At 35.9% G+C, this 47,727-nt stretch carries 53 protein-coding genes and 2 pseudogenes (1 of these 55 cut by a window edge); 12 read left to right on the top strand and 43 right to left on the bottom strand.

Going from position 1 to position 47,727, the window contains the following annotated elements:
* From ACXY7N_RS24390 to ACXY7N_RS24410, 5 genes are all read right to left on the bottom strand, one after another.
* A protein-coding gene (locus ACXY7N_RS24390) for an XTP/dITP diphosphatase (RefSeq protein WP_000815943.1) crosses the window boundary here: on the bottom strand, positions 1-257 show its start. It extends 352 nt beyond the left edge of the window; 257 of the gene's 609 nt are visible here — the first part of the coding sequence; it begins with the start codon at positions 255-257; its stop codon lies off the left edge, out of view.
* 11 nt (positions 258-268) lie between these two features.
* A complete protein-coding gene (rph, locus tag ACXY7N_RS24395; protein ID WP_001261765.1) occupies positions 269-1,006 on the bottom strand; it encodes a ribonuclease PH in 738 nt (245 codons plus the stop codon).
* Between the two features lie 128 nt (positions 1,007-1,134).
* Positions 1,135-2,184: a spore germination protein GerM gene (gene gerM / locus ACXY7N_RS24400; protein ID WP_016086082.1), complete on the bottom strand. Its 1,050-nt coding sequence runs from the start codon at positions 2,182-2,184 to the stop codon at positions 1,135-1,137.
* 128 nt (positions 2,185-2,312) lie between these two features.
* The gene (gene racE / locus ACXY7N_RS24405) at positions 2,313-3,122 is read right to left on the bottom strand and encodes a glutamate racemase (RefSeq protein ID WP_016135401.1); all 810 of its coding nucleotides are present in this window, start codon (positions 3,120-3,122) and stop codon (positions 2,313-2,315) included.
* Positions 3,123-3,340: 218 nt separating this feature from the next.
* Positions 3,341-4,663: an MFS transporter gene (locus ACXY7N_RS24410; protein WP_098486269.1), complete on the bottom strand. Its 1,323-nt coding sequence runs from the start codon at positions 4,661-4,663 to the stop codon at positions 3,341-3,343.
* A 370-nt stretch (positions 4,664-5,033) separates the two neighbouring features.
* Between ACXY7N_RS24410 and ACXY7N_RS24415 the strand changes: the two genes are divergently transcribed.
* Positions 5,034-5,717, top strand: a complete 684-nt coding sequence (locus tag ACXY7N_RS24415) for a type 1 glutamine amidotransferase domain-containing protein (protein WP_488592651.1) — start codon at positions 5,034-5,036, stop codon at positions 5,715-5,717.
* A gap of 47 nt (positions 5,718-5,764) precedes the next feature.
* Here ACXY7N_RS24415 and ACXY7N_RS24420 read toward each other — a convergent pair whose 3' ends face one another.
* From ACXY7N_RS24420 to ACXY7N_RS24445, 6 genes are all read right to left on the bottom strand, one after another.
* Positions 5,765-6,403, bottom strand: a complete 639-nt coding sequence (locus tag ACXY7N_RS24420) for a TetR/AcrR family transcriptional regulator (RefSeq protein WP_016135403.1) — start codon at positions 6,401-6,403, stop codon at positions 5,765-5,767.
* Between the two features lie 161 nt (positions 6,404-6,564).
* Entirely contained in the window at positions 6,565-7,227 is a 663-nt protein-coding gene (locus ACXY7N_RS24425) for a type 1 glutamine amidotransferase domain-containing protein (protein WP_088084385.1), read from the bottom strand.
* A 163-nt stretch (positions 7,228-7,390) separates the two neighbouring features.
* Positions 7,391-7,678 carry a hypothetical protein gene (locus ACXY7N_RS24430; RefSeq protein WP_088084386.1) on the bottom strand — a complete coding sequence of 96 codons (288 nt, stop codon included), beginning with the start codon at positions 7,676-7,678 and terminating at the stop codon, positions 7,391-7,393.
* Between the two features lie 291 nt (positions 7,679-7,969).
* A complete protein-coding gene (gerE, locus tag ACXY7N_RS24435; protein WP_000659484.1) occupies positions 7,970-8,194 on the bottom strand; it encodes a spore germination transcription factor GerE in 225 nt (74 codons plus the stop codon).
* Between the two features lie 165 nt (positions 8,195-8,359).
* Complete coding sequence (locus ACXY7N_RS24440; RefSeq protein ID WP_088084388.1) at positions 8,360-9,655, bottom strand: purine/pyrimidine permease; 1,296 nt, start codon at positions 9,653-9,655, stop codon at positions 8,360-8,362.
* A gap of 98 nt (positions 9,656-9,753) precedes the next feature.
* Positions 9,754-10,995, bottom strand: coding sequence for an amidohydrolase family protein (locus ACXY7N_RS24445; protein ID WP_088084389.1), 1,242 nt, complete (start codon positions 10,993-10,995; stop codon positions 9,754-9,756).
* Positions 10,996-11,330: 335 nt separating this feature from the next.
* On the opposite strand from ACXY7N_RS24445, the gene ACXY7N_RS24450 reads away from it, so the two are divergent.
* Positions 11,331-11,516 (top strand): PspC domain-containing protein, encoded by a 186-nt coding sequence (locus ACXY7N_RS24450; protein WP_000044337.1) that lies wholly within the window; start codon positions 11,331-11,333, stop codon positions 11,514-11,516.
* Positions 11,517-11,587: 71 nt separating this feature from the next.
* Here the strand turns inward: ACXY7N_RS24450 and ACXY7N_RS24455 are convergent, their stop codons facing one another.
* Complete coding sequence (locus ACXY7N_RS24455; protein WP_016086073.1) at positions 11,588-12,160, bottom strand: helix-turn-helix domain-containing protein; 573 nt, start codon at positions 12,158-12,160, stop codon at positions 11,588-11,590.
* A 100-nt stretch (positions 12,161-12,260) separates the two neighbouring features.
* On the opposite strand from ACXY7N_RS24455, the gene ACXY7N_RS24460 reads away from it, so the two are divergent.
* Both ACXY7N_RS24460 and ACXY7N_RS24465 read left to right on the top strand, forming a co-directional pair.
* On the top strand, positions 12,261-13,226 hold the full coding sequence (locus tag ACXY7N_RS24460; RefSeq protein WP_016086072.1) for a DMT family transporter: 966 nt from the start codon (positions 12,261-12,263) through the stop codon (positions 13,224-13,226).
* Positions 13,227-13,369: 143 nt separating this feature from the next.
* A complete protein-coding gene (locus tag ACXY7N_RS24465; protein ID WP_000913207.1) occupies positions 13,370-14,035 on the top strand; it encodes an aquaporin in 666 nt (221 codons plus the stop codon).
* Positions 14,036-14,093: 58 nt separating this feature from the next.
* On the opposite strand, the gene ACXY7N_RS24470 is transcribed toward ACXY7N_RS24465, so the two are convergent.
* From ACXY7N_RS24470 to ACXY7N_RS24480, 3 genes are all read right to left on the bottom strand, one after another.
* A complete protein-coding gene (locus ACXY7N_RS24470; RefSeq protein ID WP_000512998.1) occupies positions 14,094-14,525 on the bottom strand; it encodes an Rrf2 family transcriptional regulator in 432 nt (143 codons plus the stop codon).
* Between the two features lie 118 nt (positions 14,526-14,643).
* Positions 14,644-15,864: an ABC transporter permease gene (locus ACXY7N_RS24475; protein ID WP_016086071.1), complete on the bottom strand. Its 1,221-nt coding sequence runs from the start codon at positions 15,862-15,864 to the stop codon at positions 14,644-14,646.
* Between the two features lie 2 nt (positions 15,865-15,866).
* On the bottom strand, positions 15,867-16,751 hold the full coding sequence (locus ACXY7N_RS24480; RefSeq protein WP_116349182.1) for an ABC transporter ATP-binding protein: 885 nt from the start codon (positions 16,749-16,751) through the stop codon (positions 15,867-15,869).
* A gap of 342 nt (positions 16,752-17,093) precedes the next feature.
* On the opposite strand from ACXY7N_RS24480, the gene ACXY7N_RS24485 reads away from it, so the two are divergent.
* Positions 17,094-17,921: a 5'-nucleotidase, lipoprotein e(P4) family gene (locus ACXY7N_RS24485; protein WP_016135407.1), complete on the top strand. Its 828-nt coding sequence runs from the start codon at positions 17,094-17,096 to the stop codon at positions 17,919-17,921.
* Positions 17,922-17,945: 24 nt separating this feature from the next.
* On the opposite strand, the gene motB is transcribed toward ACXY7N_RS24485, so the two are convergent.
* Positions 17,946-18,734, bottom strand: coding sequence for a flagellar motor protein MotB (gene motB / locus ACXY7N_RS24490; protein WP_001256734.1), 789 nt, complete (start codon positions 18,732-18,734; stop codon positions 17,946-17,948).
* Entirely contained in the window at positions 18,724-19,518 is a 795-nt protein-coding gene (motA, locus tag ACXY7N_RS24495; protein WP_000344857.1) for a flagellar motor stator protein MotA, read from the bottom strand. Before motA ends, motB begins: the two co-directional genes overlap by 11 nt.
* 264 nt (positions 19,519-19,782) lie before the next feature.
* Here motA and ACXY7N_RS24500 point away from each other — a divergent pair, with 264 nt between their 5' ends.
* Positions 19,783-20,562, top strand: coding sequence for a M15 family metallopeptidase (locus tag ACXY7N_RS24500; RefSeq protein WP_488592653.1), 780 nt, complete (start codon positions 19,783-19,785; stop codon positions 20,560-20,562).
* Between the two features lie 36 nt (positions 20,563-20,598).
* Here the strand turns inward: ACXY7N_RS24500 and ACXY7N_RS24505 are convergent, their stop codons facing one another.
* The 4 genes from ACXY7N_RS24505 to sdhC all read right to left on the bottom strand — a co-directional run bounded on the left by ACXY7N_RS24505 (position 20,599) and on the right by sdhC (position 24,325).
* Positions 20,599-21,045, bottom strand: a complete 447-nt coding sequence (locus ACXY7N_RS24505) for an acyl-CoA thioesterase (protein WP_016086067.1) — start codon at positions 21,043-21,045, stop codon at positions 20,599-20,601.
* 92 nt (positions 21,046-21,137) lie between these two features.
* Complete coding sequence (gene sdhB, locus ACXY7N_RS24510; protein ID WP_016086066.1) at positions 21,138-21,899, bottom strand: succinate dehydrogenase iron-sulfur subunit; 762 nt, start codon at positions 21,897-21,899, stop codon at positions 21,138-21,140.
* Entirely contained in the window at positions 21,892-23,685 is a 1,794-nt protein-coding gene (sdhA, locus tag ACXY7N_RS24515; RefSeq protein ID WP_016086065.1) for a succinate dehydrogenase flavoprotein subunit, read from the bottom strand. The genes sdhB and sdhA overlap by 8 nt, the downstream gene beginning before the upstream one ends.
* 13 nt (positions 23,686-23,698) lie before the next feature.
* A complete protein-coding gene (gene sdhC / locus ACXY7N_RS24520; RefSeq protein ID WP_000678354.1) occupies positions 23,699-24,325 on the bottom strand; it encodes a succinate dehydrogenase cytochrome B558 in 627 nt (208 codons plus the stop codon).
* Between the two features lie 299 nt (positions 24,326-24,624).
* Here sdhC and ACXY7N_RS24525 point away from each other — a divergent pair, with 299 nt between their 5' ends.
* A complete protein-coding gene (locus ACXY7N_RS24525) occupies positions 24,625-25,074 on the top strand; it encodes a YslB family protein (RefSeq protein ID WP_000042214.1) in 450 nt (149 codons plus the stop codon).
* A gap of 116 nt (positions 25,075-25,190) precedes the next feature.
* Here ACXY7N_RS24525 and uvrC read toward each other — a convergent pair whose 3' ends face one another.
* The 9 genes and pseudogenes from uvrC to ACXY7N_RS24570 form a co-directional block, all read right to left on the bottom strand.
* Entirely contained in the window at positions 25,191-26,975 is a 1,785-nt protein-coding gene (uvrC, locus tag ACXY7N_RS24530) for an excinuclease ABC subunit C (RefSeq protein WP_016135409.1), read from the bottom strand.
* Positions 26,976-27,123: 148 nt separating this feature from the next.
* Positions 27,124-27,438: a thioredoxin gene (trxA, locus tag ACXY7N_RS24535; RefSeq protein ID WP_001018943.1), complete on the bottom strand. Its 315-nt coding sequence runs from the start codon at positions 27,436-27,438 to the stop codon at positions 27,124-27,126.
* 211 nt (positions 27,439-27,649) lie between these two features.
* Positions 27,650-28,627 (bottom strand): electron transfer flavoprotein subunit alpha, encoded by a 978-nt coding sequence (gene etfA / locus ACXY7N_RS24540; protein ID WP_016086063.1) that lies wholly within the window; start codon positions 28,625-28,627, stop codon positions 27,650-27,652.
* A 36-nt stretch (positions 28,628-28,663) separates the two neighbouring features.
* Positions 28,664-29,437: an electron transfer flavoprotein subunit beta gene (gene etfB / locus ACXY7N_RS24545; protein WP_488592654.1), complete on the bottom strand. Its 774-nt coding sequence runs from the start codon at positions 29,435-29,437 to the stop codon at positions 28,664-28,666.
* A gap of 78 nt (positions 29,438-29,515) precedes the next feature.
* Positions 29,516-30,292, bottom strand: a complete 777-nt coding sequence (locus ACXY7N_RS24550) for an enoyl-CoA hydratase (protein ID WP_000911291.1) — start codon at positions 30,290-30,292, stop codon at positions 29,516-29,518.
* 11 nt (positions 30,293-30,303) lie between these two features.
* Positions 30,304-30,891 carry a fatty acid metabolism transcriptional regulator FadR gene (gene fadR, locus ACXY7N_RS24555; RefSeq protein WP_080117847.1) on the bottom strand — a complete coding sequence of 196 codons (588 nt, stop codon included), beginning with the start codon at positions 30,889-30,891 and terminating at the stop codon, positions 30,304-30,306.
* Between the two features lie 106 nt (positions 30,892-30,997).
* The gene (locus ACXY7N_RS24560; RefSeq protein ID WP_142292021.1) at positions 30,998-32,683 is read right to left on the bottom strand and encodes a long-chain-fatty-acid--CoA ligase; all 1,686 of its coding nucleotides are present in this window, start codon (positions 32,681-32,683) and stop codon (positions 30,998-31,000) included.
* Between the two features lie 338 nt (positions 32,684-33,021).
* Positions 33,022-33,948 carry a BclA C-terminal domain-containing protein gene (locus ACXY7N_RS24565; protein ID WP_488592656.1) on the bottom strand — a complete coding sequence of 309 codons (927 nt, stop codon included), beginning with the start codon at positions 33,946-33,948 and terminating at the stop codon, positions 33,022-33,024.
* Positions 33,949-34,229: 281 nt separating this feature from the next.
* A pseudogene (locus tag ACXY7N_RS24570) lies at positions 34,230-34,364 on the bottom strand (sigma factor); the annotation flags it as partial.
* A gap of 120 nt (positions 34,365-34,484) precedes the next feature.
* Between ACXY7N_RS24570 and ACXY7N_RS24575 the strand changes: the two are divergent.
* Positions 34,485-34,988, top strand: a complete 504-nt coding sequence (locus ACXY7N_RS24575; RefSeq protein WP_098985957.1) for a DinB family protein — start codon at positions 34,485-34,487, stop codon at positions 34,986-34,988.
* A gap of 130 nt (positions 34,989-35,118) precedes the next feature.
* A pseudogene (locus ACXY7N_RS24580) lies at positions 35,119-35,290 on the top strand (YfjL-like protein); the annotation flags it as partial.
* Positions 35,291-35,359: 69 nt separating this feature from the next.
* On the opposite strand, the gene ACXY7N_RS24585 reads toward ACXY7N_RS24580, so the two are convergent.
* The 7 genes from ACXY7N_RS24585 to ACXY7N_RS24615 form a co-directional block, all read right to left on the bottom strand.
* Positions 35,360-36,055: an ABC transporter permease gene (locus tag ACXY7N_RS24585; protein ID WP_098985958.1), complete on the bottom strand. Its 696-nt coding sequence runs from the start codon at positions 36,053-36,055 to the stop codon at positions 35,360-35,362.
* Between the two features lie 24 nt (positions 36,056-36,079).
* A complete protein-coding gene (locus tag ACXY7N_RS24590) occupies positions 36,080-36,949 on the bottom strand; it encodes a DUF4097 family beta strand repeat-containing protein (protein WP_116349185.1) in 870 nt (289 codons plus the stop codon).
* 34 nt (positions 36,950-36,983) lie between these two features.
* Positions 36,984-37,688, bottom strand: a complete 705-nt coding sequence (locus tag ACXY7N_RS24595) for an ABC transporter permease (protein WP_016135417.1) — start codon at positions 37,686-37,688, stop codon at positions 36,984-36,986.
* Positions 37,689-37,722: 34 nt separating this feature from the next.
* Positions 37,723-37,884: a hypothetical protein gene (locus ACXY7N_RS24600; protein ID WP_016135418.1), complete on the bottom strand. Its 162-nt coding sequence runs from the start codon at positions 37,882-37,884 to the stop codon at positions 37,723-37,725.
* On the bottom strand, positions 37,877-38,800 hold the full coding sequence (locus tag ACXY7N_RS24605) for an ABC transporter ATP-binding protein (protein WP_488592657.1): 924 nt from the start codon (positions 38,798-38,800) through the stop codon (positions 37,877-37,879). The genes ACXY7N_RS24600 and ACXY7N_RS24605 overlap by 8 nt, the downstream gene beginning before the upstream one ends.
* 125 nt (positions 38,801-38,925) lie before the next feature.
* Positions 38,926-39,861, bottom strand: coding sequence for a HAMP domain-containing histidine kinase (locus tag ACXY7N_RS24610; protein ID WP_016086046.1), 936 nt, complete (start codon positions 39,859-39,861; stop codon positions 38,926-38,928).
* A 1-nt stretch (position 39,862) separates the two neighbouring features.
* Entirely contained in the window at positions 39,863-40,555 is a 693-nt protein-coding gene (locus ACXY7N_RS24615; protein ID WP_488592658.1) for a response regulator transcription factor, read from the bottom strand.
* A 169-nt stretch (positions 40,556-40,724) separates the two neighbouring features.
* Between ACXY7N_RS24615 and ACXY7N_RS24620 the strand changes: the two genes are divergently transcribed.
* Positions 40,725-40,898 carry a hypothetical protein gene (locus ACXY7N_RS24620; protein WP_016086044.1) on the top strand — a complete coding sequence of 58 codons (174 nt, stop codon included), beginning with the start codon at positions 40,725-40,727 and terminating at the stop codon, positions 40,896-40,898.
* Positions 40,899-41,093: a YwbE family protein gene (locus ACXY7N_RS24625; RefSeq protein WP_001014310.1), complete on the top strand. Its 195-nt coding sequence runs from the start codon at positions 40,899-40,901 to the stop codon at positions 41,091-41,093.
* Between the two features lie 38 nt (positions 41,094-41,131).
* On the opposite strand, the gene ACXY7N_RS24630 is transcribed toward ACXY7N_RS24625, so the two are convergent.
* Complete coding sequence (locus tag ACXY7N_RS24630; protein ID WP_016086043.1) at positions 41,132-42,331, bottom strand: class I SAM-dependent rRNA methyltransferase; 1,200 nt, start codon at positions 42,329-42,331, stop codon at positions 41,132-41,134.
* 291 nt (positions 42,332-42,622) lie between these two features.
* On the opposite strand from ACXY7N_RS24630, the gene isdG reads away from it, so the two are divergent.
* Positions 42,623-42,946, top strand: coding sequence for a heme oxygenase (gene isdG, locus ACXY7N_RS24635; RefSeq protein WP_016086042.1), 324 nt, complete (start codon positions 42,623-42,625; stop codon positions 42,944-42,946).
* Between the two features lie 68 nt (positions 42,947-43,014).
* On the opposite strand, the gene srtB is transcribed toward isdG, so the two are convergent.
* The 5 genes from srtB to ACXY7N_RS24660 form a co-directional block, all read right to left on the bottom strand.
* Positions 43,015-43,779, bottom strand: coding sequence for a class B sortase (gene srtB, locus ACXY7N_RS24640; RefSeq protein ID WP_016086041.1), 765 nt, complete (start codon positions 43,777-43,779; stop codon positions 43,015-43,017).
* Positions 43,780-43,810: 31 nt separating this feature from the next.
* Positions 43,811-44,581 carry an ABC transporter ATP-binding protein gene (locus tag ACXY7N_RS24645; RefSeq protein ID WP_016086040.1) on the bottom strand — a complete coding sequence of 257 codons (771 nt, stop codon included), beginning with the start codon at positions 44,579-44,581 and terminating at the stop codon, positions 43,811-43,813.
* A complete protein-coding gene (locus ACXY7N_RS24650; RefSeq protein WP_016086039.1) occupies positions 44,571-45,554 on the bottom strand; it encodes a FecCD family ABC transporter permease in 984 nt (327 codons plus the stop codon). The genes ACXY7N_RS24645 and ACXY7N_RS24650 overlap by 11 nt, the downstream gene beginning before the upstream one ends.
* A gap of 27 nt (positions 45,555-45,581) precedes the next feature.
* Positions 45,582-46,463 carry a heme ABC transporter substrate-binding protein IsdE gene (gene isdE, locus ACXY7N_RS24655; RefSeq protein WP_016135421.1) on the bottom strand — a complete coding sequence of 294 codons (882 nt, stop codon included), beginning with the start codon at positions 46,461-46,463 and terminating at the stop codon, positions 45,582-45,584.
* A 69-nt stretch (positions 46,464-46,532) separates the two neighbouring features.
* On the bottom strand, positions 46,533-47,727 hold a 1,195-nt coding region (locus ACXY7N_RS24660; RefSeq protein WP_488592659.1), incomplete at its 5' end, for an NEAT domain-containing protein.

Raw genomic sequence — 47,727 nt, forward strand, 5'->3', positions numbered from 1 at the left:
GAATACACGCCTGGTTTTCCGTTTAAAGCATCTACAATAAGGCCTGAATCATCCGCAATTACGATCGCATTCAGCTGTCTACTCAAACTGTCCGCTTTTAAGATCGCATTTTCTTCAAATGTTTCACCAGTTTCTTCGACTTCTTCAATATGAGGAAAATCGTGTAATGATTTCACTTCTAAATCAAATCGCTCAAATAACTCAGCAAATTCACGCACTTTCCCCATATTTTTTGTCGCTACAACAACTTGTTTCATATTTTCCACCTCTACTCTATATGAGATACGATGTCACCTAAAGCTTCTTTTTGCATGTCAATTAGTTGGAAAATGCCTTGTTCCGCAGCATCAAGCAATTCATTTAACTGTGCTCTGCTAAACGTCGCTTCTTCTCCAGTTCCTTGTACTTCAACAAACTGTCCTTTTCCAGTCATAATTACGTTCATATCAACGTCTGCTTTAGAATCTTCTGCGTAGTTTAAATCTAAAACAACACCTTGTTCTTCAACAATCCCTACTGACGTTGCTGCTAAATAATCTTTCACTGGAATTTTAGATACTTTTTCTGCTTGTAATAACTTTTCGAAAGCTAATACCATTGCTACATATGCCCCTGTAATAGAAGCAGTTCTCGTTCCACCGTCCGCTTGAATAACATCGCAATCGATCCAAACCGTTCTCTCACCAAGTGCTTCTAAGTCAACTACCGCACGTAATGCTCTTCCAATTAAACGCTGGATTTCCATTGTACGTCCTGTTACTTTCCCTTTACTTGATTCCCTTATTGTACGTTGCTCTGTTGCACGTGGAATCATTGCATATTCAGCCGTTACCCAGCCCTTTCCTTCTCCACGCATAAACGGTGGGACACGCTCTTCAATTGTCGCTGAGCAAATCACCTTTGTATCTCCAACTTCAATTAACACTGATCCCTCTGGATGTTTTAAATAATTCGTATGAATATGTATATGGCGTAATTCTGTTTTCTCTCTACCATCTACTCGCATAAAAATAACCTCCTCATAACTATTTGTTAGTATAGCCAAATTTAAATGTATGATATGTATACAATAAAAGAAGAGGAACCCAAAAAGCAATTCCCCTTTCTTACTTAAGTATATCAAATTATTGACGATTAAAAACTACCTGTATTTACGTTTTCTGGACGATCTACAGGTTTTATTAACTTTCCGCCCTTTTCATCTATAAGATTTGCTTTACCATTCACTTCAATAGAAACACTTTTCACGCCTTTCTTTTCTGTTAAAGATAAAACTAACGACTTCAATACGTAATTTGAAACCATATTTTTATCTGGGTTTATAAATATATTTTCATTAAAGTTTAATGTAAGATTTCCGTCTTGTAATTTCGGATTCGTAATAAGCTTAACTCCTGGATTAAAATCATTCAGAAGCGACTGATGAATCGGTCCTTTTACAAGTTCATCTATAATTGCTGCATAATCATTTTCTTTTCCTTCTACAACGCGGCGTGTTACGGGTACGTAGTATTGCTGTTTATTATTATTTTGTGCCATAAAATAAAGTGTAACTGGTTTTGTATTTGTTACATCAGCTACTTGTTCATCATCGAAGTTGATACCATTAGCACGGCTCACCCCTTCACCAAGCGGTGTACCACCAACAGGCATCTTCGCCAATTTCTCACCATTTATTTGGAACTGCACTTGTTTTATTTCTTTAAATTGCGTCAACGTCCACGCTATTGACTCAACAATTTGACGCTCTTCTTCTTTTGCATAGTTTTTCATTTCTTTTGAGAAATCAATGACTGCCGTCCCATCTTTTTTCAAATTTAAAGTCATCGATGTATTTGCTGGAATGACTGCACGGAACCCATTCGGTAATAAATTCGTTACTGGCCCATCTTTCACAAGGTACTCTAACGTTTGCTGAATGACCTCATTTGCTTTCGGAGTAGGTATAGCTAACGTTTGCGGTACAACATAACCGTTTTTATCAACAAGGTATAATTCTCTATTCACCGTTTGTCCTTGCTTATCTTTCTTAGCTACTTCTTTCTTTCCACCCTCTGTGTACGTAACTTGTTTTGGTGGATCAATTTGTTCCGTTGCTTTCTCCTGATTTATAAAGCCACACCCTGTTAGTAAAACAGCGCTCACAGTAGCACCAACAACCCATTTAAAAGTGGATTTAGGCATGCCATTCCCCCCTAAAATCTAAGTTTGTACTATTATGTATACGAGCTGTTTTACGTTTTAGAACATACCTTGCTTCTTATAAACAAAAACTCCTGATTTCTCAGGAGTTCACTTCTATAAGTCTACTATTATTTTGTTTCTAAATTGATATGCTTCACATTTTCAATCGGTTGACCGAACCATTTCGATGCAATTTCTTTAAATAGACCTATTTTTCCAGTTGTTAAGAAGAGATGATCACTTTGTTCTTCTCCCTCATTTAACATTTTACTGTGATATAAAATCGTACTTACTTCTCGCGCTGTTTCATCACCCGAACTAATTAATTGCACTTTATCTCCCATTACCTTTTTAATAACTGGGCCTAAAATCGGATAATGTGTACAACCTAAAATAAGCGTATCAATATCAGTTCTTTTCAGCGGTTGCAACGTTTCCCTCACAACTTCATACGCCATTTCACTTTCGAAATTCCCACTCTCTACAAGTTCAACGAAAGGCGGACACGCTAAACTTTCTACCATAACACGGTTATTAATAGACTTTAACGCCTCTTCATACGCACCGCTTTTCACCGTTCCAATCGTTCCAATAATCCCAACATGGTACGTATTTGTCACTTTTAAAGCTGTACGTGACCCTGGGTGGATAACTCCTACGACTGGGATCGGTAATTGTTTCTGCATTTCTTCTAATACAACCGCAGTTGCTGTATTACACGCAATAACTAACATTTTGATATTTAAATCTAGTAAATGCTCCGTCATTTCCCACGTGAATTGACGCACTTCTTCTCGAGAACGTGGACCATACGGACAACGTGCTGTATCTCCTAAATATATAATACGTTCTTTCGGCAACTGACGAATTAATTCCTTCGCTACTGTTAAACCGCCAACTCCTGAATCGATAACACCGATTGCTCTATTCAACTTCATCACCCGTTTTCTCATTCATCATCTTATTTTATGTTTATCAGTATATTGTACGCACTTTAAATCCGCTCACTTAAAATGCTCCTGTATGATTTTTTTATTTGTACCTGTATAGACTAGGACCTTATTTATTTTGCTCCTTTTTTTCGTAATTTGCAAGACAGAAAAATAACCGACCCTCTATTTGAAAGTCGGTTTCTTCTATATAAAATACGTATTCATTACACCACTTTTCTCTGAATAGAAGACATTCCTATTAATAAGAAGAAATGAGCAAAAATTAAAACGACGATTAAAATAAAATTCAAACGATAACTATTTGTAGACTCCATAATTTTGCTTGCTACAGCTGGTCCGAATGCCATACCGAAAAAGTTAATTAAATTATACAATCCAAGGCCAACTCCAACTTTAGAAGGATTCAATGTTTTCGGTATAAATGTATTTAATGAAACTTGAATTGCTGAATAACTTATAAACGTAAAAACAACCGCTAATACAATATAAAGTAAACTTCCGCTTGGAATAAGTCCTAAAATTAAAAAGCCCACTATCATAACAACAGACGCTACATAAATCATATTCACATTCCCAAATGAAGGGACAATTTTCCCTGTAATAAAACTTGACGCAATACCAAAGAGAGAGGCAATAAATAGCGTAATTCCAATAACAAATGGAGATAATCCATACTCTCTTCCTAACAACAGCGGTAATAGTAACAAACTAGCACATAACGCCACATTAATGATGAAACCGACTGTTATTAAGCGCAGAAATGGTTTGTTCGTAAACAACTCGATATCAATAAATGGATGCTCTGCGTTCTTCATACGAACCGTGAATAAAAATAAGAAAACAACAGATAACACAAATAGCCAACTATTAATATTTACACCTAATAAAACTGTCGTAATGAATACAAATAACAACACCGCTCCAATGTAATCAAAATGAAACGCTTCTTCCGTATACTGCGCTTCTTCCGGCATAAATTTGATAAGCAAGAAAATCCCAACCACTGAAATAACCATAAATAAAAATAAATACGGCCACCCTAACGTATTTGTAATTGCACCACCAACTAAAGGGCCGATACCAACCGCTAATGCAATAGAAGAACTAATCATCGCTAACGCACCTGGTTTTTCAGCAGGAGCAACTAATTTTGCAACTGCAATCATACTAAGCGCAATAAATGCAGCTCCACCACTCGCTTGCACTAATCTTGCAAAAATGACAATCCCATAAGATTGATTTACAAACCCAATAATAGAACCAACTACAAATATGATAATGGAAATAATTAATAATTTTTTTACACTGTAACGATCCGCCAGTTTCCCATATATCATCGAACCAATACCGACAACTAAGGAATAACCTACTACAACCCAACTTACTTTCGATTGACTAATGGATAAATCATGAGCAATATCCTCTAACGCTACATTAAATAACACCGCATTCATCGGTCCTAATAAAACGATAAAACATAATGTGAAAACAAACCATTTTGAATGATTACTTATATCTTTCCCCATGTGTAACACCTCTCCTGATTGTAGTAATTGTAAATGAAAAATAAATTTGTTTAGCTCCTCTATCACCACTAAACAACTTCATCAAATGTATAAATTTATCGCGCGACAAACTGAATTCGAAACGTAACATGTATGTTGTTCGACATTCATGGAACTATCATAGTTTCAGCATTACAATTTGTCAACGAAAAATATACAAAGTAAACTAATTTAGCTTTTTTAGTTTACTTTGTATAGAAATTGTTATACACTAATTTCGAATCCGCTATAAGGAGGACTGACATGGTTATTCAAATTTGCAATTTCTAACTTAATAAAATTAAGCAAATAAAGAACTTTTATATAGAAGAAACATTACAGGAGGATTATGATGAAGAAGAAAATGTTAGTTGTATTAACAAGCGTAGAAAAATATCCAAATTTAAATCGAGCTACTGGGCTTTGGATTGGTGAAGCTGTCCATTTCTTTAAAAAAGTTGAAGAAGCTGGTTACGAAGTAGATTATGTCAGCCCACAAGGTGGTTATACACCGATTGATCCGCATAGTTTAGCAATGGCGGAGAGCATCGATTGGGAATGGTATCAAAAGAAAGAATTTATGAATCGTCTCGGTTCTACAATGAAACCGAGTGAAGTGAATCCAGAAGACTACGCTGTTATTTATTACGCAGGCGGTCACGGTGTAATTTGGGACTTCCCAGAAAATAAAGAACTTCAAATGATTAGCCGCAACATTTATGAAAATGGAGGAATTGTTTCTTCTGTTTGTCACGGAGCTGCTGGTTTATTTCACATCACATTAAGTAACGGAGAACGTTTAATTAGCGGTAAAAAAGTAACAGGATTCTCAAATGAAGAAGAAATACTAGCTGAATTGGATCAATTTGTTCCATTTTTAACAGAAGATGAACTCATTAAAAATGGAGGACTTTACCAAAAAGCTGCACAGCCTTGGGAAGCTTATGCTGTAGAAGATAATCGTGTTATCACTGGTCAAAACCCAGCTTCAGGTGGTCCAGTAGCTGAATTAGTATTACAGCACGTGAAAAAATAACATATAAAAAAAGCAGGTTTCCATTAGTATAGGAAAACCTGCTTTTTTTACGAAATCATTTGCAAAATAGCAATAACTTCTTTTTCAATTTCAGAATCATCAATTGCTTCTATATACTCTGGTTTAAAAAGTTGATACTTCTTTAATTGATAAAAATCCAGTATCGCTTTCTTTAACGTAATATCGTACTGAATACAAAAAGAATGTTCTATAATACGTCTTAACATCACATCATCTTGTACCATAAATAATTGTGCGTTCATTTTATTAAAGTAGCCCTGTTCCATACCCGCTTCAAAAAACATTTGTAAATTCTGATTACGATTTTGTTGTGCAGCGACTAGCTGATCAGATAAGTGCGGATATGCCTCTTTCAAATCTTGTAAAAAAACATCAGAAATATATGTCACACATTTTAAAGAGTGGATAAACGTCTTTTGGAAACGTTCTGCAAAAGACATACTTTCATCTTGATTATCCGCATCACCTTCAAGAAGGTAGTTCATAAAATCTTCTACCACCGCTTCAATAATCTCATCTTTCGAAGAAAAACGTTTATATAAAGTGGCCTTACTAATATCCATATATTTCGCAATTTCATCTATTTTCAATTGGCTAAAACTCGTTTTTCGAATAACGGGCTTTATTTTATTAATATAAGTGTTTGCACACGCAACTTTTCTCATTAAAAGAGCCTCCCCTTTTGTCCATACAAAATAGTATAGCAAATTCACGATTAATTATAAATGAAGTCATTATACTTAATATATCTTTTTAGTTTAAGAGGATTCTCCATTTACACTATAGAAAAAATGCCCGCTACCTGTATTAGTAGCGAGCATTTTTTCTATAATTTATTTACAGCTCTTCTTATAGCTTTCCCTATTTCCACACTAGACTGCGGATTTTGCCCTGTAATCAAACGCCCATCTACTACCACGTGTGGCGTAAAATTAGGAGCAACATAAAACAAAGCTCCTTCTTCTTTCAATTTACTTTCTAATAAAAAAGGAACTCGCTTTTCTAAATGTACAGCTTTTTCTTCAGCATTTGTATAACCTGTTATACGCTTACCCGCACTAAAAAACGAGCCATCCTTATTCTTCACACCGACTAAGGAGCTTACTCCGTGACAAACAGCCGCTACAATCCGGTTATTATTGTACATATTCTCAATCAAATTTGCTACATATGGATTACCCGGAAAATCTACAATCGCCCCGTGCCCACCACCAAATAAAACCGCATCATAATCCGAAAAATGAACAATTGAAATTGACTTCGTATTTTGCAATAAAGAAGCGACACGCTTAAATTCACGAGGTATACCATTCGGAATAGACACTCTATCAATAGGTACTCTACCGCCCTTTATCGACACAATATCAACATCAAAATTAGCTTTTTCAAATAAATTATAAGGAGCTGCGAGCTCTTCAAGCCACAAACCAGTCGGGTGTCCATTCATATCATGTGCACTTGTTGAAACTAACAATACCCTTTTCAACATATCCCCTCCTTACTACCTATTTATGTATGGAGTGTTCTTATCATTCTTATAGCACATGAAACGGACAGAAAAATAGCCAACTCCTTGTATAAAAGTTAGCTTTCTTCCTTATCACTTGAGCATACCAAGAAACTCAACCTACTACATACGCATGCTATAGTTCTTATCTCCAACGCCACGCAACCGTTGCTTCCTCCATATGAATAGCAGGTATATCAATCCCTAAATGCCGCCGATCATCCTCATCAAAAATAGACCAATTGTCTTCATCTAAAAATTCAGGGTCTATGCTTTCAAAATCAAATACACTATCTTCGTCTACCATTTCACGAAAATATTTTTGGAGCGGTTTACTATTCTCGTATAAACGAATTGTTCCATACATCCATGGCATATCTCCAAAAACATCTTTAATTTCACCTATCTCCATATCCTTAAAATACAATTTCATATTTGCACCTTCTTATTCACGAATGATAATGATATCTATCTTGAATACCTTATCACGTTATAAAACTGTTATTTTCAACGCTTTTTCAAACATTTTACCGAACTCATTATATGGTACCTGATTTTTTTCCAATTCTAAATATGTACTGCCAGATAAGTTTTCACAAAACCGCGTAATAAAGAATCCTTCCTTTATTAAACATCTCTTCTCTTCTAGAGTCTGAGATACCTTCTCCATTTCAAATGCAAACAGAAAAATAGCCGACTCCTCGTATAAAAGTCGGCTTTCTTTTTATAGTTCGAGCTCTCCCATGCGAAGAAGCTCAACAACTGCTTGTGAACGTCCTTTAACTCCTAGCTTTTGCATTGCGTTTGATATGTGATTGCGTACTGTTTTTTCACTGATAAAAAGTTCACCTGCAATTTCCTTCGTTGTTTTATCTTGAACCAGTAATTCAAATACTTCTCTTTCTCTCTTTGTGAGTAACGGTTTAGATTGATACGCTTTTTCCTTCAACTGGTATAACCCTCCTTGCTTAAGCCAGAGCCGTGTATGTGTAAGTTGGGTGTTTATTTAGTCAAGATATTGTATGAACGAAATGTGCAGGTGGTGAATGAAAATGGGCTTTATTTCACATGTTATTTTAGACTTTTATACAGTGCAGATACTCTTTGTATCCACTCACTTTTCAATACGCCACATTTGTTCTAGTAATATGCTAACAACTGTACCTACGAACAATCCATTTCCGAATATATATTGCATAACAGAAGGCAAAGATTGGAGTGCTCCAGACGGTAAAAACATAACACCGCTTCCAAATAATACAGCAACTCCTAAAATCGTTACATTCCTTTCGCTCATTGGCACTTGTTTTATATTATGAAATCCAATTCCAATTAGCTGTACGAACGAAGCCATTAAAACCGCAGAGGCGACCGCGGATGGTAAAGATGCTAAGTAACGAATAATACTCGGAAACAGCGACATTACGACTAGTAACATACATGCCAGTAAGAACGATCGTATATACTTTTGTTTCGTTAAACGTATAAATCCTGCCGTTGCTGGTAACGGCACGACACCTACAGTTGAAAATACAGAAGAAATGATATGCGAAACCCCACCAACCCAGGTACCATTCTTCAACTGCTTCTGTTCAATAGTCCCTTTTTGAATGGTAGCTTGATTAATCGCTATAATAGCTGCCACTGTATTTGAAACTAAAATACATACCATAACGAAACTTGATACAGCCATACCTGTATTCCATTTTGGAAGTCCCCAAGCAAATATATGTGGAAGTTGCACAAAATGATTTACTTGAGATGGAATCGTCACTTTTCCTGCAATGAGAAAAAGAATCCACCCGCTAATTAATCCTATTAAAACTGCGTAACTTTTGACAAAACCTTTTCCAAAATTAGATAGTATAATAACGAACAAAAATATACTAAACGCAATTAATGCTGTAAATCCATCAATTTGAGAAACAGTAGCAGTAATTCCTAGCATCCCTTTTAAAAATACACCGCTTAATTGTAAACATAATAAAAGTAAAAACGTCCCTGTCACAAGAGGCGTAAATAAAAATAAAATACGTCCGATAAAACCAGTGACTCCTAATCCTACTAAAACAACACCGGAAATTATCATGCCTAATTCTAAAATTTGCAACGTACTATGTAATTGATCTTGCCCGACAGTTGCATAAGCAAGCACGGTAAATACTCCAACCCAAGATCCAGCTGGTCCATCCGCAATTGGCAGTCTATGTCCAAGCCACCCTTGTAAAAAAGAAGATATACCAACTACAAAAAATGTACGCTGCATTAAATAAAATATTTCTTCCGTCGTAAGATGAAATAATCCGCCAACGACAATTGGTAGTGCGATTGAATTCGCTAATAAAAATATAAACCATTGCAAAGTTCCCATAATATGATTTTGGTTATGTTGATTGTCCAAATTCTTCATCCCTTCTAACTTCCTTATAAGAAATATATTGTAAGCATAAAAAAGAAGAGTTTTACACTCACAATTAGAACCCTCCTCAAAACATTCAAACGATTCTTTTACACAAGATTATTTAATTCCACCTCATTTAAACTTCCAACAACAATATTTCCTTTATGCACAACTAAACGCTTCTCTGTTTGACGCGCTACCGCTTCAGCAGTACATGTTGCATTCGTCAAAACAAAACTCGCTTCATCTCCTACATTCGGCCATGCTCGCTTCCCTTCATTGTTTAACGTTTCTTTTCCACCCGTAATAAAGCGAAGGGCTTTTCCTAAAGACCTTTCGTCACTCCATCCGAAACGCTCTGCTAATCGATTTGCCTTTTGCAGCATATCACCTGTCCCAAACGGTGACCAATGATCTGTAATACTATCATTTCCTAATGAAACTTTCACACCTTTTTTATCTAATAACGGAATCGGGATTACTTGTTTCCCAATTGGCACCGTTGAAGTAATATCAATGTTTAAAGCAGCTAGTCTTTCTGCCACTTCTTCAGCTTCTTTATCCACAACACCACCAAGTCCAAGCGCATGACTAATTGTGACGCGACCTTGCCATCCCGCTTCTTCTGTTAGACTTGCCAATCTCTTCATTGTAAACGTTCCAAGATTATTTGCATCGTGCAGATGAATATCAACATCCGCATTAAATTCTACTGCAATATCCATAATTGTATGTAATGATTTTTCAATATCATTATCCACTGTAGCTGGATCCACTCCGCCGACTAGATGCGCCCCCATACGCATCGCATCTTTCACAAGTTGTACAGAATTACTGCGCAATAATCCATGTTGCGGAAAAGCAACGATTCTACCAGAAACCTGATTTTTATATGTTTCCAACGCGGCTAACGTCGCCTCCAAATTACCAAGTCCAATAATCGGATCAACATTACAATGCGTTCTAATATTCGTTGCACCATTTCGAAGCAATAACGCTAGCATATTTTCCGCTCTATCTTGAGCAGTTGCTAATTGCTTCGGCAGAATTTTTTCTTCTTCATGAAAACGTGTAAAAATATTCTCTGCTGGCATACAAGCTTTCCAAGGGCCACTATAATACGTCTTATCAATATGAATATGCATCTCTTCGAAAGCGGGCAAAATCAATAAACGATTGGCATCAAGAATGAGTACCCCTTCCTCTTGAACAGCCCCTGCTATCATTCTTTTAATTCGTCCATCTTCAATGAGTAAACTACATAACTCTGTTTCTGTTTGGGAAATTCTCCCCTCTTCATATGTATATCCCGATTCAAGCATTACATTAGTTAACCAATATACTGTCATCTCTCTATTCCCCCACCCTTTATTAGAAATCACCTCATCACTATAAGTTTAATATCCACTGAAAATTAAGACAATTATTACGACTGTTCCCTAAAAAAAATGTAATACAACCACATAGCCTTCTCATAAATTTCCATATAGAATAGAAGTATATAGTTTGCTATAAAGTGAAACTTTGATCAGCGGGGGGGGTTCCTCCCCCCCGCTGATCATTAGTTAAACCAATCGGGCTTTTACGGGCAGTTAATCCCCACCTAACTTCTTTGCTTTCGCTGAATTTTTAGGTGGAGGTCTTACTGCCCGTTAAAGCGAGATAAAAAGGAGTGGATTAGAAGATGTCAAAAAGATTGTGTAAATCCGAAACTGATAAAATGCTATTCGGTATATGTGGTGGTTTAGGAGAATATTTTGATATTAGCTCTACACTCATTCGCATACTTTGGGTCATTGCTGTTTTATGTTTTGGGACGGGTTTTTTAGTTTATTTTATTTGTTTATTACTCATGCCACGCTCTTACTAATAACCTTCTTTCATATATTTGAGCATAGCATATGAAAAAATCCCCTATAGATTTTTCTATAGGGGATTTTTTCATGAAGAATATTTCATCGTTAAATGTAATACTGCTACTTCATCTTCTTCATTTCTATAACTATGTTTCTTGTTCGCTTCAAATTGAATAGAGTCAAACTCATTTAATTCGTATACATCATTCTCAACTTGAATAGATACTTTCCCTTTCATTACCGTTACAAGCTCAATAGCACCTTCATGATGAGCTTCTGGTTCATATATACTATTCGATCTTAAACAAGCACGGTGCATTTCCATCCCCGTTTCTTTCGTATAACGGAACATCGTTTCTAAATGCCATGTTTGTCCTACATCTACTGCAAATCCTTCTCCGCAGCGCGCAACAGCTACAGGTTCTCCAACAACCATCAATCTCGATAAAGGAATCGATAACCCTTTCGTTATTTTCCAAATGACAGCTAACGTTGGGTTCGTTTCGCCTCTTTCAATCTTTCCTAATGTTAATTTACTAACTCCTGTTTTTTGGGCTAATTCTTCTAAACTTAATTTTTGTTCATTTCGAATTTGTCTTAATAGCTGACCTACTTGCTGAATGACTTCTTTCGTTTGCATATCTTCATGTTCTTTCATCTATAAAACCACCTTAAAGTATAAAATAGTTTACTTTTATCATTTTTAAGTATATTATACTATACATAATCATCAAATTCCGAAAGGAGTGCTATACTTCATGCGCGCAATTTTATTAGGCCTTTTATCATCAGCCTTTTTTTCCGCAACCTTTATTATTAATCGAGCGATGAATGTATCTGGAACGAGCTGGGCTTGGACAGCTTCCTTCCGTTTTTTATTTGCTCTCCCTATTTTATTCCTTATCGTTTTATTTCGCAAAAACTTAAGGGGGTTATGGGAAGAATTAAAGAAACATCCATTGGCGTGGATCGGATGGGGTTCCGTTGCAGGTATTGGTTTCTATTCCTTATTAAGTTTTGCAGCTGTCTTTTCTCCAGCGTGGCTCGTTGCTGGAACTTGGCAAGTTACGATCTTAGCAGGTCTACTACTATCACCATTATTTTTCGTTAAAATAGAAACAAAATCAGGTACAAAACTTGTACGCGGGAAAATTCCACTTCGTAGTTTATATGTTGCATTATTTATTTTACTTGGTGTAATTTGTATGCAAGCGACTGCAGCAGGTCATATTACAATGACTCAGTTTATTTCAGGCTTTTTACCTGTCGTGTTAGCTGCTTTCTTATATCCATTCGGTAACCGAAAAATGATGGAACTTGTTGGCGGGCGTCTTGATACGTTCCAACGTGTATTAGGAATGGCAATCGGAAGTCTCCCTATTACTATTTTACTTGGCATATATGGATTTTCTACTACTGGAATTCCAACATCAAACCAAATGCTGCAAGGGTTTTTGTTAGCATTATGTTCCGGCGTGATTGCAACGATGACATTTTTCTTTGCTACTGACCTAGCAAAAGATAACCTCGCTCTACTTGGAGCTGTTGAAGCAACGCAAGCTGGAACGATGGTCTTTACCGTGCTTGGCGAAATTGTTTTCTTGAATGGTTCATTTCCTGGTGGGATTTCCCTACTTGGAATGATTATTATTATGTTGGGAATGGTTGCAAATAGCATTTTAAATCGATCTGTTCCAATCGTTAAACAGAAAAAAACAGCATAAAAAAAGAGTATGGTTCTTTGTTATAGAACCATACTCTTTTTTATTGTCCCCCTATTTCGCCTTATCAGAATAGTATTTCATTAGCTGATTATACTAAAACCTATGTTATAATACGTTTCATGCGCAATAATAGGAGGTAAATTATGTTAAAAAAAGCAATCGCTGAGTTTATTGGTACATTTGTACTTGTATTATTCGGAACTGGAGTAGCTGTCATTGGCGGCGGAATTGAAGGAATTGGAACATTAGGAATCGCTATGGCTTTCGGTCTATCTATTGTGGCTATGGCATATAGCATCGGAACAATTTCTGGATGTCACATTAACCCAGCGGTATCAGTAGCTATGTTCATCAACAAAAGAATGAACGCTATGGAACTTTGTTATTATGTATTAGCTCAAGTTTTAGGTGGTTTATTAGGAACTGCAACATTGGTGACAATTTTACAATCTGCTAAAACACCTTTAGATAATTTAGGACAAAATGGTTTTGGAACTCTTGGTTTATCTGGAGCATTTCTAGTTGAATTTATTTTAACTTTCGTATTCGTATTAGTTATCGTTGCTGTAACAGGTAAAAAAGGAAGCTCTTCTCTAGCGGGATTAGTAATTGGTTTCACATTAGTTTTAGTTCACTTATTAGGTATTCCGTTAACAGGAACTTCCGTTAACCCTGCTCGTAGTATCGCACCAGCTTTATTTGCTGGCGGAGAAGCACTTTCTCAACTATGGGTATTCATCGTTGCACCAATTCTTGGTGGTATCGTAGCAGCTATCGTAGGTAAATTTATTTTAAATACTGAAAAATAGAATCTTCAATATTTCTGAATAAAAAAAGGCGAGCCCTCATTATGAGGATGCTCGCTTTTTACTCTTTCATTTTAGACTTTAAGTTTGTAACTAATTGATCTACCGTTACATTTGCAAGTACGTTTTCCATCGCTTCTTGCGCTTGCATTAAAATAATTTCTAATACCGATTGAATATTAGCTCCTACTGGACATTCAATGTTGGGATTTTCATGGAAGGAAAATAGCTGTCCTTCTTCTACAACTTCCACTGCTTTATATACATCAAGTAATGTAATTTCTTCTAAATCACGAGCAAGTGTCGTACCACCTTTACCAGCTTGTACATCAACAAGTCCTGCTCTCTTCAACATTCCTGTAATGCGACGAATCACAACCGGATTTGTATTCACACTACCAGCAATCCATTCAGAGGTACAGCGAGAGTTTCGATCTATCGCAAGTAACGTTAACATATGCACACCTACTGTAAAACGACTACTAATTCCCATCTGCACACCCTCCTTTGCATTCATTCTATTAAAAGACGACTCTTATTATTATATACTATTTTTAATTTATACATAAAGAAAAAGCATGATTTCAATAGGAAATCATGCTTTTCTCTCATTATTGACGCTTTATGAATTTCGCTAAATCTTTAAATTTCACTTTGTCTGAGTAATTCATTACGCCGTTTACGTAAATACGGCTTGTAATCATATTAACAATAACGATAGTCACCAATAAAATTAATAACGTTACACATACCTCTACAACTCCCGCCTCACCAGCTACAAGTCTTGAAAAGGTAACCATAGGTGTAAAGAATGGAATATATGAACTAACTACAGCTAATGTACTATTTGGATCAAATAATGATTTAAGACTAATAAAAAATGCTGCCATACCTAGCATTGTAATTGGGAACGAAAGAGATTGCACATCCTCAATTTTTGATACAACAGCCCCAACCGCTGCATATAGCATCGCATATAGTAAGTAGCCCGTGACAAAATATACAAAGAACATACTAATCACTACAGCATCCAATTTAGAAAAGTCTAGTGTGAGCCCTATTAAAGATGCGTTATCTAAATCTACCCACCCTAATAAATACGGTACAATAAAACCGAAGGAAGCAGTAATAAGTAATAGTAAAGCACTAGAAACAATTGCTAAAATTTTAGCATGTAGCATTGTTAATGGTTTTACTTTCGGAAGCATTAACTCCATAACGCGAGATGATTTTTCAGATGCTACCGTAGTTCCAATTGCACCACCAAAGATAATAATAAACATATATAAAGCAAACGAGAAAACATAACCAATTCCAAAGGAAGAAGCATGATCTTTTACTGCCTCTTGCTTTAACGGGATTTCCATCTGTAACTGTTTTGCTACTTCGGCAGATACATTATTTTTTTCAATCATTACCGCTGTATACTGTTCTTTTAAATAACTTGCCATAAGTGTAGCCGTTGATTGGCTCGGAAAACCACTATACATATACGTCACTTCTGGAATACCATTCTTTTCTGTAATACGGAATAGACCGTCTAAATCCCCATCTTCCACTTGCTTACGTAACGCCTTAAATTTATCCTTATTTTCTACAGTTACTTTAGCAGACGGAAGTAACTTTGTTACATCACTTTCTTGCACTTTATAAGTATCACTTTCAGTTACTACAGCAATTTTATCTTTTCCTTTATCGTTATCAGCAGTGAAATGATTAAATGCAAAAAGCCCAAACACAACTAGAAATAAAATCGCACTCGTAATTAATGATTTTTTAGATAAAAACGCTTCCCTGAAATAAAATGAAAATACATGAGAAAATTTACGCATCTTTATTTCGCCCTCTCTACAAAGATTTCATTTAACGTCGGCTCTAACATTTTAAATTGTCGTAAGGTAACACCTTGTTCTTGCAATTGTTGTAAAATCTTTAGAGCTTCTGCATCATCTTGTACTTGCATATAAAGAAGGCCTTGTTGTTTTTCATACGATACATGTATAGCTTCTAATCCCCTCACATTCTCTTCTGTATCTTCAATCGTTAAATTACGGAAACCGTATTCTTTTTTAATATCACTTAACTGGCCTTTTACGACTGCTTCGCCTTTTTTCAAAATACATACATGTTGGCAAAAAGCCTCTACTTGTTCCATACGATGACTAGATAAAATAATTGTCTTTCCGCTCTGTACTTGTTCTTCAATAATGCTAGCTAACATCCCAGCATTAACTGGATCCAATCCACTGAATGGTTCATCTAAAATGAGAAGTTCAGGATTATGAAGAAGAGCAGCAATTAATTGAATTTTTTGCTGGTTCCCTTTCGAAAGCTCTCCTGCCGTTTTAAATTTATATTCCGGTATTGCTAATCGATCTAACCAGTGATCAATAGCAAGATCTACTTCTTTCTTCGTCATGCCTTCTAATCTACCAAAATATCGCAACTGGTCTATTACTCTACTTTTTGTATATAAACCTCTTTCTTCTGGTAAATATCCAATCGTTACCCCACTAGTCCCAAATGTTTTTCCATCCCATGTAATAGAGCCTTCATTAGGCGTTAATAATCCGAGAAGCATTTTGATTGTCGTTGTTTTCCCTGCACCATTTCGTCCAAGTAATCCTAGCACTTCACCTTTTGGTAACGAAATTTGCAAACCATTAACTGCCTTTGATTCCCCAAATAGTTTCGTTAAGTTTTGAATTTGTAAACTCAAAGTATAAAGCCTCCCCTTTAGTATCATTCATACTCTCTTTCAAAGACTATGTTTATTCAGGATAAAATATAGCACTACACTTCATCCTCTTATATGTAACACCACTCTCAATCCATCATTTGTTCTATTTAGTTAAAATTGTAAATAATAAAGTGCTTTTTGTCAATTATAATTGTCATTACGACAATAAAACTTGTCAAAATAACTGTTATTATTTTTCTCATCTTTCTAATATAGGACATACTACTATATATACAAAAGACAATATGCAAATGTTCATAAAAAAATTTTATATTTTAATATATAATATAAGATGATTTTCTAACATCAAGGAGGATACATATGAAGATGAAGAGGGGTATCACCACTTTATTATCTGTAGCGGTTCTATCTACATCACTTGTAGCATGTTCAGGAACACCAGAGAAAACAGTGGCAAAAGAAGAAAAAGTAAAATTAACAGAACAACAATTAATGGCTGATTTATGGTATCAAACAGCTGGTGAAACGAAAGCACTTTATTACCAAGGATACAACATTGGTCAATTGAAGCTTGATGCAGCTCTTGCAAAAGGGACAGAGAAAAAGCCTGCTATCGTACTTGATTTAGACGAAACTGTTTTAGACAACAGCCCTCATCAAGCAATGAGCGTAAAAACAGGCAAAGGCTATCCTTACAAATGGGATGATTGGATTAATAAGGCTGAAGCTGAAGCCCTTCCAGGCGCAATTGATTTCTTAAAATATACGGAGTCTAAAGGTGTAGATATTTATTACATCTCAAATCGTAAAACGAACCAACTAGATGCAACAATTAAAAATCTTGAGCGTGTAGGTGCTCCTCAAGCAACGAAAGAACATATATTACTACAAGATCCGAAAGAAAAGGGAAAAGAAAAACGCCGTGAACTCGTTTCTCAAACCCATGATATCGTCTTATTCTTCGGTGATAACTTATCTGATTTCACAGGTTTTGATGGGAAATCTGTAAAAGATCGCAATCAAGCAGTAGCAGATTCAAAAGCACAATTTGGTGAGAAATTTATTATTTTCCCTAATCCAATGTATGGCGATTGGGAAGGCGCGTTATATGATTATGATTTCAAAAAATCAGATGCAGAAAAAGATAAAATCCGTCGTGACAACTTAAAATCATTCGATGCAAAATAAAGAGGATGGCATTCGCCATCCTCTTTATTTTACTTTCTCTGTTAAAGGCAAGATAAACACTTCCACACGTCTATTCTTTGCCTTTCCTTCTTGTGTATCGTTTGGAGCAATCGAACGGTATTCTCCGTAACCAATCGCACTAAATTTTTCTGGTTGTAATTCTTTATTTTGCAGTAATACTTGCATAAAATTAACTGCCCGCTGCGTACTTAATTCCCAATTCGACGCAAACTGCGCATTGGCAATAGGGACATTATCTGTATGACCGGATACTGTAATTTCACGAGGTGACGCTGAAACAAGTAAGCTAGACATCTCTTTTGCAATCCCTAAAGATTCTAATTTCACATCTGCTTTCCCCGAATCAAACAGTATATTTTCTAATATTGTCACCATTAATCCCTTTTCAGTTAATTTAGTTTGAAAAGAAGAGGATAATTGTTTTTCATTAATATATTGATCAATCTTTTTTTGTAATGCTTTCAATTCATCCATCTCTTTTTTTTCTTTGGCTCTAGCTTCTTCTTGTTTTTTTGCTTGTTCTGCCTCAAGGCTACTTGCTGATAATTCTTTTTCATCATTTGGCTTTTGATCACTTAAAAATTCTTTGTTACCTGTTCCCCCAGCTAATTCACTTCGAAAAGCAACTGCCATCTGTTTAAACTTCGCAGCATCTATACTACTCATTGCGAATAAAACGATAAACAATGCAAATAACAACGTTAACATATCAGAATATGGAATTAACCACGTTTCATCGATATGCTCATCATGTTTTTTCTTTTTGCCTCTTCTATTTTTCTTACTCCGCATTTTTTTCTGCTCCTTTTTCTAGCTTTTTACGCTCAGTTGCAGAAAGTGCACCTAAAATACGGTTTTTCATAATAAACGGATATGTACCTTCTTGTAACATTAATAAACAATCAATAATTAAACGTTTTTTCTCGATTTCAGCTGCAGATTTTTGTTTTAACTTATTTGCAAATGGATGCCATAATACATAACCTGAAAAAATACCAAAAATCGTTGCAATAAATGCACCTGAAATAGCATGTCCTAACTTTTCAATATCTGTTAAATTACCAAGTGCAGCTACAAGACCGATAACAGCACCTAAAACACCTAATGTCGGTGCATACGTACCAGCTTGAGAAAAAATTGCTGCTCCTTTTGCATGCCTTTCTTCAATTGCTTCTAATTCAGCTTCTAAAATCTGTTCTAAATCTTCTGCAGATACGCCATCAATCACAAATTTCATACCACGCAAAAGAAATTCATCTTGAATTTTGTCTAATTGTTGCTCTAAAGACAAAATACCGTATTTTCTACTTTCAGATGTCCAATGAACAAACAATTCTAGCAACTGTTCATAACTTAAATCCTTTTTATTTGAACCAAAAAGAACTTTAAATAATTTTGGAACTCTTTTTAGTTGATTCATCGGAAATGCGATACATACTGCAGCAAATGTACCGATAAAAATAATTAATGCTGCGGCAGGATTCAATAAGGCTGTTACGTCAGCGCCCTTGACGACCATCCCTACTACCACTGCTACAAATCCTAAAATAAGTCCAATAATTGTTGCAAAATCCATTCCCATTCACTCCTAGTCTATACAAGAAGTTCTTTATTCTCGATAATCGCTACATCTTCTTATGTATATATATTACATAAAAAATTCATTTCATGAAAGATAAGAAATGAATTAAATGAAAAAATACTACAATTTCACACATTTTCTGACATTTTCTTTGCATTTCTATTACGTTACGACTCTTATATTTCTTTTTCAACAAACTAGACTTATAATAAAAGCAATACATATTTTATTAAGAAAGGACTGTGATTACAAGGCATCATGAAAAAAATAATAATTATTTCTGCCACTACTATTGTAATCGGTATCGCTTCTTTCGCATACTTTGGTTCTAAATCACCACTACAAAATGAGGCGAAAGCTGTCGAAAGTCAAAAACATAGTAATCACCAAAAAGAAGAGATCCCTGCTTTTCCAAAAGCTGATCATAATGCAAAAAAACTAGACAACGACTTTTCTGTTGTAACAAATCCCGAATCTAATCTTGTCTTAGTTAATAAACACCGAAAACTACCAGATGGATACACACCTGAAGACTTAACAAGACCAAACGTACCATTTACTAGTCCAAAAGATAAAGAAAAAACGTTACTGCGCAAAGATGCTGCAAATGCGCTTGAGGATATGTTTGTAGCGGCAAAGAAAGAAGGACTTGAACTTACAGCTGTATCTGGTTATCGTTCATACAAACGCCAAAAATCATTACATGATACATACGTTAGACGTCAAGGAAAAGCTGAAGCTGATTCAGTAAGTGCCATTCCTGGTACTAGTGAGCATCAAACTGGTTTAGCAATGGATATTAGTTCAAAATCTGCTAAATTCCAATTAGAGCCTATTTTTGGAGAGACAGCCGAAGGGAAATGGGTTGCAGAACATGCTCATGAATTCGGCTTTGTCATTCGTTACTTAGAAGATAAAACAGAAACAACAGAATATGCATATGAACCGTGGCATTTGCGCTACGTTGGAAATCCATACGCTACATACATATATAAACATCATTTAACATTAGAAGAAGCAATGGAAGACAAAAAATAAGAGAGCAAATTGCTCTCTTATTTTTCTTTCACTCTATTATTGTAGTAATTTTTTCTTCCACTCTTCAGGCCACGGTTCGCCTCTTCCCGTTTTTTTCGATGCTTGAACCATCATTCCACGACCAACTAAACAAACTTCTCCTTTTGCATTTTTCACCATATAATGCAAATCTAAAGAAGAATTCCCAACCGATCCCGCTTTTACATACACCTTCAACTGTTCATCAAAATATATTTGCTTCATAAAATTACATTGTAAATCTGCAACAACGATCATCGTTTCTGAAGATTCATGCGTCCACTCTTGCATAAACCCAAGTTCTTTAAACAACGCAATACGCGCTTCTTCAAAATAAGTAAAGGCAACGACATTATTTACATGCCCAAACATATCTACTTCACCAAAACGAACTTTTACAGGGTTGTAAAATGAAAAACCACTTTCCCATTGTTCAAAGTCTTCAATATAAGAAATCCTCTTCATGGTTCCCTCTCCTTTTCGCCCTTAAAATAAACAGAATAAACAGAAAAATAAAGTTATAAATATTGCCTCTTCAACATGAAGAGGCATATTTATTAATAGTTATTGTCGCTACCAAAGAAATCTTTGAACGATTGAATTGTTGTATCACGGTTTAATGCCGCAATTGAAGTTGTTAATGGAATACCCTTTGGACATGATTGCACACAGTTTTGAGAGTTACCACAGTTTGCAAGTCCTCCATCTCCCATAATTGCACGTAAGCGATCTGCTTTATGCATTTCACCCGTTGGATGTGAGTTGAATAAACGAGCTTGTGATAACGGTGCTGGTCCAATAAAGTCAGATTTACTATTTACGTTTGGACATGATTCTAAGCATACGCCACATGTCATACATTTTGAAAGCTCATACGCCCATTGACGTTTCTTCTCAGGCATTCTTGGTCCTGGTCCTAAGTCATACGTGCCATCAATTGGAATCCAAGCTTTAACGCGTTTTAACGCATTAAACATACGGCTACGGTCAACTTGTAAGTCACGTACAACCGGGAATGTCTTCATCGGCTTTAAGCGAATTGGTTGTTCTAACTGGTCAATAAGAGCTGTACATGATTGACGTGGCTTTCCGTTAATCACCATCGAACAAGCACCACATACTTCTTCTAAACAGTTCATATCCCATGCAATCGGAGTCGTCTGGTTTCCTTTTGCATCAACAGGATTACGACGAATTTCCATCAGTGCCGAAATAATGTTCATATTTGGACGATATGGAATTTCAAACTCTTGGTCAAACTCTTGTGCATCTGGTCCATCTTGTCTCGTAATGATGAGGCGGATTGTTTTCTCAGACATGTTGCTTATCCCCCTTCTCTTCACCCTTAGCAGCTACATCATGTTTTGAAGAATAATCACGTTTACGTGGTTTAATTAATGAAACGTCAACGTCTTCGTAATGGAATGCTGGTGCATTTCCTTCTCCTTCAAATTTTGCCATCGTAGTTTTTAAGAAGTTTGCATCATCACGATTTGGGAATTCAGGTTTGTAATGCGCCCCGCGGCTCTCATTACGGTTATATGCGCCAATTGTAATAACACGTGCTAACTCAAACATATTTGCAAGTTGACGTGTAAATGAAGCACCTTGGTTACTCCATCTTGCTGTATCGTTAATGTTAATGCGTTTGTAACGTGCCATTAACTCTTCGATTTTCGCATCAGTTTCTAGTAACTTTTTATTTTCACGAACTACTGTAACGTTATCTGTCATCCATTCTCCAAGCTCTTTATGAAGAACATACGCATTTTCGTTACCATCCATCGTTAAAATATTGTTAAATTTCTCTGTTTCGATTAATTCATTTTGCTCATATACAGTAGATGAAACAGCATCTGATGATTTAGAAAGACCTTTCATATATTCAATTGCGTTTGGTCCTGCTACCATACCACCGTAAATTGCTGATAATAGTGAGTTTGCACCAAGGCGGTTTCCACCGTGCATAGAATAATCACACTCACCTGCTGCAAATAAACCTGGAATACTCGTCATTTGCTTATAGTCAACCCATAGTCCGCCCATTGAATAGTGAACAGCTGGGAAGATTTTCATTGGTAGTTTACGAGGATCGTCACCTGTAAATTTCTCATAGATTTCAATGATTCCACCAAGTTTAATATCTAGTTCTTTCGGATCTTTATGAGAAAGATCTAAGTACACCATGTTTTCACCGTTAATACCTAGTTTTTGCTCTACGCAAACATCAAAGATTTCACGCGTTGCGATATCACGAGGTACAAGGTTTCCGTAAGCTGGATATTTTTCTTCTAAGAAGTACCATGGTTTACCATCTTTATATGTCCAAACACGTCCACCTTCACCACGTGCAGATTCACTCATAAGACGTAATTTATCGTCTCCTGGAATTGCCGTTGGGTGAATTTGAATGAACTCACCATTTGCATAATAAGCGCCTTGTTGATATACAGCCGACGCTGCTGTACCTGTATTAATAATGGAGTTTGTTGATTTTCCGAAGATGATACCAGGGCCCCCTGTTGCCATAATCACGGCATCAGCTTGGAAACTTTTAATCTCCATAGTTTGTAAGTCTTGTGCAACGATTCCTCGGCACACACCTTCATCATCAACAACAGCTCGTAAGAAATCCCAACCTTCATATTTCGTTACAAGTCCTGCTACTTCGTGACGACGTACTTGCTCATCTAATGCGTAAAGTAATTGCTGTCCAGTTGTTGCACCAGCAAATGCTGTACGGTGATGTTGCGTTCCACCAAATCGACGGAAATCAAGAAGTCCTTCTTCCGTACGGTTGAACATAACACCCATACGGTCCATTAAATGAATGATACCAGGTGCTGCTTCACACATTGCTTTAACTGGTGGTTGGTTCGCTAAGAAGTCCCCACCATAAATTGTATCGTCAAAGTGGATCCATGGAGAATCCCCTTCACCTTTCGTATTTACGGCACCGTTAATTCCGCCCTGAGCACATACAGAATGTGAACGTTTTACTGGTACTAAAGAAAACAGTTCAACATTTACTCCTGCTTCTGCCGCTTTAATCGTTGCCATTAAGCCAGCCAAGCCACCGCCGACTACTATAAGTTTCCCTTTCATGCTCTCCCACTCCTTACTGATTTGCTAGCTGTGGATCGATGAACGCTAATAATGCACTCACACCTACATAAGATAGACCTAAGAAAATAGCTAATGTTACATAAGTAGAGATTCTTTGTGAACGTGGAGATACTGTAATTCCCCAGCTGATGCAGAATGTCCATAGTCCATTTGCAAAGTGGAAAATTGTTGAAACAACACCAACTAAGTAGAATGCAAACATAGCTGGATTGTTTAAAATATCTGCCATCATATCATAGTTTACCTCTTTACCTAACATTGCTTGAATACGAGTTTCCCAGACGTGCCAAGAAATGAAAATCAGCGTAACGATACCTGAAATTCTTTGGAAGACGAACATCCAGTTACGGAAATAACCGTAAGAAACCGCATTGTTCTTAGCTGTAAATGCAATATATAAGCCATATATAGCATGGTACAGTATCGGTAAAAAGATGATGAAAATTTCTAGCGCATACCGGAATGGAAGGAGCTCCATAAAGCCTGCAGCTTTGTTAAAAGCCTCTGCTCCTCTTGTTGCAAAGTTGTTTACAATTAGATGTTGCGTCAAAAAGACACCAACCGGGATGACCCCCATTAATGAGTGCCACTTACGAAACGTATACTCGCGGCCTTTCATGTCCCCATTACCCCCTTGAATGTTTGACTGCTGTTTTCAGATTAATTTATAACAATAATGTTTTTTCACTATTGGCATAAGAAAAACTGAAAAAATTATTCGAAATATTTCAGCATAATTTGATAACAAGTTCATTTTACCCCTATTTTTGTCGAAGCGTCAAGAAAACGTATACATAATTTGCATATAATTTGCCAATTCTTTTTTTCTTCTTAGATATTCAGATTTACCTAAAGAAAAATCTGTTTTTATAAATGAAAAATGTTATATAATAATCCCTATAGAAAGAGGGGAATATTGTGAGTAAAAATACAATCGATATAACATCTTTAGAAGATGTTTCATTGAACGCCTTCGCTTATGAATTGCTACGTGAAGAATTACTACCTGATTTAATCGGCAACGATTTAGATGGTATTTTATACTGGTCTGGTAGAAACCTTGCAAGAAAATATCCACTAGAAACAATTGAAGAAGTCATTCAGTTCTTTGAAAAAGCTGGCTGGGGCACTTTAAGCATTATTGAACATAAGCGTCGTGAAATGCAGTTCCAACTTAAAGGCACACTCATTGCAGAACGTCAAAAACAAAAAAGGCATTCTTCTTATCAACTAGAAGCTGGATTCATCGCTGAACAAATTCAAAAGCAACGGAACGTCGTTGCAGAGTCATACGAAGAAAAGAAAAAACGTTCTGACTCTATTACATTTCTTGTGAAATGGGATATAAAAGATCTCATTGAAGTGTAAGGCATTACCTGCAGTCAACTAGACATATCAGTTTAGTTGACTTTTTTGTATTTTCATTCACATCAATTTATTTTAAATCTTCAGAAATTATAACAAAAAATAGAAGACATTGTAAACTACAACGTCTTCTTATCTGTTAAATACGTATAAATTGTTTCCGCGACATTTTTCGGCATACCCGCTTCGACAAATTCTGCTACCGAAGCTTCTTTCATCTTCTTTAATGAACCAAAATGTTTTAACAATACCTTTTTCCGTTTATCACCGATTCCTGGAATATCATCCAGTGCTGATTGAATAACAGATTTCCCGTGTAATTGACGATGGAATGTAATCGCAAATCGATGCACTTCATCTTGAATGCGCTGCAATAAATAAAATTCTTGGCTATTCCTCTCAAGCATCACAGGTTCAGGTGGATCCCCAATAATTAAATGGGAAGTTTTATGTTTGTCATCTTTTACAAGACCTGCCATCGGAATATATAACCCAAGCTCATTTTCTAGAACATCACTTACAGCTGCCAGATGGCCTTTTCCGCCATCAATAATGATTAAATCTGGTAATGGTAAACTCTCTTTAAGGGCCCTTGTATAACGGCGTCTCACAACTTCTCTCATAGACTCATAATCATCCGGTCCTTGAACCGTTTTAATTTTATATTTCCTGTACTCTTTCTTTGCTGGTTTCCCATCGATAAAAACAATCATTGCGGAAACTGGATTTGTTCCTTGAATATTTGAGTTATCAAATGCTTCAATACGATACGGTGTTTCAATTCCGAGCTGCTTTCCTAAATGATCTACCGCCTTAATCGTTCGCTCTTCATCACGTTCAATTAAATAGAATTTCTCTTCAAGAGCAATCTTCGCATTTTTATTTGCCAATTCTACAAGATCTTTTTTCTTACCACGTTTCGGCTGTGTCGCTTCAACTTCTAAAAAGCGCTCTACTAATTCTGAGTCTATACTTCCTGGAACGACAATTTCCTTCGGCTTAAAATGACTGCTGTTTTCATAAAATTGACCGATAAACGTTAAAAAGCCCTCTTCTGGTTCATCGTAAATTGGAAACATAGAAACATCACGCTCAATTAGCTTTCCTTTTCGAACGAAGAAAACTTGAACACACATCCATCCTTTATCAACTGCATATCCAAACACATCACGATCTACTAAGTCACTCATAATCATCTTTTGTTTTTCCATAATTGCATCAATATGAGCAATTTGATCACGTAACTCTTTTGCACGTTCAAATTCTAGTTTCTCTGAAGCTTCATACATCTTTGTTTCTAATTCTGAGCGAACTTCTTTATGTCCACCATTTAAAAACTTAATAATTTCATCTACAATTTCTTTGTTTTGTTCTTCCGTCACTTCTTTCACACAAGGTGCTAAACATTGACCCATATGATAATATAAACAAACTTTATCGGGCATATTTGAGCACTTACGAAGCGGGTACATACGATCTAGCAGTTTTTTCGTTTCGTGAGCTGATTGTGCATTCGGATAAGGTCCAAAATACTTTCCTTTATCCTTTTTTACGTTTCGCGTAATGAGTAATCGCGGCTGTTTTTCAGCTGTAATTTTAATAAAAGGATATGTTTTATCATCTTTTAATTGAATATTATATTTTGGATCATGTTTTTTTATTAAATTTAACTCTAAAATGAGAGCCTCTAGATTTGAGGAAGTTACAATATATTCAAAATCTACAATTTCTCCGACAAGCCGCAGTGTTTTCCCATCATGCGAACCAGTAAAGTACGAGCGCACACGATTTTTAAGCACTTTTGCCTTTCCGACATATATAACCGTTCCTTGCTTATCTTTCATTAAATAACAACCAGGTTGATCTGGTAAAATAGCCAGCTTCTCTTTTAAATGTTCGTGCACTCGTCACCCTCCATTTCTACATGCTTAGCATTTTTATTTTCACATGAAAACATACTATGCCAAAACACCCAACATACGTTCTTTTATTGTAACGGAAAGGTGTAAAAAAGGAAAATAAAAAAAGCTACCAAATGGCAGCCCCTTTATTTTAGAAGTGTTTAGAAACTAATTCTACTAACGCTTCTTTCGGTTTGTAACCTAACGCTTGATCAACTACTTTACCGTCTTTTAATACGAAAAGAGCTGGAATGCTCATTACTTCGAATTGACGAGCAGTTTCTTGATTTTCATCAACGTCTACTTTTACTACTTTTACTTTTTCGCCTAGTTCTGCATCGATTTCCTCTAATACAGGAGCGATCATTTTACAAGGTCCACACCAAGGTGCCCAGAAATCTAATAATACAACACCTTCGCTAGTTTCAGCTGCGAAGCTTTGGTCATTTGCATTTACAATTGCCATTTTATTTCCTCCTTCAAGTATATTCTACCAAGAGTATATCATTAACTTATATACGTGGCGAATAATATGTATCGTTATGTATTGTAACAAAAAAATGCCCCTTTATACTATATAAAAATACGGATGAAATACTAAAAAGATGAGAGACAGGGGATCTCTCACCTTTTTCTATATATAGGGGTACTTCACTTGGAACTCAAGGGTACTTAAATCATGAATGTACTTTTAACTTTTTAAACTCTTCTGTTAAAAGAGGTAAGACTTCGAATAAATCACCGACAATACCGTAGTCAGCTACTTTGAAGATACTTGCTTCTGGATCTTTATTAATCGCAACGATTATTTTTGAGTTAGACATACCAGCTAAATGCTGAATCGCACCAGAAATACCACATGCAATGTATAAGTCTGGCGTAACAACTTTACCAGTTTGACCAATTTGTAATGAGTAATCGCAATACTCAGCGTCACAAGCACCACGAGATGCCCCAACAGCACCGCCTAGTACGTCAGCTAACTCTTTTAATGGTTTAAAGCCTTCTTCACTCTTCACACCGCGTCCGCCAGCGATAATAACTTTCGCTTCAGAAAGATCAACACCTTCTGCTGTTTTACGGACAACATCTTGAATGATTGTACGTAAATCTTTCACATCAACTGTAATAGAAGATACGTCACCACTGCGAGACTCATCTTTTTCAAGCGTTGCAATGTTATTTGGACGTACTGTCGCAAATAAGATACCGTCTGTTACAATCTTCTTCTCGAATGCTTTACCAGAGTAAATTGGACGAGTGAAGATAACATTTCCACCTTCAACCTCTAAAGCAGTTACGTCAGAAACTAAACCAGCTTCAAGCTTCGCTGCTAATTTTGGTGATAAATCTTTACCAAGTGCTGTATGTCCAAAGACAATACCTTCTGGATTTTCTTCCGCATATACAGCTAAAAACGCTTGTGCATAACCATCAGATGTATATGATTTTAATTTATCATTTTCAACTGTCACAACGCGATCTGCACCGTAATGAATCAATTCATTTGCAAAAGAGGCAACGCTGTCTCCAACTAGAAGACCTACTACTTCACCGCCTTCTGCAATTGTTTTTGCTGCTGCTACCGCTTCAAACGAAACGTTACGTAGCGATCCATCACGAACTTCACCCATTACTAATACTTTACGAGCCATAGATTTTCCCTCCTGCATATATAATTTCGTATTTTATTAGATTACTTTCGCTTCTGTATGGAGCAACGATACAAGTTCTTTTACTTGATCTTGCAGCTCGCCTTGTAACACTTTTCCTGCATCTTTCTTAGGAGGCAAATAGATTTCAATTGTTTTTGTCTTTGCTTCCACATCATCTTCTTCTAAATCTAAATCATCTAATTCTACTTCTTCTAGTGGCTTTTTCTTCGCTTTCATAATACCTGGAAGTGATGGATAACGCGGTTCATTTAAACCTTGTTGTGCCGTTACTAAAACTGGTAATGAAGTTTCAATCACTTCAGTATCACCTTCAACATCACGCTCAATCTTCACGTTTGTACCGTCAATTTCAAGTTTTGTAATTGTCGTTACGTACGGAATATTTAACGCTTCAGCTACGCGTGGACCGACTTGTCCAGATGCACCATCAATTGCAACGTTTCCGCCTAAAATTAAATCTGCATCTTTATCTTTTAAATATTCAGCAAGCACTTTTGCTGTCGTGAACTGGTCACCATTTTCCACATCATCTTCAATATTAATTAATACCGCTTTATCACAGCCCATCGCTAATGCAGTACGAAGTTCTTTCTCACTATCTTCGCCACCGACTGTTACAACTGTAACTTCTCCGCCTTGTGCGTCTCTTACTTGAATTGCTTCTTCAATTGCATATTCATCGTAAGGGTTGATGATGAATTCCGCTTCGCCATCGTAAATTGCACCGTTTTTAATTACGATTTTGTCTTCTGTATCAAATGTTCGTTTCATGAGTACGTAGATGTTCATTCCATTTACCCCCTTGTTTTTCAGAAAGATTCTATCAATTTTAATTTTCTGTTAATTTATATTAAAAAAATAATTGAACTACCTGCCACTAAATGAAGGTTTACGCTTTTCTAAAAATGCAGCTACACCTTCTCTTCCATCTTCACTCGTAAATACTTCACCAAAAATCTGTGATTCACGTTGTACACCTTCATAGTAATGAGACGATTTTGTCGTTTGCAATAACTCTAGTACAGCACGAGTTGTTGCTGGACTTTTTCCAGCAATTTGTTTTGCGACTTTAAGCGTATCATCTAAAAATGATTCTTCAGAGAACAATCCGTTAACAAGTCCCCATTTCAATGCTTCTGCACCAGTAATCGGTGTACTTGTTAACATCATTTCACAAGCTTTTGCTTTCCCAACATAACGTGGTAAGCGCTGTGTACCTGCAAAACCAGGAATTAATCCAAGTGTTAATTCAGGTAAACCAAGTTTTGCACTTTCAGTTGCAAAGCGCATGTGGCAAGACATAGCAAACTCAAGGCCGCCGCCCAGTGCCGCTCCATGAATTGCCGCAATAACTGGTTTTGAACATTTTTCAACACGCTCAAACGTAACTTGTCCAAGCTGTGCTAATTCTGTTGCTTGCTTCGCTTCAGTAACAGATGTAAATTCTTTAATATCTGCTCCTGCTGAGAAGAAACGTCCTTCACCATGAATAACAACAACACGAATGTTATCATCCTTTTCCACTTGATCAATTAATTCAGTAACGTCATGCATAACTTGTGAAGACATCGCATTCGCTGGTGCGTGATTTAACGTCGCCACCGCGATATGATCTTCAACTCTTACAGATAGGAATTTCAACATGATCCCTCCCATTATTGACGATAACCACAAGCTGCAATAAGTAGCCCATGTACCGTTTTTGAAAGTGCGACCAGATCATACTTATGATCGCTCATTACCCAATTGGTCACAACTTCATCTACTGTTCCAAAGATCATTTGTCTTGCCACGCGAACATTTAAATCCGCTTGAAACTCACCTTGTTTTATGCCAGTCTCTAAAATCTCATCCATAACTTGTAAGTAGCCTTTTAATACTTCATTTATTTTAAGGCGCAAGTCTTGATTAGACTGTCTTAGCTCTAATTGCGTAACGATAGCAAGAGGATCATTTTGCGACAACAGCACGAAGTGCGTTTCTACCAACATGAATAACTTCGATACAGCGCTTTCAATTCCTGCTGTTTTTTGACGAATTGTTTCGACAAATTCTCCCATCTTCTCTTGGAATAAGGATATTAATATATCTTCTTTATTTTTAAAATATAAATAAATCGTGCCATCAGCTACCCCAGCTTGCTTTGCGATTTTAGAAACTTGCGCTTGGTGGTACCCATTCTCCGCAATCACAATGACTGCCGCATCAATAATTTGATTGTATTTCGGTCTATTTTTCTTCACTTTACTGTCCCCTTCAAGAAGATGACTGAATGAATAGTCATTCATATTCTTATAATACTGACTATTTAGAAAAGTGTCAATCCTATTTTTTCAAAAAGAAAGGGCCTTAGCCCGTTTGCTCATCCTCATTCTTTCGCTTCTCTTCATCTATTAGAACACGGCGTAAAATTTTTCCGACTGTCGTTTTCGGCAATTCATCTCTAAACTCATATACTTTCGGCACTTTATAAGCGGCTAAATATTTACGTGCAAACTGATTTAATTCTTCCTCAGAGCACTCCGTACCTTCTTTTAACACAACAAATGCTTTAACTGTCTCTCCTCGGTACGGATCTGGAACTCCAATCGTCACTACTTCTTGCACTTTTTCATGCTCATATAATACTTCTTCTACTTCACGAGGATACACATTAAATCCACTCGCAACAATCATATCTTTCTTACGATCTTTCACATAGAAGAAGCCATCTTCATCCATGTAACCAACATCCCCTGTATGGAGCCACCCGTCTTGTAATACAGCTGCTGTTTCTTCTGGCTTATTCCAATACCCTTTCATAATTTGAGGACCCTTTACAACAATTTCACCAAGTTCACCCGGAGGTAAAGCCTCTCCAGTTTCAAGTGACATAATGTTTGCCTCTGTATCTGGCCACGGCACACCAATACTTCCTGGCACGCGTTTTTCCCACAAAAAATTCCCATGTGTAACTGGCGACGACTCCGTTAATCCATAACCTTCTACCAATTTTCCACCTGTAACTCTCTCAAACTCTTCCTGTACTTCTACAGGAAGCGGGGCAGATCCACTAATACAAGCCTCGATAGAAGAAATATCATATTCTTTTAAGAGGGGACTATTTAATAGAGCAATATAAATGGTTGGTGCCCCTGGAAATAGTGTGACTTTATGTTTTTTTATTGCTTCAAAAACCATTTTCATATCAAACTTCGGAATCAGCACCATTTTATATCCTTGCATAATACTTAAATTCATTACAGCTGTCATCCCATACACATGAAAGAACGGAAGGACACCAAGAATTACTTCTTCTCCTTCTTTACAATTATATAGCCAATGAGCTCCCATCAAAGTGTTCGAAACAAGGTTTTTATGCGTCAACATAACCCCTTTTGGAAATCCCGTTGTTCCCCCTGTATACTGCAAAAGAGCTAGATCATTTTCAGGATCACAAGGAACTTCAATATTAACATTACTTTCTCGTTCTACTGATTTCCATAGATGAATCGTTTCGCTTTCCGACACATTCACGACAAGATTTGCCTGCTTTTTTTGTACAAATGGATAAAGTAAATTTTTAGGGAAGGGTAAAAAGTCCGCAATCCGAGTTACGATAATATGTTCAATTTTTGTAGCAGATTGAACATTCGTTACTCTTGGAAACACTAAATCGAGACAAAGAATTACTTTTGCTCCGGAGTCATGAAGCTGGTATTCTAATTCTCTTTCTGTATATAGTGGATTTGTTTGTACTACGATACCTCCCGCAAGTAATGTACCATAATAACCAATTACGGATTGCGGACAGTTCGGCAACATAATAGCAACTCGATCACCCTTTTCCACACCGAGCTTTTGAAGATAATTCGCAAATCTCTTCACCTTATCGTGGAAGTCTGAAAATGTAATATCCTTCCCTAAAAAGTGAAGCGCTTTCTTTTCTGGATAGCGAGAAGCCACCTGTTCCACATATCCATGAAGCGGCTGAATTTCATAAGAAATCGTACTTGGAATTTCTTCTGGATAACTTTTCAACCATGGTTTTTCCACCTTCATTCCCCCTTCAAATACATAAAAGATAAAGTGAAACTTTAATCAGTGGGGGTTTTATTTCCCCACTGATTATTAGTTGAACAAATCGGGCTTTTACGGGCAGTTGATCACCCAGTTAACTTCTTTACTTTCGCTGAATTTTGAGGTGGGATCTTACTGCCCGTTAATGCGGGATAAATGAATGTTCATTCATGATGGTTATTTTCATTATATTATAGTCACCATAACGTTACAATCATAATATTCTGACTTTTATATAACTATGCTTCACTCCATTAACTTCTTATTATATGTAGAAACTCTCCTAATCTATAAAAGAATAAGAGAGTCATTATTTAGCTTAATCTTATTATCGTTAACACAGCTCCTGGTGTAGTTGTTGATAATGTAGCAACAGCTAACAAACCAAATAGTTGCAAACTAATAGCACTTCCAGCCGCAAGAGTCGTAATAATTGTTGCACTAAAAGATGTGGTTGCCAAGGCAGGCGAATTGATAGTCCCAGCAAGCGGTGCTCCATTAATTGTAATGCGTGAACTAACTAATAACGAAGCGGTTATATTAATTGTATATGAAATATAATAATTCCCTGCATTTGCAGCCGTAAATACTGTATTTCCCCCAGAAACCGTAATTCCCGGACCGATATTCTGATTGTTTGGAAGTGGGACATTTGTTCCACCGAGAAGTACCGATATCGCTGAACCCGACGTATTATTTGCAAACGCGTATGTTGCCGTTATACTTGTGCCAGTTGCTCCGGTTTCACCTGTTGCTCCCGTTGCTCCTGTTGAACCCGTTATTCCCGTCGCTCCTGTTGGGCCTGTTGCTCCTGTTATTCCCGTCGCTCCCGTCGCTCCCGTTGGACCCGTTGCTCCTGTTATTCCCGTTGCTCCCGTTGGACCTGTTATTCCTGTTATTCCTGTTATTCCTGTTATTCCCGTCGCTCCTGTTGGACCTGTTCCTGTTATTCCCGTCGCTCCTGTTGGACCTGTTACCCCCGTTATTCCCGTCGCTCCTGTTGGACCTGTTACCCCCGTTATTCCCGTTGGACCCGTTGGACCTGTTATTCCCGTCGCTCCCGTTGGACCCGTTGTTCCCGTCGCTCCTGTTGGACCCGTTGGACCTGTTGCTCCCGTCGGACCTGTTGGGCCCAGCTTAGGAACTGTCCCATCGCAACTAAAACAGCATGAATCAACATGTACACCATTTTGATTATTACACCCACAATATCCATTTATGTTATTGCTCCATGAAGACATGTTGATCCCTTCCTTCAAATTCAATCTTTTAAGTACAAGTAAGAAATTAAAAAACACCTATCAAATAAGAACGAAAAACTTTATTCAGTGGAGCTAAATATAGATTTATCCCGTACATTCTAATAATTATTACATGCGATACTATCTCCTTTTGCTTGTACTTTCGCCTCTCTCGTTAAATGAAATTCCTTTTCTAAATCCTTCATACACATATGGATTCCAATCTTACATAGCAATATCCGTATAACCCCTTATTTTTCGTTGGAATTTTTACCTTTTCATTTATAATCAATGGCTTTAAACTTCGCAACAGATATAAGCCACCTTCTAAACTTCCCACGATTTTCATCATAACTACTAATGTTGTACCAAACGATTAATAAAGTATCGTCAACACATTCGTTTTCTGACACTTTTACAAACACTTTCTAATAATTTCCATATTTTAACAACACTTAACGAATTCTTTCTTGTGGAACAGGAATTATATTATCTCTCACGAATTTAACCTATGAACATAACTAGGGGGGATAAATATGTACCAAACTATTGAAGGCTTTCTACAATCATGGAAATACGAGGCTGAGTCTACTCAAAAGATGCTCGATGTACTAACAGATGAATCTTTGTTACAAGAAATCGCACCTGGACACTGGACGTTAGGCAGAGTTGCTTGGCACATCGTGACGGCAATTCCTGTTATGCTATCTGGTACTGGGCTTAAGTTTGAAGGAGAAACGAAAGATTATCCTGTACCAACTTCAGCTAAGAAAATTGCAGATGGGTATCGTAAAGTGAATGCGGCTTTTGTTGAAGCACTTCAAAGCGAATGGACTGATAAAGACTTAGCTACTATGAATGACTTCTTTGGCCGCCCTATGCCGAATTCTATATTTTTAATGACACTTATCAATCACCAAAATCATCACCGCGGACAAATGACTGTCTTAATGCGACAAGCTGGCTTAACAGTCCCTGGCGTATATGGTCCTGCAAAAGAAGAATGGGCTGCTGCTGGAATGGAAGCTCCTAAAATGTAACAGAAAAAGACAAGGTGTTTACACATCTTGTCTTTTTCTGTAATTTGTTTCATGTGAAACTATTTTTTTGCTAAATGGTTGTTTTGTGGAAAAAATACGTTGAAATAAAGTGAAACTTTAATCAGTGGGAGATGCGGAAGTCAAAAATACTTCTTACGATGCTAAAATGAACCGCTATGCAATCTCCTTTGAGACAAGTAGAGACGGAGAGTTTACTATCGTAATATAAAAGTCCTAATAACTTTAACATTTCTCCAGGAGTTCAAGAGTATGTAAGCACACACTCTAAATTTACAGAGTAGTAACGAAGCATACATATACAAAAAAGAGTTGGTGTAACTGTAACGCCAACTCTTTTTTACGTATTCTTGTCATACTGTTACATCTTCCCTCTCTATATTTTTAATTCCGTAATATGCAATCGCAACTCCAATTGCCGCCAATGCTAGTTGAAGGGGAAGAAAAGTTGCTGTAGAAAACGCTGGGTTGGTATTCATTGCAATTGATACAACGATAAGAGATGAAACAATTGTAGTTGGCACTGAACGTTTACGCATTCCAAAATATAATGGGATTAAACTCATTCCCGCAGTTGCAATAGCTAAAGGAACCAGTTTTATTCCTTCTTGCGTCAATTGATCTACTGTAAATGGATTAGGAAGAATTGAAAAATAACTATCTATCCCAAAGAACACTCCTACTACTAAAATGTTAGATAAAATAACTGTTAGAAATGTTAATGTTGCTGTAATGGCCAACTTACTACTCATCATTTTCCTCCGATTAATAGGATAAGAAAACATAAGTAGTATTGTCTTATTTTTATATTCACTAATTATTAACCTTGCGATTAACACACTACCAAAAATAATGAATGTTGCTCTTACTAATGTACTAGCCGTTAACAACATCATCTGCGGATCCCTTATTTCTGGATCACCTTCTACTTGAGCAACAATGCTCGTAAAGATCATTAATGCCAGTATAGCGATATTTGCAATAACTGCCCCTTTTACATACCAGCCAAGCTTAAACTTCTTCATTTCTAGCTTCATTAAACGTAGCATAATAGTCCTCCTTTCATTTACATTTTAATCAATATAAATCGCTCCTGTTTTACTTAAAATCTTCACTTCATTTTTTGCGTCACCGATGGTTCCTTCTTTTATCTTTTCTGTATTTTTATCTTTCTTAAGTCCGTCTACATTCACTATTATGTCAGCCGAATTACTTTTAGCCGTAAGCTTTAAAGAAGCCGGAACACCTTTATACCTTACGCCAATGTCGCCTGATTTTGTTTCTACAAATAATGATTTTCCTTCTGTCATATCTTTCAGTAATACTTCACCGGATGTTGAAGTGATGTTCATATTTTCGTTTTTTACATTTTTCACATAATTATCGCCAGTAGTAGAAGTTATATTTACTTCTTGTAATGAACTATCTTTTAACATTAAATCTCCACTTTCGGATGTGAATTCCCCCTTCTCTGCCGATAGCCCTACAATCATTTCATCTCCAGATTTGCCTTTCGTCACAATACTTTTTACTACTATATCTCTTATTTTCACATCACCCGATTTATTATTTAATACAATTTTATCTATTTCTTTCTTCGGAACAGTTATAGATATACTATTTTTCTTCCTAAACGTAAAACCATTAAAAAATTTAGTCACCTTTTGTTTTTGCTTAATCACAATTTTATTTTCATCATTTTCTATTTTGACAGGATCTATTTTATCCACTTGTTGACCTTGAGCAGAAATTACTATTTTATTAGCGTCTGTACTTTTAAATTCAATATCCCAGTTTTCATTGTCTACTTCTATTTCTTTTATATGATTTATCTCAAAAGACTTTTCTTTCTTAAAATCTTTCCCCTGAAATGTCTTAAAACCAAAAACCACACTAGCAATTGTCAGAAATAAAATTGCAATTACTATTATTTTTTTCAACATTCATACCCCAGTTCATTGTTGTTTTAATCTTACTTCACGCCACATCGATCTTGTCGATTTTACGATAGGATAGATAACTAATGAAAACCCCTAATAAACAGAGCACTATTGGGATAGCTATAAAATCAAACATACTTACTTGATCGCTTCCAGCCCCAACGTTACCACTAATCAGCATACCAATTATTACTGCCGAAGTAATCGTTGTCGGTGTTGATTTCTTTCTCATCCCAAAAAACAAAGGAATTAAACTTATACCAGATATCATAAATGCACTTATAATAGTAGTTGGAACGATAGCTATTATTTCACCTATCGTAGCTGGCGTTTCAATCAGTCCCATCATTGGACTCACAAAATATACGAGCAAACTAATAATAAAAGTAGCGATAATCGTGCTCACAAAACAAAAACAAAAAACAATTGTTAATTTCGCTCTCATTAACATTTTCCTTTGTAGTGGATACATAAACAATAGTTGCATTGTTTTGTTCTTATACTCATCAATTACTAAACGTGATAAAATGACCGAACTAAAAATAATGAATGTTATCCTAATAAAAACATTTGCTAAAGCCATGTTCTGTGTGAAGTCAGAGAAGAGCACGTCTCCCTCGGCTTTAATTCCTAATGCCATAAGGCTTACTGCAGCGAAAATTGCTATAATACAAATTGCTACACTTTTAAAGTAACTAGATAATCGATGCTTTTTCCACTCAAGCTTCATTAATCTAAGCATACAAACCACTCCTCCATTCTTTATATAACTATCTCTACGCTGCTAACATTCTAATTCCAGCTGTACTTACGCTTAATATCCCTATCACTAGTAAAATTAACGCCCATTTCCGCTCTGGTTTTCTATAATATAAAATCCCACTTATGAACATTACAATTAACCCACTTACTAGATTCACTAACAATCCATTAAGCATGAATGCCCTCTCCATCCATTACATTTAAGAAATATTCTTCTAAGGAACTATGTTTCTTATTAATACTTTCAATTTCTACATCGTTCATAATAAGTGCTTTTGAAATAGCTTGTTGCGTCTCTGACGTATCATACACACGAATCATGTTTCCACTCATTATTTTGTAATTTTTTATACCGAGTTTATCTTCTAAAATATAAGCTGCACGCTTCACATCAGGAACAGTAATTTCAATGTACTCTGTTTGTTTTCCGTTAATGCTCTTCATTGAAACTTCTTTTATTAGTTTTCCATTTTGAATCACACCAATTGTATCTGCCATTAGTTCCATCTCACCTAAAATATGACTAGAAACTAATAATGTAATGCCATATTCTTTGCAAAGCATTTTAAATAAGTCTCGTAATTCTTTAATACCAATTGGATCTAAACCGTTAATTGGTTCATCTAAAATAAGTAGTTCTGGCTTTGTCATGATCGCCCTTGCAATACCAAGTCGTTGCTTCATCCCTAATGAAAAATCTTTTACTTTTTTATCATCTATACCGTGCAGTTTTACTAAATGTAAAGCATGATCAATTGCATTTTTATCGTAATAGCCCATATATTCACAATGTAATTCTAGGTTTTCCTTCGCCGTTAATTTATCATAAAAGATTGGATATTCGATAATGGTCCCCATGCGCTTTAACAATTCATAAGATGTATCTGTTAACTTCTCACCAAAAATTTCAATATCACCGCTCGTCGGTTTTATTAAATTTGTGATCATTTTCATAATCGTTGTTTTACCTGCACCATTCGGCCCTAAGAAACCGTATATCTCTCCTTTTTTCACATGCATGTTAACGCTAGAAATAACTTCTTTCCCTTTAAATACTTTCGTCAGTTGGTTCGTTTTTAATATATATGTCATGTCACTTACCCCTTTCGCACTACTTTATATTTCTATAATAGACAACAGAAATCTCTTTTTTCTTACCCGTTTCTTACAAATTCCTTACGCTGCAAAAAAGCTTGTAGAATCTACTTCTCTACAAGCTAAAACAGCATCTTTGTTAATACAACTGTAAAAATTGTTTTTTCATACGGCTTACTAGAAAGGTGAATTTTCCCATCCATCGCTTCCACAAGCCTTTTCGTAATCGTTAACCCTAAACCGCTCCCTTGGTACAATCTATTTCTTGAATCTTCAAGTGTGTACATACGCTCAAACACTTTATCAATATGAGATTCATCAATTCCTTTTCCTGTATCCCATACGTCTATATACACATTTGTTTCGTCATCTCTTAACGTCATACCGAGTGTCTTTCCATCGTCTCCATATGTAATCGCATTTGATATTAAATTATTCAATACTCTACCTAATACTTCTACATTTCCAAGTGCATATATATTTCTTTCTGGTATATCAATATGAACGTGAAAACCTTTCGTCGTCACTAAATCATAAAAAGATAAAATCTTCTCGCGACAAACTTCATTCATATTTACTTTTGTCATCTCGATTGCCTTGTCACCAGATTCTAATTTTGCTAAATCAAAAAACTTATGAATTAGTTCCATTACTTCTAGTGTTTTCACATGCACCTTTTCAAGTAATATTTGCTGTTCTTCTTCATTTATCGTTTTATCCTTATTTAACATTTCTGTATATCCAAGAATAACTGTTAGTGGCGTCTTTAAATCATGCGAAATATTTGAAAGCATTTTTCTCATCGAAATTTCTACTTTTGCATGATCTGCATTCGTTTTCTGTTTTGCATCTAATAATTGATTAATTGCAACTAATAACTTTTGTAATTCTAGATCATCTGTCATAACGAGTAACTTCTCGCCTGTTTTTTCATTTACAATACTTTCTAACTTTTCATATGTGTATCGTAAATTTTTACTACTATTTTTTCTCATTTTATACTGTATGTAAATGACACATAACAATATAAAAATAATACCTATTAACAGATTGACCATATTACATCACTTCCAACTTATAGCCGATACCCCATAACGTTTTAATATATTCTGGATTAGATGGATTACTTTCAATTTTCTCACGCAATCTTCTCATATGAACATTAATAACATTATCGTCACCGTAATACTCTTCATTCCAAACTAACGTATATATTTGTGCTTTTGTAAATACACGATTTTGATTTTTTACGAACAGTTTTAAAATCTCAAATTCTTTTAAAGTAAGCTTGAGAGGATTCCCTTTTTTTTCCACAGTAAAATTAATTGGATCGATTGTTAAATCACCAATCTGAATCATCTTTTCTGTTGTTTCTGTAGCCGAATATTTCGTAGACCTCCGAATACCCGCTTTTACACGTGCAGCTAATTCAATCATAGAAAACGGCTTACAAATGTAATCATCTGCTCCAAGTCCTAATCCAACAGCTTTATCAACATCTGTATCTTTTGCCGACATCATTAAAATCGGAACGGCACTTTTTTCTCGAATGATTCTCACGACCTCTAAGCCATCTAGCTTTGGCATCATAATATCGAGGATAATCAAATCAAATGAACCTTTTAAATATGTATTCACCCCTTCTTCTCCATCAGATGCGATTGTAACTTGAAAGCCTTCTTTTACTAAATATGTTTCAACCATCTCTTGAATTGAAACGTCATCTTCAACTAATAAAATATGATGTGACATATTTCTATCCCCTTTTTTACAAACATTAACACTTTAATTGTATCGTAACGAATGAATACTGGAAAGAATTATGTGAATTTTCAAACCAACTTCCCTTCCTTCCTTAACAATGATATGATAAAATTCACTACTATTGTTCATAATTAACTTTATATAAAGGAGACTTATCATGTCAGAAAACAAAAAAGTAAGCTTAGCTGATTTAATGCGCGAACAACTTGCAAAGAAAAAGCAAGGTAACGGTAATGGTCAAAATAACACAAACCAAAGCCAAGCAACGAAAAAATTACAAAATCAACAAACGAAAAAAACGAACAACCAACGTAGACGTACAGGTGTATAAATGAACGGACAAAAACGTTCTAATATCGCACCCGGTCTTGAAGTTGATATTGTACTAAAACAAGATCAACGAACTGGTAAATTAACACGTGGAATTGTAAAAGATATTTTAACGAACTCCCCTTCTCATCCGCATGGCATTAAAGTACGATTGCAGGATGGGCAAGTCGGTAGAGTACAAAATATCGTTCAATAAGAAAAGGAGCTCATGTAAACTTGAGCTCCTTTTCTTTATTAACCTTTGATTTTCTCGATGAAAACTACTTTTAAATAGTCCCCTTCTTTAAATTGATCAATTGTACGGAAATCTTCTGGTAAAGAATGTTCTTCTAATATTTTATATTTGCCATTCATTTCTTTAAATGCTGTATCGATAAAGCCTTTAAACTTTTTCATATCGAATGCGCTACAATTTGTAGAAGCAACGATAATACCGTTATTTTCTGTAATGGCAATTGTTTCTTTTAATAAATTTTTATAATCTTTCGCTGCACTGAATGTATATTTTTTTGAGCGTGCAAAGCTTGGAGGATCAAGTACAACCATATCAAATTTCATCTTTTTCTTAGCCGCATATTTGAAGTACAGAAAGACATCTTCTACAATAATATCTTGTGCTTCATAATCAACTTCATTTACACTAAACTGCTCAATCGTTTTACTTAAACTACGATTTGCAAGGTCCACACTCGTTGTTTTACTCGCTCCACCAAGTGCTGCAAATACAGAGAAAGCACCTGTATAAGAGAACATATTTAACATGGTTCTCCCCTTTGCATACTTATCACGAATTTGTTTTCGAACGTTACGCTGATCTAAAAATACACCAACCATCGCTCCGTCATTTAAATAAACCGCAAAATTCACACCATTCTCTTTTACGATAAGCGGGAACTCACCGCGCTCTCCAGCTACGAAATCATCGCCTTCAATGTATTTCCCTTTCGTATCAAAACGCTTTTTCTCATAAATCCCTTTAAAGTTTGCTACTTTTTGAAGAGCTGCTATAATCTCATCTCTAAAAGTATAAATTCCTTCACTATACCAACTCACTACGTAATAACCGTCATAATAATCGATGATTAAGCCTCCAAGACCATCACCTTCACCGTTTAGGGCGCGGAATGCTGTTGTATCACTTGATTTGTAAAATTGCTTTCGTTTATGTAAGGCAGATTTTATTTTACTTTCAAAGAAAGATTGATTAATTTGTTCACTCTCTTTTCTCGTTAAAATCCAGCCATATCCTTTATTTTGTTTTCCATAATAACCTTTTCCGACAAAGTGGTTCTTCTCATCTACTACTTTAATGATTGTTCCTTCTTCCCGAACATCATTTAAATTTTGAATCGCATCTTTTAAAATAAGCGGATATCCACTTTTAATTTCTTTTATAAATTTCGGCTTTATTTTTATAGTTACTTCAGATCGCATGTAATGTCTTCCTTTCCATTTGAATGCTTTCTAATTAGTAGGAAGCATGTAAAAAAACGAGGCTGAAAAACAGCCTCGTTTCACTATACCATATTATCGCTTTACTAGTACAACCCACTCATTGTTGCACCTAATCGCCATATATTTACTAACTTATGAAATAAATATCGTACTTTCAAAAAAAAACTTATATATTTCATCATTACCATTGACAATGATAATGATTTTCATTATCATTTAATGTATATGAGTTCTCGAAAATAAAGGCAACATTTATAGGAGGAATAAAACATGATTATTGTTACAAATACAGCTAAAATTACAAAGGGAAATGGACATAAATTAATTGAGCGTTTTAATAAAGTAGGTCAAGTCGAAACGATGCAAGGCTTTTTAGGATTAGAAGTTCTTTTAACGCAAAATACAGTTGATTATGATGAAGTAACAATTAGCACACGTTGGAATGCAAAAGAAGATTTCCAAGGTTGGACGAAGAGCTCAGCATTTAAAGATGCTCACTCACATCAAGGCGGGATGCCAGAATATATTCTTGATAATAAAATCACTTACTACAATGTTGAAGTTGTACGTATGCCAATGGCCGCAGCACAGTAAACATATTTCTTTTTTAAAGTATAGAATATGAGAAGCGTTACCGCTTCTCATATTCTATACTTTTTTATTTACTGTCTTTTTACTAGTTTCGCATGCACGACTAACCTTCCTGCTTCCGGATCAAGTGCATAGTCACACGTCGAAAGTGTTACGATTTGATCACTTGCTGTCAATTTTGTATCCGTTTTGTACAGCGATTTTTCTTGAATTTTCTCCAAAAATGATGTGTATTCCGTATCACTGCTAAAATCCGTTTCAATGTAATAAAAATCAGTTGTTGTTGTATACACCGAGAACACTTCAAGATCATATCCTTCAAATAATGTATCGTAATATAATTTACGATGCGACATGAAGAACTCTTCATCTAACATTTTCTTTAAACTTCCAAACATAGAACCATCTTTCATACGGTGACCATATAAAATAGTATTTCGATTTTGAGATTTCACATCATTACGATAGTCCATAAAGATGCTTCCTGCTCTCATATCTTCACCTTTATAATTACGAAATAAATAGTAATCATTGTCTTTCGCTTGAACGATTGGATAATTAATTTGTGTATCGTCCATCGTAACCCATCCAACTATTTCTTGGTTAATTTGCTGCAGAGCTTTGAACTGTTTACGCACTTCCCCATCTTGTGATTGCTCTTCCATCGGACTTTTTTCATAAATGTTTTGTGCTTCGGCCATTACTTTACGATTTTCATAGTAATCCATGAAAATATCACCTAATTCATATACTGAATAGAAAAAGGTACCTAAAAAAACAACTGTAAGTATTCGTTGAAAAAAAGAATTCTTCTTCCGTTCTTTTTTACTACTCAAATTATCACCTCAAAACGGATTGTTCGCATATTTAAATACCCATTGGGACCATATACAACCCTGTATCTTCATCTTGCTTTACAACGACATCTACACCGTATATCGTCTTTATCATACTTTCTGTCACAACATCATTTGGCTTACCTTTCGTAACAATTTCGCCGTCTTTCATAACAATGATATGATCACTATAGCGAATCGCCTGATTAATATCGTGTAATACCATAACGATCGTCAATCCATGTACTTCATTTAACTCTTTTACTAGCTCTAATATTTCAAGTTGATAATAAATATCTAAATAAGTTGTCGGTTCATCTAAAAAGAGCATTGGTGTTTTCTGGGCTAACGTCATAGCAATCCAAACACGTTGTCTTTCTCCGCCAGATAACGCATGAATCTCTTTATCACGTTTACTTAGCAAATTCGTACATGCTAAAGCCCTTTCGATCGCTTCTCTATCTTCATCAGTTTGCGAGGAAAAAATATTTTTATGAGGCATACGGCCAAAGCTTGTTAATTTCTCTACCGTCATATCTGCCGGTGCTTCATTTTGTTGATGGACAACGGCTAACTTTCTAGCAAACTCTTTCGGTTTATATTGGCTGATCGCCTTCCCATCCAGTATTACCTCTCCGCTACGAGGATCGTGATTTCTTGACATCACGCCAAGTAATGTCGATTTCCCGCAACCGTTTGGACCAATAATTGTTGTAATTTTACCAATTTCTATTTCACTACTAACCGACTTTAATCGATCCGTTACATTATCATACGAAAAGGTTACATTTTTAATTTCCATGAACTTTATCACTCTTTCTAAGCAAGAATATTAAGAATGGACCACCAATAACTGCCATAATCGTCGCCGCTGGAATTTCGTTAGGTGGCACAATTAACCTTCCAATCGTATCCGCCGTCAAAATTAGTAACGCTCCTGCAAGAGCAGAAAATGGAATTAATACTTTATGATCTGAACCGACTAATTGTCTTGAAATATGCGGAACGAGTAATCCCACGAAAGCAATAACACCCGCAATCGCTGTTGATACTGCCGCTAGGAGTACTGCAATAGCAGAAATAATAAGACGAACTCTCGTCACGTGCAAACCTAAGTTTTTCGCAGTCTTATCTTGTAGCGATAATAAGTTACACCAAGCTCCTACAAACAGAGCAAGAATAAGACCAATTGTTCCATACGTAACCATTATTTCTACATCGCCCCACGTCTTCATCGTTATATTAGAAGTCGTTGTTTGCTTAATACTTTTAATGAAATATCCGCAAATGGTAATGAACGATTCATTTAATCCAGTGAACATCGCATTAATAGCTATACCCACTAAAATAATGCGAAGTGGACTTAACCCTGACTTCCATGAAAATGCATAAACGAGATAACATGCAAACGCACCACCTAAAAAGGCGAATACTGGTGTCCAGAAAAAAAACTGCGGGAATAACGTAATAATAACAAGTGTCATAAAACTTGCTCCTGAAGATATACCGATCACTCCAGCATCAGCGAGTGGATTTTTCATAACAGCTTGAAAAAGCACACCTGAAACAGCAAGTGCCGCCCCAGTGAACAGTGCAATAATAATACGCGGGAAACGTAAATCTTTAATCACTTCAACATCTTCATTTCCCCCTGTAAATACCCCTTGTACAAGCTCAACAATACCTACTTCTAAACTCCCTTTCGTTGCTGACAATGATGTCATAACAATAAGTAATGCAGTAACAATGAGGAAACTCCAAGTTTTTTTATTCATTCCACTCTTCCTTTATATTAAAATGCATCACGGATACATCATTTTTTTCAATTCATCTAACGCTTCAATTGCTGCTAAGTTTCCTGTCGTTCCAAATAAACGCTCTTCTAAATCGTAAACACGATTATTTTTAACTGCCGCAAAATGTTTCCAAATGTCATTCGTTTTAAATTCTTTATCGAACATTTTTACAACTTCATCAGGCATACCGTGTGCTGCTCGTAAAATAATATCTGGATCAGCTTTCTTTAAATACTCCGTATTAGAAGCTAAATACTCTACTTGTTCACCTTGTACAATGTTTTTACCACCTAGTTGTTTTACTAAATCTCCAATATAAGAATGCTCTGTTGCTACCAAGTAACTTCCTGGCACACCTAATAAAATAAGTACTGTCGGTTCTTTCTTCCCTTTTACTTCTTTTTGAATGCTAGCAACTTTTTTATCTAACTTAGTTACTACTGCTTCGGCCTGCTTTTCACGTCCATATTTCTTACCTAAATCGTTAATTGAATTTTGCATGTTTTTCAAACTTGTTAAATCTAAAAAGTTTGCTTTCATACCCACACCATCAAAAACTGGCTTTAATTCATATTCAAGTGTTGTCACCGATAATACTTCTGACGGCTTTAATGATTTTACTTTTTCCATATCAGGGCTCATCGGATTCCCTACGTCTGGTAAACCTTTATATCGTTTTGGTAAAGTTTTAGAACTTGTTGGAACACCAACTAAATCTACTTCTAATGCATCCATAATTTCAGTTACAGCGACTGTCGTTGCAACAACTCTCTCTTTACTCTCGCTCTTTACCTGCTTCGCTGTTTCTTTCTTTGGTGATGAGCACCCAGCTATACTCACTAATAAAATGATAGCCATTAGTACACTTGCAATTTTCTTCACTCTCAATCACCACTCCTTTCCAAATAATATGAAACAAGTCTTGATGCATGCGGACATGCATCAAGACTTCAAAAATTACAATCTACCTGCTCTATATTTACGAACTAGTAAAGCAAGTGAACCTAGCAGTAACACCATGTATAAACCAAGTTGTGCTGTATCTGCTGTTTTTGAGTTTTTCTCTTTTTTTGAATCATTTTTTGTATCTTCTTTTTTCTTCTTATCATCTGCATTGCGGTTAAAATTAGGAGTACCAACTGTTTTTACATTGTCTACTTTCGGTGTAGTCACTGGATTTTTCGGATCATTTTTTGGATCTTTTTTTGGATCCTCTTTAATAGTCCCTACCGCTCCGATGTTATTTGTATCGAATTGAATTTGTACATCGTAGAAGTGGTGGTAGTTCATTGAATCGATATCTACCTTTACTTTTGCATTTAATTTTGCAAATAAGTCATTAACCTCAAATTCTACTACTCTTGTATTTGCAGCCTTATCTTCACTTACTACTTTTGCATCTGCAAATCCACCATTATTTTCTGTTTGGAATTTTGTAATCCATTCACTATTTTTTAGTGTCATTGCAATATACTTCTTACCATCTTTCACCGTTAATCTTGCTGGACTTACAACATATTGATTCATCATTGAAATTTCTTCAGTCTTATCTTTTAACACTTTAAAAGCAATATCATACTGACCATCTTTTAAATTTTTCGGATCAACTGTTGGGTTTTCATTTAGATTATTCGTTCCATCTTGGTTATTGCTTCCACCTTGATTATTGTTACCATCTTGGTTGTTGTTTCCACCTTGGTTGTCATTTCCGCCTTGGTTATCATTTCCAGGTTGATCACCTAAAGCTTTAATACTTCCTTTATCAAATGCAAATTGAATGTCATAGAAGTGATGATAATTCATCGCATCAATGTCCACTTTCACTTTTGCATTTAACTTTTTCGATAAATCATCTACTTCCACTTCTACTACTCTTGTATCTTGCTCTTTATTTGTACCTAATACTTTTGCATCGACGAACGCACTATTCTTTTCAAACTCAAACTTCGTAATCCATGAACTATTTGTTAATGTGAAGGACACATATTTCTTACCATCTTTCACTTTTAATACACCTGGACTCTTCGTATATGTGTTCATCATTGAAATTTCGTCTGTTTTATCTTTTAACACTTTAAAATTGATGCTGTATTCACCATCTGTAAGAGCATTGGGATCAATTGTTTTGTTATCGTCTTGGTTGTCATTTCCG

It is taken from the genome of Bacillus sp. 5w2, assembly GCF_054353775.1.

Excerpts from the sequence above, each read along its gene's own strand:
- ACXY7N_RS24575 (WP_098985957.1), top strand. The coding sequence starts at position 34,485 with ATGTACCAAACTATTGAAGGCTTTCTACAATCATGGAAATACGAGGCT.
- trxA (WP_001018943.1), bottom strand. The coding sequence starts at position 27,438 with ATGGCAATTGTAAATGCAAATGACCAAAGCTTCGCAGCTGAAACTAGC.
- etfA (WP_016086063.1), bottom strand. The coding sequence starts at position 28,627 with ATGGCTCGTAAAGTATTAGTAATGGGTGAAGTTCGTGATGGATCGCTA.
- etfB (WP_488592654.1), bottom strand. The coding sequence starts at position 29,437 with ATGAACATCTACGTACTCATGAAACGAACATTTGATACAGAAGACAAA.
- ACXY7N_RS24465 (WP_000913207.1), top strand. The coding sequence starts at position 13,370 with ATGTTAAAAAAAGCAATCGCTGAGTTTATTGGTACATTTGTACTTGTA.
- ACXY7N_RS24595 (WP_016135417.1), bottom strand. The coding sequence starts at position 37,688 with ATGCTTAGATTAATGAAGCTTGAGTGGAAAAAGCATCGATTATCTAGT.
- isdG (WP_016086042.1), top strand. The coding sequence starts at position 42,623 with ATGATTATTGTTACAAATACAGCTAAAATTACAAAGGGAAATGGACAT.
- rph (WP_001261765.1), bottom strand. The coding sequence starts at position 1,006 with ATGCGAGTAGATGGTAGAGAGAAAACAGAATTACGCCATATACATATT.
- ACXY7N_RS24615 (WP_488592658.1), bottom strand. The coding sequence starts at position 40,555 with ATGTCACATCATATTTTATTAGTTGAAGATGACGTTTCAATTCAAGAG.
- ACXY7N_RS24430 (WP_088084386.1), bottom strand. The coding sequence starts at position 7,678 with ATGAAATTGTATTTTAAGGATATGGAGATAGGTGAAATTAAAGATGTT.
- sdhA (WP_016086065.1), bottom strand. The coding sequence starts at position 23,685 with ATGAAAGGGAAACTTATAGTAGTCGGCGGTGGCTTGGCTGGCTTAATG.
- ACXY7N_RS24460 (WP_016086072.1), top strand. The coding sequence starts at position 12,261 with ATGCGCGCAATTTTATTAGGCCTTTTATCATCAGCCTTTTTTTCCGCA.
- ACXY7N_RS24565 (WP_488592656.1), bottom strand. The coding sequence starts at position 33,948 with ATGTCTTCATGGAGCAATAACATAAATGGATATTGTGGGTGTAATAAT.
- gerM (WP_016086082.1), bottom strand. The coding sequence starts at position 2,184 with ATGCCTAAATCCACTTTTAAATGGGTTGTTGGTGCTACTGTGAGCGCT.
- ACXY7N_RS24590 (WP_116349185.1), bottom strand. The coding sequence starts at position 36,949 with ATGTTGAAAAAAATAATAGTAATTGCAATTTTATTTCTGACAATTGCT.
- sdhB (WP_016086066.1), bottom strand. The coding sequence starts at position 21,899 with ATGTCTGAGAAAACAATCCGCCTCATCATTACGAGACAAGATGGACCA.
- ACXY7N_RS24600 (WP_016135418.1), bottom strand. The coding sequence starts at position 37,884 with ATGCTTAATGGATTGTTAGTGAATCTAGTAAGTGGGTTAATTGTAATG.
- ACXY7N_RS24410 (WP_098486269.1), bottom strand. The coding sequence starts at position 4,663 with ATGGGGAAAGATATAAGTAATCATTCAAAATGGTTTGTTTTCACATTA.
- ACXY7N_RS24605 (WP_488592657.1), bottom strand. The coding sequence starts at position 38,800 with ATGACATATATATTAAAAACGAACCAACTGACGAAAGTATTTAAAGGG.
- ACXY7N_RS24585 (WP_098985958.1), bottom strand. The coding sequence starts at position 36,055 with ATGCTACGTTTAATGAAGCTAGAAATGAAGAAGTTTAAGCTTGGCTGG.
- ACXY7N_RS24450 (WP_000044337.1), top strand. The coding sequence starts at position 11,331 with ATGTCAAAAAGATTGTGTAAATCCGAAACTGATAAAATGCTATTCGGT.
- ACXY7N_RS24440 (WP_088084388.1), bottom strand. The coding sequence starts at position 9,655 with ATGAAGAATTTGGACAATCAACATAACCAAAATCATATTATGGGAACT.
- ACXY7N_RS24470 (WP_000512998.1), bottom strand. The coding sequence starts at position 14,525 with ATGGGAATTAGTAGTCGTTTTACAGTAGGTGTGCATATGTTAACGTTA.
- racE (WP_016135401.1), bottom strand. The coding sequence starts at position 3,122 with ATGAAGTTGAATAGAGCAATCGGTGTTATCGATTCAGGAGTTGGCGGT.
- ACXY7N_RS24550 (WP_000911291.1), bottom strand. The coding sequence starts at position 30,292 with ATGTTGAAATTCCTATCTGTAAGAGTTGAAGATCATATCGCGGTGGCG.
- sdhC (WP_000678354.1), bottom strand. The coding sequence starts at position 24,325 with ATGAAAGGCCGCGAGTATACGTTTCGTAAGTGGCACTCATTAATGGGG.
- ACXY7N_RS24475 (WP_016086071.1), bottom strand. The coding sequence starts at position 15,864 with ATGCGTAAATTTTCTCATGTATTTTCATTTTATTTCAGGGAAGCGTTT.
- ACXY7N_RS24415 (WP_488592651.1), top strand. The coding sequence starts at position 5,034 with ATGAAGAAGAAAATGTTAGTTGTATTAACAAGCGTAGAAAAATATCCA.
- ACXY7N_RS24505 (WP_016086067.1), bottom strand. The coding sequence starts at position 21,045 with ATGAAGAGGATTTCTTATATTGAAGACTTTGAACAATGGGAAAGTGGT.
- motB (WP_001256734.1), bottom strand. The coding sequence starts at position 18,734 with ATGCGGAGTAAGAAAAATAGAAGAGGCAAAAAGAAAAAACATGATGAG.
- ACXY7N_RS24620 (WP_016086044.1), top strand. The coding sequence starts at position 40,725 with ATGTCAGAAAACAAAAAAGTAAGCTTAGCTGATTTAATGCGCGAACAA.
- ACXY7N_RS24650 (WP_016086039.1), bottom strand. The coding sequence starts at position 45,554 with ATGAATAAAAAAACTTGGAGTTTCCTCATTGTTACTGCATTACTTATT.
- ACXY7N_RS24455 (WP_016086073.1), bottom strand. The coding sequence starts at position 12,160 with ATGAAAGAACATGAAGATATGCAAACGAAAGAAGTCATTCAGCAAGTA.
- ACXY7N_RS24445 (WP_088084389.1), bottom strand. The coding sequence starts at position 10,995 with ATGACAGTATATTGGTTAACTAATGTAATGCTTGAATCGGGATATACA.
- ACXY7N_RS24610 (WP_016086046.1), bottom strand. The coding sequence starts at position 39,861 with ATGGTCAATCTGTTAATAGGTATTATTTTTATATTGTTATGTGTCATT.
- ACXY7N_RS24625 (WP_001014310.1), top strand. The coding sequence starts at position 40,899 with ATGAACGGACAAAAACGTTCTAATATCGCACCCGGTCTTGAAGTTGAT.
- ACXY7N_RS24425 (WP_088084385.1), bottom strand. The coding sequence starts at position 7,227 with ATGTTGAAAAGGGTATTGTTAGTTTCAACAAGTGCACATGATATGAAT.
- ACXY7N_RS24485 (WP_016135407.1), top strand. The coding sequence starts at position 17,094 with ATGAAGATGAAGAGGGGTATCACCACTTTATTATCTGTAGCGGTTCTA.
- ACXY7N_RS24630 (WP_016086043.1), bottom strand. The coding sequence starts at position 42,331 with ATGCGATCTGAAGTAACTATAAAAATAAAGCCGAAATTTATAAAAGAA.
- ACXY7N_RS24500 (WP_488592653.1), top strand. The coding sequence starts at position 19,783 with ATGAAAAAAATAATAATTATTTCTGCCACTACTATTGTAATCGGTATC.
- ACXY7N_RS24645 (WP_016086040.1), bottom strand. The coding sequence starts at position 44,581 with ATGGAAATTAAAAATGTAACCTTTTCGTATGATAATGTAACGGATCGA.
- ACXY7N_RS24420 (WP_016135403.1), bottom strand. The coding sequence starts at position 6,403 with ATGAGAAAAGTTGCGTGTGCAAACACTTATATTAATAAAATAAAGCCC.
- motA (WP_000344857.1), bottom strand. The coding sequence starts at position 19,518 with ATGGATTTTGCAACAATTATTGGACTTATTTTAGGATTTGTAGCAGTG.